Source organism: Hymenobacter profundi, assembly GCF_019334315.1.
Lineage (GTDB): Bacteria > Bacteroidota > Bacteroidia > Cytophagales > Hymenobacteraceae > Hymenobacter > Hymenobacter profundi.
This window is the reverse complement of record NZ_JAHWGL010000013.1, coordinates 1-57671: the sequence shown is the minus strand read 5'-3', so window position 1 is coordinate 57671 and position 57671 is coordinate 1. Positions and strand designations below refer to the sequence as shown.

The 57671-nt window shown below is 57.1% G+C and carries 44 protein-coding genes; 17 read left to right on the top strand and 27 right to left on the bottom strand.

Annotation, left to right across the window (positions count from 1 at the left end; all coding sequences use genetic code 11):
- Window positions 1-160: 160 nt before the first annotated feature.
- On the top strand, window positions 161-388 hold the full coding sequence (locus KYK14_RS05590; RefSeq protein ID WP_185281646.1) for a hypothetical protein: 228 nt from the start codon (window positions 161-163) through the stop codon (window positions 386-388).
- A gap of 79 nt (window positions 389-467) precedes the next feature.
- Here KYK14_RS05590 and KYK14_RS05585 read toward each other — a convergent pair whose 3' ends face one another.
- The 6 genes from KYK14_RS05585 to KYK14_RS05560 all read right to left on the bottom strand — a co-directional run bounded on the left by KYK14_RS05585 (window position 468) and on the right by KYK14_RS05560 (window position 6898).
- Window positions 468-1037: a hypothetical protein gene (locus KYK14_RS05585; protein ID WP_185281647.1), complete on the bottom strand. Its 570-nt coding sequence runs from the start codon at window positions 1035-1037 to the stop codon at window positions 468-470.
- A 21-nt stretch (window positions 1038-1058) separates the two neighbouring features.
- Window positions 1059-2471, bottom strand: coding sequence for a M56 family metallopeptidase (locus KYK14_RS05580; protein WP_219157691.1), 1413 nt, complete (start codon window positions 2469-2471; stop codon window positions 1059-1061).
- Between the two features lie 2 nt (window positions 2472-2473).
- On the bottom strand, window positions 2474-2839 hold the full coding sequence (locus KYK14_RS05575; protein WP_219157689.1) for a BlaI/MecI/CopY family transcriptional regulator: 366 nt from the start codon (window positions 2837-2839) through the stop codon (window positions 2474-2476).
- Between the two features lie 158 nt (window positions 2840-2997).
- Window positions 2998-3885, bottom strand: coding sequence for a DUF6089 family protein (locus KYK14_RS05570; RefSeq protein ID WP_219157687.1), 888 nt, complete (start codon window positions 3883-3885; stop codon window positions 2998-3000).
- Window positions 3886-4264: 379 nt separating this feature from the next.
- Window positions 4265-6358, bottom strand: coding sequence for a M13 family metallopeptidase (locus KYK14_RS05565; RefSeq protein ID WP_219157685.1), 2094 nt, complete (start codon window positions 6356-6358; stop codon window positions 4265-4267).
- A gap of 138 nt (window positions 6359-6496) precedes the next feature.
- Window positions 6497-6898, bottom strand: coding sequence for a nuclear transport factor 2 family protein (locus tag KYK14_RS05560; protein WP_219157683.1), 402 nt, complete (start codon window positions 6896-6898; stop codon window positions 6497-6499).
- A gap of 171 nt (window positions 6899-7069) precedes the next feature.
- On the opposite strand from KYK14_RS05560, the gene KYK14_RS05555 reads away from it, so the two are divergent.
- Window positions 7070-7924, top strand: coding sequence for a pirin family protein (locus KYK14_RS05555; RefSeq protein ID WP_219157681.1), 855 nt, complete (start codon window positions 7070-7072; stop codon window positions 7922-7924).
- A gap of 116 nt (window positions 7925-8040) precedes the next feature.
- Window positions 8041-8817, top strand: coding sequence for a DUF2490 domain-containing protein (locus KYK14_RS05550; RefSeq protein WP_343217059.1), 777 nt, complete (start codon window positions 8041-8043; stop codon window positions 8815-8817).
- A gap of 9 nt (window positions 8818-8826) precedes the next feature.
- On the opposite strand, the gene KYK14_RS05545 is transcribed toward KYK14_RS05550, so the two are convergent.
- The 3 genes from KYK14_RS05545 to radA form a co-directional block, all read right to left on the bottom strand.
- Window positions 8827-9849, bottom strand: a complete 1023-nt coding sequence (locus KYK14_RS05545) for an SPASM domain-containing protein (RefSeq protein ID WP_219157679.1) — start codon at window positions 9847-9849, stop codon at window positions 8827-8829.
- A gap of 159 nt (window positions 9850-10008) precedes the next feature.
- The gene (locus tag KYK14_RS05540) at window positions 10009-11427 is read right to left on the bottom strand and encodes a TlpA family protein disulfide reductase (protein WP_185281654.1); all 1419 of its coding nucleotides are present in this window, start codon (window positions 11425-11427) and stop codon (window positions 10009-10011) included.
- A 330-nt stretch (window positions 11428-11757) separates the two neighbouring features.
- Window positions 11758-13146, bottom strand: a complete 1389-nt coding sequence (radA, locus tag KYK14_RS05535; protein WP_185281655.1) for a DNA repair protein RadA — start codon at window positions 13144-13146, stop codon at window positions 11758-11760.
- 551 nt (window positions 13147-13697) lie between these two features.
- On the opposite strand from radA, the gene KYK14_RS05530 reads away from it, so the two are divergent.
- The 6 genes from KYK14_RS05530 (at window position 13698) to KYK14_RS05505 (ending at window position 21566) form a co-directional block, all read left to right on the top strand.
- Complete coding sequence (locus KYK14_RS05530; RefSeq protein WP_219157677.1) at window positions 13698-14999, top strand: hypothetical protein; 1302 nt, start codon at window positions 13698-13700, stop codon at window positions 14997-14999.
- Between the two features lie 33 nt (window positions 15000-15032).
- Window positions 15033-16460, top strand: a complete 1428-nt coding sequence (locus tag KYK14_RS05525; protein ID WP_219157675.1) for a T9SS type A sorting domain-containing protein — start codon at window positions 15033-15035, stop codon at window positions 16458-16460.
- A gap of 192 nt (window positions 16461-16652) precedes the next feature.
- Window positions 16653-18038: a sensor histidine kinase gene (locus KYK14_RS05520; protein ID WP_219157673.1), complete on the top strand. Its 1386-nt coding sequence runs from the start codon at window positions 16653-16655 to the stop codon at window positions 18036-18038.
- 161 nt (window positions 18039-18199) lie between these two features.
- Window positions 18200-19864: an NAD(P)/FAD-dependent oxidoreductase gene (locus KYK14_RS05515; protein WP_219157671.1), complete on the top strand. Its 1665-nt coding sequence runs from the start codon at window positions 18200-18202 to the stop codon at window positions 19862-19864.
- Window positions 19865-20116: 252 nt separating this feature from the next.
- Window positions 20117-20950 carry a metallophosphoesterase family protein gene (locus KYK14_RS05510; protein WP_219157669.1) on the top strand — a complete coding sequence of 278 codons (834 nt, stop codon included), beginning with the start codon at window positions 20117-20119 and terminating at the stop codon, window positions 20948-20950.
- A gap of 1 nt (window position 20951) precedes the next feature.
- A complete protein-coding gene (locus KYK14_RS05505) occupies window positions 20952-21566 on the top strand; it encodes a hypothetical protein (protein WP_219157667.1) in 615 nt (204 codons plus the stop codon).
- A gap of 24 nt (window positions 21567-21590) precedes the next feature.
- Here the strand turns inward: KYK14_RS05505 and KYK14_RS05500 are convergent, their stop codons facing one another.
- The 5 genes from KYK14_RS05500 to KYK14_RS05480 form a co-directional block, all read right to left on the bottom strand.
- Window positions 21591-22973, bottom strand: a complete 1383-nt coding sequence (locus tag KYK14_RS05500) for a lysophospholipid acyltransferase family protein (protein WP_219157665.1) — start codon at window positions 22971-22973, stop codon at window positions 21591-21593.
- A 194-nt stretch (window positions 22974-23167) separates the two neighbouring features.
- Window positions 23168-24262 (bottom strand): chorismate mutase, encoded by a 1095-nt coding sequence (locus KYK14_RS05495; RefSeq protein ID WP_185281663.1) that lies wholly within the window; start codon window positions 24260-24262, stop codon window positions 23168-23170.
- Between the two features lie 143 nt (window positions 24263-24405).
- Window positions 24406-25299 (bottom strand): prephenate dehydrogenase, encoded by an 894-nt coding sequence (locus KYK14_RS05490; protein ID WP_246601694.1) that lies wholly within the window; start codon window positions 25297-25299, stop codon window positions 24406-24408.
- 114 nt (window positions 25300-25413) lie between these two features.
- The gene (locus tag KYK14_RS05485; protein WP_219157663.1) at window positions 25414-26592 is read right to left on the bottom strand and encodes a pyridoxal phosphate-dependent aminotransferase; all 1179 of its coding nucleotides are present in this window, start codon (window positions 26590-26592) and stop codon (window positions 25414-25416) included.
- Between the two features lie 9 nt (window positions 26593-26601).
- The gene (locus KYK14_RS05480) at window positions 26602-27480 is read right to left on the bottom strand and encodes a prephenate dehydratase (RefSeq protein WP_219157661.1); all 879 of its coding nucleotides are present in this window, start codon (window positions 27478-27480) and stop codon (window positions 26602-26604) included.
- Between the two features lie 474 nt (window positions 27481-27954).
- Between KYK14_RS05480 and KYK14_RS05475 the strand changes: the two genes are divergently transcribed.
- From KYK14_RS05475 to KYK14_RS05465, 3 genes are all read left to right on the top strand, one after another.
- The gene (locus tag KYK14_RS05475; RefSeq protein ID WP_219157659.1) at window positions 27955-28818 is read left to right on the top strand and encodes a tetratricopeptide repeat protein; all 864 of its coding nucleotides are present in this window, start codon (window positions 27955-27957) and stop codon (window positions 28816-28818) included.
- 234 nt (window positions 28819-29052) lie between these two features.
- Window positions 29053-29814 (top strand): porin family protein, encoded by a 762-nt coding sequence (locus tag KYK14_RS05470; RefSeq protein ID WP_219157656.1) that lies wholly within the window; start codon window positions 29053-29055, stop codon window positions 29812-29814.
- A gap of 191 nt (window positions 29815-30005) precedes the next feature.
- Window positions 30006-30557: a DUF4468 domain-containing protein gene (locus KYK14_RS05465; protein WP_185281669.1), complete on the top strand. Its 552-nt coding sequence runs from the start codon at window positions 30006-30008 to the stop codon at window positions 30555-30557.
- A gap of 188 nt (window positions 30558-30745) precedes the next feature.
- Here the strand turns inward: KYK14_RS05465 and KYK14_RS05460 are convergent, their stop codons facing one another.
- From KYK14_RS05460 to pyrF, 11 genes are all read right to left on the bottom strand, one after another.
- On the bottom strand, window positions 30746-32116 hold the full coding sequence (locus KYK14_RS05460) for an ammonium transporter (RefSeq protein ID WP_185281670.1): 1371 nt from the start codon (window positions 32114-32116) through the stop codon (window positions 30746-30748).
- Window positions 32117-32186: 70 nt separating this feature from the next.
- Window positions 32187-33227 (bottom strand): outer membrane beta-barrel protein, encoded by a 1041-nt coding sequence (locus tag KYK14_RS05455; RefSeq protein ID WP_219157654.1) that lies wholly within the window; start codon window positions 33225-33227, stop codon window positions 32187-32189.
- A gap of 581 nt (window positions 33228-33808) precedes the next feature.
- Window positions 33809-34915 (bottom strand): AIR synthase-related protein, encoded by a 1107-nt coding sequence (locus KYK14_RS05450; RefSeq protein ID WP_219157652.1) that lies wholly within the window; start codon window positions 34913-34915, stop codon window positions 33809-33811.
- Between the two features lie 138 nt (window positions 34916-35053).
- Window positions 35054-36559: an amidophosphoribosyltransferase gene (gene purF, locus KYK14_RS05445; RefSeq protein ID WP_219157650.1), complete on the bottom strand. Its 1506-nt coding sequence runs from the start codon at window positions 36557-36559 to the stop codon at window positions 35054-35056.
- A 10-nt stretch (window positions 36560-36569) separates the two neighbouring features.
- Entirely contained in the window at window positions 36570-37196 is a 627-nt protein-coding gene (gene purN / locus KYK14_RS05440) for a phosphoribosylglycinamide formyltransferase (protein WP_219157648.1), read from the bottom strand.
- Window positions 37196-38470 carry a phosphoribosylamine--glycine ligase gene (gene purD, locus KYK14_RS05435; RefSeq protein WP_219157646.1) on the bottom strand — a complete coding sequence of 425 codons (1275 nt, stop codon included), beginning with the start codon at window positions 38468-38470 and terminating at the stop codon, window positions 37196-37198. The genes purN and purD overlap by 1 nt, the downstream gene beginning before the upstream one ends.
- A 125-nt stretch (window positions 38471-38595) precedes the next feature.
- Window positions 38596-39516, bottom strand: coding sequence for a phosphoribosylaminoimidazolesuccinocarboxamide synthase (locus KYK14_RS05430; protein ID WP_219157644.1), 921 nt, complete (start codon window positions 39514-39516; stop codon window positions 38596-38598).
- 46 nt (window positions 39517-39562) lie between these two features.
- On the bottom strand, window positions 39563-40612 hold the full coding sequence (locus KYK14_RS05425; RefSeq protein ID WP_219157642.1) for a phosphoribosylformylglycinamidine synthase subunit PurQ: 1050 nt from the start codon (window positions 40610-40612) through the stop codon (window positions 39563-39565).
- Between the two features lie 4 nt (window positions 40613-40616).
- Window positions 40617-43676 carry a phosphoribosylformylglycinamidine synthase subunit PurL gene (locus KYK14_RS05420; RefSeq protein ID WP_219157640.1) on the bottom strand — a complete coding sequence of 1020 codons (3060 nt, stop codon included), beginning with the start codon at window positions 43674-43676 and terminating at the stop codon, window positions 40617-40619.
- A 118-nt stretch (window positions 43677-43794) separates the two neighbouring features.
- Complete coding sequence (gene pyrE, locus KYK14_RS05415) at window positions 43795-44406, bottom strand: orotate phosphoribosyltransferase (RefSeq protein WP_219157638.1); 612 nt, start codon at window positions 44404-44406, stop codon at window positions 43795-43797.
- Between the two features lie 109 nt (window positions 44407-44515).
- On the bottom strand, window positions 44516-45298 hold the full coding sequence (gene pyrF / locus KYK14_RS05410; RefSeq protein ID WP_219157636.1) for an orotidine-5'-phosphate decarboxylase: 783 nt from the start codon (window positions 45296-45298) through the stop codon (window positions 44516-44518).
- 359 nt (window positions 45299-45657) lie between these two features.
- Between pyrF and KYK14_RS05405 the strand changes: the two genes are divergently transcribed.
- Complete coding sequence (locus KYK14_RS05405; protein WP_219157634.1) at window positions 45658-46212, top strand: DUF4468 domain-containing protein; 555 nt, start codon at window positions 45658-45660, stop codon at window positions 46210-46212.
- 214 nt (window positions 46213-46426) lie between these two features.
- Here the strand turns inward: KYK14_RS05405 and KYK14_RS05400 are convergent, their stop codons facing one another.
- Window positions 46427-48544, bottom strand: a complete 2118-nt coding sequence (locus tag KYK14_RS05400) for a T9SS type A sorting domain-containing protein (RefSeq protein WP_219157632.1) — start codon at window positions 48542-48544, stop codon at window positions 46427-46429.
- Between the two features lie 732 nt (window positions 48545-49276).
- Here KYK14_RS05400 and KYK14_RS05395 point away from each other — a divergent pair.
- Window positions 49277-50644 (top strand): sigma-54-dependent transcriptional regulator, encoded by a 1368-nt coding sequence (locus KYK14_RS05395; protein ID WP_185281682.1) that lies wholly within the window; start codon window positions 49277-49279, stop codon window positions 50642-50644.
- Between the two features lie 43 nt (window positions 50645-50687).
- Window positions 50688-54242: a PAS domain-containing hybrid sensor histidine kinase/response regulator gene (locus KYK14_RS05390; protein ID WP_219157630.1), complete on the top strand. Its 3555-nt coding sequence runs from the start codon at window positions 50688-50690 to the stop codon at window positions 54240-54242.
- 398 nt (window positions 54243-54640) lie between these two features.
- On the opposite strand, the gene KYK14_RS05385 is transcribed toward KYK14_RS05390, so the two are convergent.
- A complete protein-coding gene (locus tag KYK14_RS05385) occupies window positions 54641-54922 on the bottom strand; it encodes a T9SS type A sorting domain-containing protein (RefSeq protein ID WP_219157628.1) in 282 nt (93 codons plus the stop codon).
- A 283-nt stretch (window positions 54923-55205) separates the two neighbouring features.
- On the opposite strand from KYK14_RS05385, the gene KYK14_RS05380 reads away from it, so the two are divergent.
- Entirely contained in the window at window positions 55206-56324 is a 1119-nt protein-coding gene (locus KYK14_RS05380) for an NAD(P)/FAD-dependent oxidoreductase (protein WP_219157626.1), read from the top strand.
- 55 nt (window positions 56325-56379) lie between these two features.
- Window positions 56380-57492, top strand: coding sequence for a type III polyketide synthase (locus KYK14_RS05375; RefSeq protein WP_219157624.1), 1113 nt, complete (start codon window positions 56380-56382; stop codon window positions 57490-57492).
- Window positions 57493-57671: the final 179 nt, after the last annotated feature.

The window sequence follows — 57671 nt, the reverse complement described above, 5'->3', positions numbered from 1 at the left end:
TCAACGGCGAAGGTCTGACACCGACGCGGAATTACCAAATAGGCAGTAGTTGCCGCTGGCTCCTGCCGAGCCTATAACCCTCCGCACGCAGCAGCGTACAGCCAGGGAAGGCCGTTAGCCTAGCATACCTACCTTATACCCACCCTTTTCTCTCTTCTGTATGAAAATGCTTTTCCTACTCCTGGCTGGCGCTACCCTCTCGCTGGCTTCCTGCTCACAGGACCAAACAGCCATGGAGCGCGCCGAGGACATGCCCGCCGGCACGACTATCAAGGGTGCAGACGGCAGCAAAATCAAGAAGCAGGACGACGGCGACATCAAGATCAAAGACGCTGAAGGCAATAAAGTAAAGAAAGACGCCGACGACGGCGAAGTGAAAGTGAAGTAGCGCGTACTATTTCGCCTACCAACAAAAAAGCGCGGGGCAATTACCCTGCGCTTTTTTGCTTTCTACTGGTATAAGATATCTACTTCGTGGTGATAACCACCGCGCCGTTTTTGCCTTTTTCACCATAGCGCTTGGTGGCTTTTGCCGCGTCTAGCACGTAGATCGACGATAGTTGGCCGTGCGCTATTTTCGATTGCTCCAACGTGGCTTCTTTGTCGTTCACCAGTAGCAGCCGGCCGCCCAGTTCGCCGGCCGACAGGCCGGTGCCGCTCATTACAGCATCGTTTATTTTTTTCACCTCTGGGCTAGGAGGCGTGTAGGTGATATTGTGCTTTTTGTTGAACGCCTTCACCGCCTCCGAGTCTTTATTCTTCTTGGTGGTGACGATAATAGCACCATTGGCTGCTGCGGGATCGAGCGTAGCCAACACGGCTTTGTCTTTCACGACGTTCATGACCTCAATTTCCTCTGGCTTAGTATCGTTCAGTGCTTCGTTCGAAGTCAGCACGCCATCTACATAGTAGGCGAGCGGACCTTGTTTCGCCGCGCTTAGTTTAGGAGCCTGCGCTTGCGCCGATTGGCTGCCTAGGCCGCCAGCGACTAACAACAGCGTTACAATTCCTGCGGTAATGGTTTTGGTAGTTTTCATGATAATGGACTGCCTGTGCAGCTAGTTAGTTGATTGTGAATGTTTTTTGGTAATGACTATGACTACGTCGTTACGCCCTTTTTCGCCATACTGTTCAATTGCTTGCTTGCCTTTTAGCACGTTTACGCTTTCAATGGCTTCAGCATTTATCTCGCTGATTTCTTCTTTATCTACCGGTTCGCCGTTCAGGATATACAGCGCGTCGGGCAATTGCTTAAATCTTTCATCCCGCTGACGTATTTCTTCTCTTTCGCGGGCCTCTTTGGCAGGTCTCTCTGCTTCTTCTTTTTCAAACTCAGCACGCGTTTGAAAACCATATTTCTGCCGAAATGCTTTCGTTGCCGGCGAGTTTTCACCTGTTTTTGTAATCACTAAAAAAATGCGCTTAACACCTGGTCCAAATTCTCCTCTAAAGCGCCCCCCTGCTCCATGTATTTGCACTATGCCTATTTCAGGAATAGCTTCAACAGCAGCTTTACTACTCGGTTTACCATCTAAAAAGAACAGCGTACTGTCGCTCATGGCGTCAAACCTTGCTGATGAAGTTTTTCGTACTTCCATCTCATCACCCGCAGGCTCACCTTGCGGGGCACAGGCGAATGCCAGCAATGCTAATCCTGGTATCAGCAGCGCATACAACCCCAGATAGGCAGTAGCGGAACGCTTCTTGTTCATCATGGCAATGCGGTTTTTAAGAGTGAGAAAGGTGAAATGATTCGCTAGGGCCGCACTGGGCGCCAGCGTACTGAGCTTTAGCAGGCTATACTGGTAGGCTTTGGCATCGAGCAGGCCGGCGCGTAGCACGGCGCGGTCGGTAATGAACTCTAGGTTTTCCTGCACCGCCTGGCGCAGTAGCCACACCCCCGGATTGAACCAGCAAAAGACCTGCGCGAGTTGAGCCACCAATACATCTAGGGTGTGCCACTGTTGCACGTGCACCTGCTCATGGCGCAGAATGGCCGGCAGCTCGGAGGGGGCATGCTGATCGGGGTTGAGATAGACGGTACGCCCAAACGAAAACGGATTCATGGCGGCCCCTACCCTCCGGTACTGCTGCCCGTGCCACTGCGCCGGCCGTGAGGCTCGCCGGATGCGGTACAAGCCCGTTAGTTGCGCAAGCAAGCGCAGCAACAACACGCCTACCCCTACCCAATACGCCCATTCGAGGCTGGTCCAATAGGTGAAAGCAGGCGCGGCGGCAGTGGGCAGGTAGGTCCAGGTTTCGCCTAGCACCTGCGTAGTGGCAGCCACCGGCCGGGCCAGCCACGCGCTGACATCTACTACCGGGTAAGCAGCCGAAAAGCCTACCGAGAACAGTAGATACCAGCGGTTGAGCGTGTAGAACGTGAGGCGGCGCAGCACCAGCCAATAACCGGCGTAGAACAGCAGCAATGCCCCATTCACTTGCAGCAGATAGAGGAGTAGCGCAGGCATAGCTAATCGCGTTTACCGTCCTCAATCATGCGGATAATCTCCTGCAACTCGTCGGCGCTGATTTTCTGCTCTTTCGCAAAAAACGATACTACCTCTTTATAAGAGTTGCGGAAATAGTCGCTCACAAAATTGCTCATGAAGCGGCGTCGGTACTCCTCGTTGCGCACCAGCGGGGCGTAGCGGTAAGAGTTGCCCAGCTTTTCGGCGCGCACGTAGCCCTTGCGCTCCAGGTTGCGGATGGTAGAGGCCAGGGTGGTGTAAGGCGGCTGGGGCTCGGGCAGGCGCTCTAGCACCTCTTTCACAAAGCCACCATCCAGCTGCCACAGCACCTGCATGGCTTCTTCTTCGGGTTGGGTAAGTCGTTCCATATCAATTAATACGATTATTTCGTAATACTACGATTATTTCGTAATAAAGGATATGATGAGCCTCAAAAAAAGTAATGTCGCTACCTAATAAGGTAGCGACATCATATAAGACAAATACTAATAATTTTTTTGTAAGTATATATACATCAAGTATATACCTATCTAAATTTATTGGTTTTCATCTGTTTTTTCAGAATATAACTTACAGAAATACCTGTTGTGATGTACCAATCCTTTTGTGCACTGCTGCCACGCAAGGCCCCCGGCACATCCATTTGCGCAGGCGTATCTTGGTCAGTCCGTGTAATGCTATGCCCAAAATAGCGAGCCGCAGGCGTCGATAGCTTAGCCATGCTCACGTAGGTGGTGCTCACGTCATCCAGGTAGTCGGTGAAAGTTTTGCGCCAACCCAGTTCCACGCCTACATCCATGTTCTTGGCCACTTTCATACGCACGCCAGCGCCGAAAGGAATAGCTATCTGCGCGCGGTGGTAGTAGCGACCCTCTGTGCGCAACGGCTGCAACTCCACTTGGGCGTCCGGTTTGAGGCCAGCCGGTACGGTACCACCATCCACGGTACCTTTCGGATTGAAATGAAAGCCGGCTATACCCCCAAACACGTAGGGCACGATGGGCATACGGTTCACCGCCTGGCTGTGATTAGGCACCAGATCGAAGATACCTACTACCGATAGCTCCTGTATATTACTTGTGAAGTTTAGGTTGCGGTAGTAGCGGTACGCAGCTTCCTTGCCAGCAGCCTGTTGATCGGAGCCGGTGATGCGCCCAAACGACAAAGCGCCACGCACCGATACGTAAGGCGTTAGGCGTTGCGTAACGTGGAAGCCAAACCCTGGTCTCACGGCTGCCATACGTACGCTGGCAAAGCTAACGCGGGGCGTCAGGTCGCCAAAGTAGTTGAAGGCGCTCAGGCTAGCTCCAACCGAAAGGTACTGATTGGCTTTAATGAAGGACTGTGCCTGTGCAGCGGGTGCTGCACCCAGACCAGCTGCCGCCAGCAAAAAAAATAGGTAGTCTTTTTTCATAGCAGGAAAGAATGTTGGAAGGCGAAAAAGCAGAATGGAAGTATTCTATGACCAACTCGTTACGCCGCGAGTCATCGTCGTATCGATTCTTGGTTAGCTTCTATCCTACCCTTCAAAGAGTAGGCTGAACTCATCGTGGGTTGGGGTATCACAAATGAGGCCGCAATTACCTAGCCCGTTGATTCAGTTGCTTGTTAAGAAACCATTAGCTTCTCCATTGTCGACTGTCTCTTATTAAATCCTTTCTACCTAAAAGTAAAATAGTACCATTTCGGTCTTTACACTTTATACAAAAGCCCCTTGCGGAGGCAGTAGGTACACAGGGTACTTTCTGCCTCCACAAGGGGCTTGCACACAGCACTGGCTTTTGCCGCCGTTCTTACCAAATCTTCGCCCGGTCCTCCGTATTACGCACCATCTTCTGGCCGGGCTGGCAGCCGAAGGCTTCGTAGAACTGTGGCATGTTCATGAGGGGCCCAATGGTGCGGTACTGACCGGGGGAGTGGGGGTCAGTGAGGATTTGCTGGCGCAGGGCTTCGGGCCGGATGTTGGTGCGCCGCAGCTGCGCCCAGCTCAGGAAAAAGCGCTGCTCGGGCGTGAAGCCATCGTAGCGCGGGCGGGGCTTGCTGCCGTACTTCTGCTGAAGTTGCTTTTGCAAAGCATCGTAGACAATAGTAAGGCCCGAGAAATCGGCTAGGTTCTCGCCCATAGTCAGCTTGCCGTTCACGTACACCGAATCGAGGGGCGAGAAGGCCGAGTACTGCGTGCCCACCACGGCGGCGCGCTTGGTAAACTCCTCTCCATCGGCTTTGGTCCACCAGTCGCGCAGGTTGCCCTCCGAGTCGTACTGCCGGCCCTGGTCGTCGAAGGCGTGGGTCATTTCGTGGCCCATTACGCCGCCAATGGCACCGTAGTTCACCGCGTCGTCGGCCTTTGGGTCGAAGAACGGCGGTTGGAGGTAGCCCGCCGGAAACACGATTTCGTTCATGGCCGGGCTGTAGTACGCATTGATGGTAGGCGGCGTCATGCCCCACTCGGTGCGGTCGATGGGCTGGCCGTACTTTTCCACGTTGCGGGCGTAGTTCCACTGCCGGGCAGCCAGCACGTTTTGCAAGTAGGATTCGCGCGAGATATTCAGCGTAGAATAATCCTTCCACTTATCGGGGTAGCCGATTTTCACACGCAGGGCGTTCAGCTTTTTCAGGGCTTCGGTTTTGGTGGCGCTGCTCATCCAGGTGTTGGAGCGGATGTGCTCGGCCATCGATTCCTTGATGTTGGCAAGCATATCCAAGGCCTTCTGCTTGGCCTCCGGCGAAAAGGCTTTATCTACATACAGCTGCCCAAAGGCTTCGCCTAAGGTACCATCGGTAGCGGCCAGCATGCGTTTCCAGCGGGTAGGCTGCTGCTTGGTGCCGCTCTGTACCTGCTGAAACCGGAACGCGGCATCGGAGTAGGCCTGGGGTAGTGCCGACGTAATGGACGATACCAACTGCCATGTGAGGTAGGTTTTCTGCTCTAGCAGCGGCGTGCTTTGCAGCACCGTGTTCAGCTCCTGAAAGAAGGCCGGCTGCCCCACAATCACCTCTTGCACGGCGCCCAGGCCGTTTTGTTTCAGCATGTCGCCGAGGCCCACGGCGGGGTAAGCGCGGTCGAACTCCGCCAGCGGCATCTTATTGTAGTTGGCGTAGGGGTCGCGCAGCTCCACGCGGCTTTTGCTGGCGCGGGCCAGGCGCGTTTCCAGGGCCAGCACGTTGGCCGCTCTCTGCTGGGCCGTAGCGGGTGCATTGCCCAGCAGTTCAAACACCGTCGTCATATACTCTACGTAGGCGTTGCGCACGGTGGTAGAGCGGACGTCGTCTTTGAGGTAGTAGTCGCGGTCGGGCATGCTCAAGCCGCCCTGGTTCAGGTTCACGGCATAGACCGAGCTGTTTTTGCGGTCGGGGCTGACACCGGCGCGGAAGTAGGCGCCCGTGCCCAGTGTTTGCTGGTGGGCCAGCTCCCGGCGCAATGCGTCGCGGCTGATGATGGCGTCGATGCGGCGCAGCTCGGGCTGCAAGTACTTTAACCCGGCGCGGTCCAGCCCCACCGAATCCATACCAGAGGCGTAGTAGTCGCCTACCTTTTGCAGGTTGGAGCCCTTAGAAGCGCGGGTGTTGGCGGCATCTTCCAGAATCTGCTTCAGCAGCGCCTGCGTCCGGTCGCCGAGCAGGTTGCGCGGCCCCCAGCTAGAGGCATAGGCCGGAATGGGGTTGTTGCGTAACCAGTTGCCACCGGAGTAGTGAAAGAAATCGTCGCAGGGCGATACGGTGGTGTCCAGATCGGCCACATCGAGGCCCACGCCAGGAAGTATGGGGCCTGCGGCTTTGGACGCGGCGGTGGTAGCGGTAGCGTTGGTTGCCGTGCGGTAGCTACCAGCGCAGCCTGCCAGCACGGCCGCCGCTGTCAGGTAAGACAGTAAAGGTTTATTCATCATCAGAACAAGATACGAAACTGTTCCAATGACTCTTTTGAGCGGCGCAGGCTGCGCTACGTCTCGAGAATCGGCAATCAGCCCACGCTTGCCCTACCTGACTGCAATGGTGACGAAGTAAAAGTTTGACGAAGTAAAAGTTTAGAACATCTCGTAGCAATAGTAGTCGCGGAGACGGAAGATCAAGCCGTCTTTCAATTCAAACACCCGGCAAAAGTGACCGGTCAGGATTTGCCCAGGCACCACACGCTGGTTGCGGATGCTCATCTCACCGCGCCAGCGAATCTCCGCTACCACCGTGTTGTCGTTGCTAGTCACGAAGTTCCAACCGGCCAGCTCCTGCCGGGATAGTAGCTCCCGACCGTGGCGGATACCGTCTATAATGCCTTCAAAGTCGCGGCGCAGGCCCTGCTTGTTATGCAGATTCGGAAACTCAATCTCTTCTACTTCTGGATGCAATACCGGCGTGTAGGCAGCATGGTCGATTACGCAGGACTCCGCTAGCTGTAAGAATTGTTTGACTGTGTCGAGGGAAGCAGGCATGGATGGGATGTTATAAACAAAACGGGTACAATATAAGCAAGGAAAAAAGGAAGTCCTTACTCTTTCCAGACAAGATTTGCCCTTGAAATTGAGGCTGATGCGCTATGCACGACCGAGGCCCCTTCACAAACATATTGCCACGGCTATGGGTAGTACAGCAAATACTTCCGTATGCGCACGATTAAAGCCCAGCACCGCGCCATTAGCGCCCCCATTGCCGATCTTACTACCTACAGAGCGCTGCCCACGCCGGCCGTGGAGCACATCGACCCTTTTTTGTTTCTGAATCACCACGGTCCGCAGGTGTACCGACCCGGCAACCGGGGCCTGCCTTTCGGGCCGCACCCGCACCGGGGCTTCGAAACGGTAACCTTTATCTTGGCCGGCGACATTATGCACCAAGACAGCAGCGGCCACCAAAGCGTGATTGAGGCCGGGGGCGTGCAGTGGATGACGGCCGGCAGCGGTTTGATTCATAGTGAAATATCTTCGGACCACTTCAAACAAACGGGTGGCGACCTGGAAATATTACAGCTCTGGGTGAACTTGCCGGCCTGGCACAAAATGGTGCCGCCACACTACCAGGGCTTGCAGAAAGCCGATATTCCGGAAGTGACGCTGGCCGACGGCCGAGCCCGCCTGCATGCCGTATCGGGCACTTGGGCCGGGCAGGCCGGGGCGGTACAGCCGCTGGCCGATATTCAACTGGCTACTATCAACTTAGAAGCCGGTGCCATGCTGGACTTCACCATTCCGGCTGCCCGCAGCATCTTTTTCTACACCATTCGCGGCAAGCTGCGCGTGAACGGGCAGGAAACAGAGGCCCGCACCCTCACCGAGTTCCACCACGATGGAGACGACCTGCACATCGAGGCGCTGACCGATGCCGTGCTGCTGCTGGGCCACGCCCTACCCTTCGAGGAGCCCATTGTGGCCTATGGGCCGTTTGTGATGAACACGGAGCAGGAAATTCAGCAGGCCTACCAGGATTACCGCGCCGGGCGCTTTGGTACTTGGCAGCACTAGCATGCAGAACATTACTGATAGCCACCCTACCCCGGCAGGGCTGTAAACCCTGTCGGAGCTGATCCTGATGAGTCGTTTGGTTGATTTCCTTTTTTCGTTTTTTCGCTTTTTCCTCTGTGCGCCCTCCTTCCTGTCTGCTCCTGCTTCTGCTGTGTTTTATCGCTACTCACAGCCGGGCTCAAACCCAGCGAAACCGTATTGCAGACCATAACACCCTTGGCTGGCTGGTGTATAACGGCGACAACCAGATCAGCAAGAAATGGCAGCTGCACAGCGAGTTGCAGCTACGGCGCGTGCACCTCGGTGCGGATCCACAGCAACTGCTGGCCCGTTTGGGTGGCATCTACCAGCTTTCCGATCGGGTGAAGGTGTCGGGTGGCTACACGCTGCTCATCACCTACCCCTACGGCGACTACCCTACCGCCGCCAGCGGCCGGAGCGAGCCGGAGCACCGGCTATATGAAGACGTGTCGCTGAAGGATGCGTTAGGGCGGTTAGAGCTCACGCACCGCCTGCGGCTGGAGCAGCGCTGGCAGGCTCAATTTGTGGAGAAATCGATAGAAAGCTGGTGGTTTCAAAACCGAATTCGCTACCAACTCAGCTTGCAGCTTCCCCTCATCGGCCCTACCCTCGACAACCACGAGCCCTACCTCACGGCCTTCGACGAAATCTTTATCAGCTTCGGGCGCAACGTGCAGAACAACGTGTTCAACCAAAACCGCCTAGCGGGCGGGGTAGGCTACCGTTTCAGCGACCATTTCCGGCTGGATGTGCAGTACCTTTATCAAATTACGCAGCACGAGGAAGACGCCCCCGGCACCAACACGCCCGTGTTTGAGTACAACCACGGCATCCGCACGGTGCTGGCCTACGATCTAGATTTCACCAAGTAAGCCCCTGCCCTACCCCCACACCTTGGTGCCCTCGGTGCAGTTGCGGCACATCTCAATCTGGTCGCGGCCTTTGAGTAGGGCCGCACGGAACCGGCGGTACTTCTCGCCCTGCCAGAGCTGGCGAAAGGTCTGCGTTTTTAGGTCGCCGAGGCGGTATTCGGCATCCTTGTCGAAGCAGCAAGGTACTACCAGGCCGTCCCAGGTAATCACACAGGAGTGCCACATTTTCCAGCAGTGATTCAGCAGGCGGTTTTTCAGGCTGAAAGTGCCGTTGCCGTTGTTCTGGTAGCGCGAGTAATAATCGATGGTAGGGATAAGGGGCGAGCCGTTGTGGTAGTCGTAGATCTGGGCAGTTTTAAACCACACGTCGTCTACGCCCAGTTCGCGGGCCATGTGCCGGGCATCTTCGATCTGGTGCTCGTTGGGGCGCACCACCAAAAACTGAAACACGATGCGCGGCGTGCTCGATCTCAGCTCCTTGCGCCACCGCACCACGTTGCGAGTGCCTTCCAATACCTTGTCGAGCTTGCCACCTACCCGGTACTGCTGATACACCTCCTGGGTGGTGCCGTCGAGGGAGATGATAAGGCGGTCGAGGCCCGACTCTACGGTGCGGCGGGCGTTTTTGTCGTTGAGGTAGTGGGCGTTGGTGCTGGTAGCCGTGTAAATACCTTTGGCCGCGGCGTACTGCACTAAGTCCAGAAACTCGGGGTGCAGGTAGGGCTCACCCTGAAAGTAGAAGATCAGGTACCACAGCCGCGAGGCCACCTCATCAATGGTGCGTCGGAACAGCTCGGCTGGCAACATGCCGGTAGGCCGCGTGAAGGAGCGCAGGCCGCTGGGGCACTCGGGGCAGCGCAGGTTGCAGCTGGTGGTCGGCTCGAATGATAGGGCCATGGGTAGGCCCCAGTGCCGGGCTTTGCCGGTGAGCTTGCTGAGCACATAGCCCCCTACCACTTGCCCGGTGTTTAGCACACGGCGGGGCGTGGTTTTGGAAAGCAGCGTAAGCGCGTCGCGCACCAGTGAAGTCATACAGGAAAGCAAAAGTCGGGAAAGCAACTGAAAGCAGCCTGCCCCGCCCTATCACCAGTGGGTAGGGGCAGAAATGAACAGTGCCTTCTCAACCCGAGAAGGCACTGTTAGTTTTAATAACGCTGTGCGAACTGCGTAAGGCAGCTCGGTTTCAAAGGGCTACTTACCTGCCGAACTTGCCGGCATAATGCCGGAATACGTACCAGCCTTCCCGAACGACTCCTTAATCTCGTCGACGGCGGCGCGGCTGCTCAGGCGCTTCGGCTTGGTATTAAGGAAGGTCCCATCCTCAGCCAGCAGAATATACGTGGGCACGTCCTGCACGCCGTAGGCGCGGGCTATAGCCGCCTTCATGCCGCCATTGGCGCGCACGTGCACACCCGGCAGCTTGCGGCTGATAACCAGCTGCTTCCAAGCACCTTCGTTTTCATCCAGCGCCACATTCAGGAACACAATATCCTTGCCCTCAAACTTTTTGGCTAGCTCCACGGCGTAGGGTAGGTCGCGCAGGCTGAGGCCGCTGGTGGTGCGCCAGAAGTTGACGTATACCAACTTGCCCGCAAAATCCCGCAGCGAAACGGAGTCGCCTTGGGCAGTGCGCAGGTGAAACTCGGGGGCCGGCGAGCCGATAGCGAAGGTTTTGTGCAGGTTGAAATCCTGTACCAGAATGGGGTAATACTGATTATCCTTGTCGATTTTCCGGAAGTCTTCCAGCATGGCCGCCGACTGCTTCACATGCCCAAACCGGAATGACTCCTGCAATACCCGCCCTAGGATAATGGGCTTTACGGGGCCGCTCAGCTTCTGCTTGGCCAAGTCATAGCATACCAGGTAGAAATCGGGGTCGGTGCGCTGGTGCTTGTCGGCGGTAGCCAGGTAGTGCACGTAGTTGAGCAGGAATTCCTGGTATAGCTCGTTTTGCGTGGCCGAGGGGTTTTCGATCAACGCTTTATCATTCAGGAAATCATAGTACGTGGGCGACATTTTCAGGCGGCCCTCTGTATTTACTACCTGCTCGCGCAAATCCGGGAACGTGAGCCGGTCGTTGGCGTAGCTATAGGTGATGGTGGCCTTGGCATAGTCGCGAAAAGCTTTCGACATATCTACCCCCTCGGTGCCCCGCTCCATAAACTTCTCTTCCTGCTTGCGGCGATAGTCCAGAAATGACAGGAAAGGCGCTTCGTAAAGCATAATATTATCGGGCAGCACCTGGAAACCGTCGTTTTCCACAAACGACGCATCCACTTCCGATAAGTAGCTGTTCGCCTCGGCGCCCTTGCCTTTGTACTTAACGGAAGAGGCCAGATCGTTGCCTTTAAAACGCACATCGAGCGCGTAGCCAGGCTCCAAGAAGAGGTCGGTCACGTCATCGTTATATACCAGGTCGGCGCGGGTAGGGCCGTTCACTTTCAGCGCAAGTCGGAACTCCCCTTTGTCGCTAACGGGCGCGTAGGTGATCTGCTCTTTAGGGTCGAGCGGGTTTTCGCGTAGCGATACGGCCACCGAGTCGGCCGTGCGCCCACTGATTTTACCTGTGATAACTACGGTACCCTGTCCCTGACTGGAGAAGGAGGCCAAGCACCCTACAAGTAGGGCTAGAAAGGAAGAAACGCGGAAGGAGAGCATCGGGCGGAGAAGTCTGGCGGAAGACTAAAAAACCAACATCATGATTTTGTCCTACCGTATCATGAAATAGACCATATAGGCAATGGCATTCGCGGTAAAAGACAATTATTTAATCGAAGATACTAGACTTCCATATAGGATATTCAATCCGAACGAAGTCTTTTTTCGTAACCCCGGCACCATCGATACGTTTCGCTAGCGCCGCAGTTGTTGCTTGTCAACAATAGTAATGCCACGGCTGCTACACCGTGGCATTACTTTATAGCTAGCACGCAATTTTATTTACCCAAACAGACCACTCAGCACCTCATCGAGGCGGCCAGCAGGCTGCACCCGAATGCCGTAACGGGCCAGATCCAGGCCGCGAGCGTTGAACTGGGAAATGTACATTTCAGCAAAGCCCAGCTTTTCGGCTTCACCCAAGCGCTGATCGAGCCGGCTCACGGCCCGGATTTCACCGCTTAGTCCTACCTCGGCGGCCAAGCATACCTCCCCTCGAATCGGAATGTCGTTGAGGGAACTGACCACGGCGGCGCACACGGCCAGGTCTAGGGCGGGGTCGTCGAGGCGCAGACCGCCGGCAATGTTTAGAAACACATCGTGCTGACCCAGGCGCAGGCCCGAGCGCTTTTCCAGCACGGCCAGCAGCATTTGCAGGCGCTTGCTGTCGAAGCCCGTGGCCGAGCGCTGGGGCGTGCCGTAGGTGGCGGGCGTCACGAGGGCTTGCACCTCTACCAGCAGCGGGCGGTTGCCTTCCAGGGTAGCCCCAATGGCCATGCCGCTCAACTCCTCGCCGTGGCGCTGGGAAAGCAGAATTTCCGAGGGGTTGCTCACCTGCCGCAGCCCGGCGCCCTGCATCTCGTAAATACCTAACTCAGAGGTAGAGCCAAAGCGGTTTTTGGTGGTGCGTAGGATGCGGTAACTCAGGTGCCGGTCGCCCTCAAACTGCAACACAGTATCCACCATGTGCTCTAGGATTTTGGGGCCGGCAATACTGCCGTCTTTAGTGATATGGCCGATGAGCATCACCGGCACGCCGGTTTCCTTGGCGTACTTCAGCAACTCGGCGGTACACTCGCGCACCTGGCTCACCGAGCCCGCCCCCGACTCCACTAGCCCCGAGTGCAGCGTCTGGATGGAGTCGATGATGAGGATGTTGGGCTGAAGCTGGTCAATCTGCTTGAAGATGTTCTGGGTGTTGGTTTCGGTGAGGATGTAGCAGCCGGGGTGCTGGTCGCCCAGGCGTTCGGCGCGCATCTTGATCTGCTGCTCGCTTTCCTCGCCCGACACGTAGAGCACCTTCAGCCGCCTGAGCGACATGGCAATCTGCAACATCAGCGTGCTTTTGCCGATGCCCGGCTCCCCACCGATGAGCACCAGCGAGCCGGGCACAATGCCGCCGCCCAGCACCCGGTTCAGCTCGCCGTCCTGAGTGGCAATGCGGGCTTCCTCCTCGTAGTGAATCTCGCTTACGGGCCGGGGCTTGGCCACTTTGCTGAGGGTAGGCGCCGCGGTAGGCGGCTTCCAGGAGCCCGCCACTTTGGTGTCTTCTTTCTGCACCACTTCCTCCACGTAGGTATTCCACTCGCCGCAGCTGGGGCAGCGGCCAATCCACTTCACGGATTGCGCCCCGCAATTCTGGCAGAAATAAAGGGTTTTGATCTTGGCCATTGACTACTGAATGTGAACTACTATAACTGGTAGGAGCCGCTAAAAAGTTTGGCAAGAAACGGCTTTTTAGCAGACACCTTTTGGTACCGTTCCTATCCGTATAGCCTATTAGGATTATACCCTACTTCGCTGTAAGTCAGGATTGTTGCTTACAGTCAGCTTATAATGGTTTATGCACACCATATGAATATTTATATGTTTCTATTACCCATCTTTCCCATATTGATACACAAGCCCATTAGCTTCATGACCGTGATAAGCTATTTTATTTATATTTTTTCATAAAAAATATGACTCATATAAATATAAATTAAAATATAAATAGTTACATTATTAGCAACATCATAAAACATATAAACTTCTGATTTTTAGTTTATTAATCAAATAACAATAACTTATCCAGTTAGCAGCTAGAGGTATGTTATATAGCACAATACCCTATTTTCATAAAACTTCTTTTTTGGTCAGTAGTATCGTTTTATCCTATTTTTGTACAGAAATAAATAAACCTTCCCAAATGGGGAATTTATAAATTCCTTCTACCTTATCTTATGAATCACGCTTACTGCTTTTGGCTGGGATTATCTCTCAGCGCGTTTGCTTTTAACGCTCACGCTCAGGCGGTAGGCGTTGGCACTACTACCCCCGACGCCAACGCGGCGCTGGACATTTCTGCGGGTGCTAATAGCAATAAAGGTTTATTGATCCCGCGCATGACGCAGGCCCAGCGTACGGCTGTCACTACCACTTCGGAAGGAATGCTAGTGTATCAGACCAATGGTACTCAACCGGGTTTCTGGTATTTTTCTAGCGGTGCTTGGGTAGCACTACCTTCAGGCCAGGCTACCAGTTCAGCCTGGCAGCGCAGCGGTAATACGGGTACTGATCCGGGTACCAACCCGGGAGTGGAAGGAACTACTAGTCCCGGCACCGACTTCATAGGTTCTACTGATAACAAAGATTTGGTATTCCGAACTGGTAATACTGAACGCTTGCGCATCACTACCGACGGTAGCCTGTACAGCCGCTCTACCTACGGCCTGATCCTAAATGCCAGTGATGCGCCCCTGATTACCCGTGGTTGGGACAAATTCACAAGCGGCGCTTATGCTGGCTTAGGCCGTTGGGGAATATTTATGCGTGCTAGCTCGCTATCCTCGGGCATTCCGGATGAAGGAGGTAAAACGTTTAGCTGGGTGACGTGGTCAGCAAATTCCACTATCAGTAAAAACCTGATGACCCTAACTCAGACCGGTAATTTGGGTTTGGGAACTGATGCCCCCGCCATTCGTCTTAGCATTGTAGGAACGGGAGCTGCAAACCCCAATGCAACCGGCACTACTCAGAGCGGCGGCCATATTGCCCGCTTTCGCGATAATGGCAGTGTGAGCCTGGATTTGGGTAGCAGCGGCACCAACGGCAACTGGCTACAGAGCACCAACCCTACCGATCTGAGCACCAACTATGCTCTTAAGCTGAACCCCAACGGCGGTAATGTAGGAATTGGCCTAAATGGTACCACCGCTCCTACCAGCACGCTGAGCGTGGGCGGCGCTGTAGCCATTCCGTATGTAACTACCGGTACTGCTACCAGCTTAATCTTGGATAATACGCATCAGACGGTGCGGCGCTTGGCAAACTGCACTATCATCACCGTGCCACAGGCCAGCACCTGTCCCGGACGCCTGTATACTATTATTAATGCCCGCGGCACGGGCTCCGAGGTGACGCTCAGCGTAGTGTCCGGAAATATTTACGACGACGTGGAGGGCAGCAATTTGTCTTCGCTGTCTCCGGGCAGCCGTATTTCCATCCAGAGTGATGGCATGAACTGGATTGTAATCGGACGCTAATCACAGGATGCTTTGCTACTCCCCATGGCTCCTATGAAACAGCTCTATCCTACGCTACTACTGGCCTTGCTGGCCGGTCCGTTGGCTGCCCAAACGCTCACCAACAACGGCGGCATCTTGACAGTGCAGCAGGGCGCGACGTTATATATTCCGGGTGCGCTCGATAACAAAGCGAGTAGCACACTCACCAATGCGGGCACACTTTGGGTAGCGGGTAACCTCACCAACGCGGGCACGGTAGCTTCGTCGGGGCTGGTACTGCTGAGCGGAACCACGGCCCAAACGCTGACGCCAGGCGGCGCTAGCGTAGCCCAACTGGAAGTGAACAACACCAGCGCCCAAGGCGTGAGCGTGCCCACCGATTTGGGCATCACTCAACAGCTGAAGCTAACTGCTGGCATGGTACGAACCGCGGCCAACGCCATCATCAGCCTAACCAACGAGGCCAGTGTAAGTGGTGAGGCTACTGGCCGCTACGTGCAAGGCAACCTGCGCGTGACGCGTACTAACGTGACTAGCGCCACTAACTTCACCAACAGCGCTACCATTGGTGGTAACGGGCAGAACCTGGGCCAGGTGACGGTGACGCGCACAGCTGGCCTGGCTACGGCCGGTACCAGCTATGGCACCTTCGGTAACAACAAAAGCATTGACCGAATCTGGACCGTGACGACGAGTATGGCGCCTACCGGTGCCGTGCCCATCACGCTGGCCTGGCTGCCCGACAATGACAACGGCCTCACCGATTTTTCTCGCGTTCTGATTTGGCGGCAGCCTACGGCCACCGCTCCTTGGAACGGGGCGGGAGCCGCCGCGGACGCCTCCACTACCCGCAGCATCAGCACCACTACCACCAGCTTTGACCGTCTGACGATCAGCAATCAAAGCAATCCTCTGCCCGTGGAACTGACTCGGTTCTCGGCCGAGCGCCGCGCCGACGATGCCTGGCTGAGTTGGGCGACGGCATCAGAAAAAAACAGCGCCCACTTCGACGTGGAAGTGAGTGTGGATGGACAAAAATTTCAGAAGGTGGCTGAGGTAGCCGGCCAGGGTACTACCGGCCAGCGCACCAACTATACCTACACGGATAGTCGTGTGGCCCGCTACGACGCACCGCTGCTATACTACCGTCTGCGCCAAGTAGATACAGATGGCACAACCTCCTACTCGACGGTGCAAATCTTGACGGTGAGCACAGCGGCGCAAACTTTGGCCGTACAGCCGTTTCCTAACCCATTCGGCCAGTCGTTGGTAGCGCGCATTGTGGCACCGCAGGCGGGCATTACTACCCTAACGCTAACCGATGCTACGGGCCGCACGCTGTGCACCCAGCAACTGGCCCTACCCAGTGGCACTTCCGACATATCATTACCAGAAGTAGCTAGCTTTCCGACTGGCATTTATTTTCTGGCTATTCAGCAAGCTGCTGCCCGTCGCATGGTGCGGGTAGTGAAGCAGTAGGCAGTAGGCTAACTAGAAAATCGACTAGCTTACAGTACGCCCAACGGCCCGGCTACCACATTGGTAGCCGGGCCGTTGGGCGTACTGTAAGCTAGACATATTGCCCAAAAGATTGTTCTTGCTCTGAATACTCGCTGTAGACGTTCTTACAGACACGCTAGCAGTCAACCGCATATTCAGAATAAGTAAGCCATGGTAACCTCCACCGCCAACCTCACGGTTATTACGGCCTTCGCCGATTTGCCTGCCGACGTGCTCGACTGGCTGCACGCCCACGGCGAAATCCGGGACTACCCAAGTGGCGCCGAAACGATGACGCCCGGCGCGCCCATTGATTACCTGCTGGCCGTACTGCGCGGTGGCATTCAGTATTTTTCGGTGCAAAATGGGCAGCGCGAGCCTAAGTTTCGGGCTACGGCGGGGCAGATAACCGGGCTGCTCCCCTACTCGCGTTTACAAGCTGGCAAAGGCTACGGCGTGACCCTGGGCGACACCACCATCTACCGCCTGCACCGCGACCAATTTGCCGCGCTAGAAAGCGTAAGCCCCGAGCTGGTACAGCGCCTGGTGGGCATGATGAGCGACCGGGTACGAGAGGAGGCCCGCTCGCAGGAGCGCGACGATAAGCTGCGCGCCCTGGGTAAGCTGTCGGCCGGGCTGGCGCACGAGCTGAACAACCCCGCCGCCGCCATTGCCCGCGCCGCCGCCAACCTGAGTGAGCAGACGGCCGCCGCACCTACCCTGCTGCGCGCCCTGGGCGAGCATTGCCTCGACCCGGCCGCTCTTATTCAGCTGACAGCCTTGGCCACGGCCACCCCCATCGGCAACGCCACGCCCATGTCGGCGCTGGCCTGCGCCGACCGGGAGGATGAGTTGGTAGACTGGCTGGAAGACCAAGGCGTACCCGATGGCTATACGCTAGCAGCCAGCCTATTGGAAGCGGAGCTGGCCGTGCCCGAGTTGACCATTATGGCTGACCAGCTACCCCAAGCGGCTCGCCCGGCGGCCTTTGCCTGGCTGGCCAGCCACCTCACCACCCAGCGCCTGATGCGCGACATCCAGGAGGCCGGCAGCCGCATTACGCAACTGGTGACGGACGTGAAAACCTACTCCCACATGGACCGCGGCACCGATTACGCCCCGCTCGATGTGACGGCTGGCCTGCGCAGCACGCTTAATATTCTGAGCTACCCCCTGCGGCACAAGCACATTACGGTAGTGCGCGAGTTTGCGCCCGACTTGCCCCGCGTGCGGGGGCAAGCCAGCAGCCTCAACCAAGTCTGGACCAACCTGCTCGACAACGCCATCGACGCCCTACCCGACCAAGGTGGCGAAATCACGTTGCGCACCCGGCTGGAAAACGGGTTCGTGCAGGTATGCATCATCGACAACGGTCCCGGTATTCCGGCCGACGTGCTGCCGCGTATCTTCGAGCCATTCTTCTCTACCAAGCAGGCCGGCGCTGGTTCGGGCCTAGGCCTCGATATTGCCCAGCGCATCATTGCCAACCACGGCGGCAAGCTGGAGGTCAGTTCCGTGCCCGGCCGCACGGAGTTTTGCGCCTGGTTGCCGGCGTAGGGGCGCGTTGTACGCGCCCCTCGTTGTTTATTCAGGTTCATTCGGTAGTTTCCTCCGAGAAATTCTGGCTTACCCTCTGCCGGGCGCGTGTTACGCACTTCCTACTCTAAACTGCCCTACCCCGCTGGGCGCGTGCAACGTGCCCCTACCCCACAACCCTAATGGCTACCGATAAAAAACCGATTATTCTTGCCGTTGATGACGACCCGCAGGTGTTGAGCGCCGTGGACCGCGACCTGCGCCGCGAGTTTCGGCGCGACTACCGCATTCTACGCGCCTCGTCCGGCGATGAAGCGCTGGAAATTATCCGCGAGCTGCACCAACGCCAGGAGCCGCTGGCCCTCATTCTGGCCGACCAGCGTATGCCTGGCCTGGAAGGGGTGGAGCTACTGGAACAGGCGCGGGCACTCTTTCCCGATACCAAGCGCGTGCTGCTCACGGCGTATGCCGATACCACGGCCGCCATCCGGGCCATCAACAACGCCCACCTCGACTACTACCTGCTCAAGCCCTGGGACCCACCGGAGGAATTGCTTTACCCCAGCCTGCGCGACTTACTGGCCGCTTGGCAGGCTACCTACCGCCCCCGTTTCGAGGGGCTGCGGTTGATTGGGTTTCAATGGTCGCCGCTTTCGCATGAGCTGAAAGACTTTCTGGCCGGCTACATGGTGCCCTACCAGTGGCTCGACTACGAGAACAACCCCGATGCGGAAGGCCTGCTGGCCGGCACCGAGTACGCCGCTGCCGATTTGCCAGTGGTTATTTTTGAAGATGGCACCGCCCTGGCCCGGCCCGAGCGGGCAGCTATTGCCACCAAAATAGGCTTGGCATCCAAGGCCGCGCAGGAGCTATACGATGTGGTAGTGGTAGGCGCCGGTCCGGCCGGCCTAGCCGCCGCCGTATACGGTGCTTCGGAGGGCCTTAAAACGCTGGTAATTGAGCGACAGAGTCCTGGTGGTCAAGCCGGTACCAGCTCCCGCATCGAAAACTACCTGGGCTTTCCGACAGGCCTGAGCGGTGCCGAGCTGACCCACCGCGCCTGGATGCAGGCCACCCGCCTGGGTGCCGAGCTGCTGGCCCCGCAGGAAGTACAGGAAATGTGCGTGCAGGATGGCTACTATAAAGTACTGACCCTGACCGACGGCAGCGAAATCCGCACCCGCGCCGTGGTGCTGACCACCGGCGTGAGCTACCGCCAGCTGCAAGTGCCCGGTATGGACCGCCTCAACGGCGCGGGCATCTACTACGGCGCCGCCCGTACCGAGGCGCGCTCCTGCGAGGCCCGCGACGTGTACATTGTGGGCGGCGGCAACTCGGCAGGGCAAGCTGCTATGTACCTGGCCACCTACGCCCGCCACGTCTACATCCTGATTCGGGGTGAGTCGTTGGCGGCCAGCATGTCGGCCTACTTGATTGAGCAGATCGGCGACACGGCCAACATCACCATTATGCCCTACACGCAGGTACAGGAGGTGCGCGGAGAGGGACATTTGGAAGAAGTCGTTATCAACAACAATGGCCAAGTAGAAGCGCGCGAGGCGCAGGCGCTGTTTATCTTCATCGGCACCAAGCCTAGCACCGAGTGGATACAGGATAGCGTGATTTGCGACCCCAAAGGATTCCTGCTTACCGGCCGCGACCTGGTGGCCGACCCGCGCTACCCCCAGGCCTGGAAGCACAACCGGGAGCCCTACCTGCTCGAAACCTGCGTGCCCGGCGTATTCGCGGCCGGCGACGCCCGCACCGGCGCCATGGCCCGCGTGGCCTCGGCGGTGGGCGAGGGCTCAATGGCCATTAAGTTCGTGCACCAGTATCTGGATGAGTAGGGTAGAAAACGCGGGAATTTGCCCGTCATACTAAACGGAATTCGGAACGTCATTCCGAGCTTGATAGGCTGACGAAAGTGCAAGGAAACGCGAAAATAGCATGGGTGTCAGATTGCCCGGTGGCGGTGCGCTACACACGGTTTTGTGGAAACGGCTGGCGGCGGCTCACTCTTTCTGCTTATTCTTCCGAAACACAACACTATGCTGCCCGGTATAGATGGCACCGTCGCCATAACGCCGACGGCTTCTTGCATGGCTGATTTTACAATTTCCCGGCTGGCCGTCGGGCTACTGCTGGGCGCCCTGGCAGCGGCCACCACAAGTTGCGACCTGCTCGAATTTAGCCCGAATGACACCCGCGCCCCCGCTTCGGAGCGCGACCTGACGCGCAAAAACCTGGCGGTCCTGGCCCAGCAGCCCGTGCCCACCAGCGGCGACACGCTCCGTTTTGTGTTCACCTCCGACTCGCAACGTTATTACGACGATGTTCCGCCCCTGGTAGCCAGCATCAACCAACAGCGCGGCTTGGCGATGGTGCTGGTAGGCGGCGATATTTCTGATTTCGGTCTGGCTCGGGAAATGCGCTGGGTGAATGATGAATTCAAGAAGCTGAACGTGCCCTACCTCACGGTGGTGGGTAACCATGATTTGACGCAGAACGGGCGCGAGGCCTACCAGAAAATATTTGGTCCGCTGAACTACTCGTTCACCTACGCCGGCACGCGCTTTATCCTAGTAAACACCAACGGCCGCGAGTACGAGTTCAATGGCCATGTGCCCGATGTGCCCTGGCTGCAACAGCAGCTAGCCGATACGGTAGGCGTGCGCCGCCAAGTGGTGATGGCTCATGTACCGCCCGACGACGGCGACTTCGACACGGCCGTAACACCCGCTTACACCAGTGCGCTGGAGCAGGCGCCGCGCCTGGTGCTGCACCTCACCGGCCACAACGATAAATTCTACGTACGCCAGCCCGTTCCAGGGCGCGTCACCTACGTCAGCGGCTACAGCGTGGCGCAGCGCAACTATTTGGTGCTCACGCTTTGGGGGCGGCATCAGTACAAGCTTGAAACCATATCGTATTAGTATGCGGCACACAGCTACTCTTTTCGCGGGGCTGCTACTGAGCGGCTGGTCAGCCACGGCGCAATCCACAGAGGGCCCTACCCCGCGCCCCTGGTATGTGCCCGACCACGCCGTGCTCCAAACTGGTGGCGGCATTGGGATGATAACGGCTGGCGCGGGCTACTCACCCGGCTCGCATCCGCACCGCTTCGATGCCGATGTGCTGGTGGGCTACGTGCCGGCGCGCTACACTGGACACCGGGCTTTCTCCATTTTCACAGCCAAAGCCACGTACTCGCCGTTTTCGGTGCGGCTGGCGGAGCGGTGGCGCCTACTGCCCTTGTCGGTGGGCGGGCTGGTGAACTATACGCCTGCTGCCCAGATCAACCGCAACAGCGCCGACAAATACGGCTACCGTGGCTACTATTGGTGGACGCCTACCCTGCGCGCCGGGGCCTTTTTGGGTAGCCGGGTAGCCCTGGCACTACCCCGCGCTACCGGCGGCAAGCGCGACGTTTCGCTTTATTATGAACTGGGCACCAATGATTTATACCTAGTGAGTTATCTACCCAACCATAAAGGCCTAAGTCTGGATCAGATACTGACTTTGGGCGTGGGCGTGAAGGTGGATTTGTAATAGGCAACAGACCACTCCGGGGCTCTATTTCGCTTGCCTACCCGCCAAATACTCCTGGCTGGCTTCGCTGAGCAGGCGCAAAATATCGGCCCGCTGTTGGAGTAGGCTTTCCCCCTCGGCTGGCTGCTGCCTGAATAGTTTTGACGCCCGCAGTCGGTGCCGGCGGGCTTCTAGGTTGTTCCAATAGCTCAGGGCGTAGAAGCCCGTGATGGGTAGGCTGAGGAAGTACAACGCCGTCCAACGCCAGTCTTTGGTGTAGTGGTGCACCAGCGCCGTTTGAGCCGCGTAGCTGGCGCTAAACGTGATAATGCCCACCGACAGCAGCAGCGGCGCCACAAACTCCACATCCTTTGTGGCACGCTTGGCCACCACAGAGGGTAGGATATAAGGCACGTAGTTATTCAGCACGCCATACAAATATACCGGTAGGCCTAGCACCAGCTTGGCCGTCGTCTTCACGGCCCGCGTGAGGTGCGACGACCGGGGCTCTTGCGGCTCTAAGGCTTCGTCGGTGAGGCGCAGGCGGTGCAGGTCACCAAGGTAGGCGGTCAGCTTTTCGCGCACTTCATTCAGCCTATTCGGGTCGTGGTGCTCGAAATACGTTACGGCTTGTAGCAGCGTGCGGCTCAGCTGGAAGTTGTCGTAAAGCGTGTTGGGGTCGTCGTCAGGATTGAGGTGGTCGCCAAAGGTGCGCTCGATGTTTAGTACCAGTTCATCTTCCGACGCATCGCGGGTGATGACCAAGTGCTTTTCCATACGCTGCCGGATTTCCTCGGTCAGCGCGTCGGCGGCGGCTTCGGGGTCCTGGCGGTAGGCGGCGGCGTAGTCGGCCACCCGAATCAGGCGGGCCGGGTTCACCAGCACGTCGGAGCGAAAGTGAGTAGGGTCGAAGTAGTTGATGCCGATGGGTAGGATGTGCAGGCCCAACTGAAAGTCGCGCCGGGCCTCGGCACCCAGCGCAATGCGGGCGGCACCGGTTTTAAGCGGACGCAGGCGCCGCTCGCTCACGCTGGTGCCTTCCGGGAAAATCATCAGCGTGCCGCCCCGGTCAAAGTGGTCGTAGCTGCGGCTGAAAGCGGCCTCGTTGCGGGCCGTTATTTCCTCCGGCGTCAGCTTTTCGGCGCCGCTCTCCGTATCCTGCCGCCGATATACCGGAATACAGTTGCCCGATTCCATTACGGCCCGCAGAATCGGATTTTTGAAAAACGTGCTTTTCGCCAGGAAGAACACCGGCTCCCGACGGTTGGCAGCCACCACCAGCGGGTCCATCAGGGTGTTGGGGTGGTTGCTGGCGATTAGCAGCGGTCCTTTGGTTTGCAACCGGTTGTGCCGCCGGATTTCAAGCTTGCGGAAAAATACGCGCAGCGCCACCTGCACCACGGGCTTCATGACGGTGTAAAAGAGCATGGGCCTAAATACGGGGGATTTTCGCGTACGGGCAAGTTTCTTTTATACTGATGTCATTCTGCTTTCTCCTGTCATCCTGAACGCAGTGAAGGACCTTATCACGTGAGAACGAGTCGTTGTTACGCTCGTCGTTCTCACGTGATAAGGTCCTTCACTGCGTTCAGGATGACAGCCAAACTTAAATAGCCCCTACCCTACTCCGCCTTCTTGCTCATCACCTTGTTCTGGCGGTTGATGGACTCCAGGTGAATGGCATCGAGGTATTTCAGGATGAAATCTTCGGTGAGGCCCAGCTTGGCACCTTTCTGCACGCCGCGGTCCAGGATATCGTTCCAGCGGGCCGTTTGCAGGATGGTGATGTTGTTGTCGCGCTTGTACTCGCCAATGCGCTCGGCAATCTGCATGCGTTGGCCCAGCAGCTGCAACACCTCGTCGTCGATGTGGTTGATTTGCTCGCGCAGCTTGGCCAGAGCGCTCAGGAACTCCTGCTTATCGGTGGTTTCGCGGCGCCAGTGCAGACCTGCCAACAGCTCGCCCAGGCGTTCGGGCGTCACTTGTTGCTTGGCATCACTCCAGGCATTGTCCGGGTCGATGTGCGACTCGATAATCAGGCCGTCGTAGTCCAGATCGAGGGACTTTTGGGCCACTTCGGCCAGCATGTGGCGGTTGCCGCAGATGTGGCTCGGGTCGCAGATCATGTGCATGTGCGGCATCCGGCGCTTCATCTCAATGGCCAAGTGCCACATGGGCGCGTTGCGGTACTGCGTGTTACCGTACGACGCGAAGCCCCGGTGAATCAGGCCAATCTGCTTCACGCCGGCTTTTGCGATGCGCTCCACGGCCCCCGTCCACAGTTCCAGGTCGGGGTTGATGGGGTTTTTGATGAACACGGGCACGTCTACGCCGCGCAGGGCGTCGGCCACTTCCTGCACCGAGAAGGGGTTTACGGTGGTGCGAGCGCCAATCCACAGGGCATCCACATCGAAGGTGAGAGCATCTTCTACGTGACGAGCCGTGGCTACCTCAATGGTAGTAGGTAGGCCGGTCAACTCGCGGGCTTTTTTCAGCCAAGGCAGACCTTTGGTACCAATTCCTTCGAACAAACCGGGCTTGGTGCGGGGCTTCCAGATGCCGGCGCGCAGCATGTCTACCTGGCCGGTGGCGGCCAGTTGCGTGCAAGTAGCAATCAGTTGCTCCTCCGTTTCAGCCGAGCACGGCCCGGAGATAATCAGTGGTTTCTTGGCGGCTACGGCCGCGCCCAGCGTCTGGGTTTCGAGAGAGGTGTTCATAGGTATGGTAGGAGAAATTGTGTTATCCTGAGCGGAGCGAAGGACCTTATTACGGCTGAACGATCATGCGTCAGATAGTTCCTATCAACCGTATTGTTCTGTCGTGATAAGGTCCTTCGCAGGCTCAGGATGACAGGAAAGTGTTATTTCAGAATGCGTTTGATGTGGTTGGCTTGGTGAATGAGGTCGGTGAAGGCCGGGTAGTCTTCCCGCGCCAGCACGTCGCGCATGTGTTGAAGCTGGCGCAAATGTTCGTCGAGCACGTCGAGCACGTTTTCACGATTTTGGCGGAAGATGGGCACCCACATGGCCGAGGAGCTTTTGGCCAGACGCACCGTGGAGGAAAAACCCGTACTGGCCAGCTCAAAGATACGCTGCTCGTCGCGTTCTTTCTCTAACACGGTGAGAGCCAACGCAAACGACGTAATGTGCGAGATGTGCGACACGTAGGCCACGTGCATGTCGTGCTCGGCGCCGCCCAGGTACACGCGCCGCATACCCAGGGCGTCGGCTACCTGCTCTACCCGCGCCACGGCGTCGGCGGCGCTGTCTTCGGCGTCGCAGAGCACCAGGGTTTTGTCGCGAAACAGCTCCGGCACCGCCGCCTCCGGCCCCGAAAACTCGGTGCCCGCCATGGGGTGTACCGCCACGAAACGGCTACGTTTGGGGTGCGTGCGCACCACATCAAGCAGCGCTTTCTTGGTAGAGCCCACGTCGATAACCACTTGATCTTCTGCCAGATCGAGCACCGCAGGCAGCACGGAAAGCAGCGCGTCCATAGGCACGGCCAGGATAATCAGGTCGGCGCGGCGCACGGCCGCGGGCAGGTCGGTGCTGCCCTCATCGATGAGGTGACGGGCGGCGGCTTCGCGCAGGTGGGTAGGGTTGTGGTCTACCCCAATGACGTGCGTGGCTACGCCGTGCTGCTTCATGCTCAGCACCAGCGACCCACCAATTAGCCCTACCCCTACTACCGTGACTATCATAATTGATTTTTGGTTGTTTTCACCCCTCCCCTCCGGGAGAGGGGAAGCCAAGAGGCAATGGGTAGTGTGTAATTAACAATGAGCAATTGCTTGCCATCCACCGCTCATTGTTTACTGACGCTGTGGCTCCCCCTCTCCCGGAGGGGAGGGGGTTGGGGGGTGGGGTCAGCGCAGAGCTGCCTCTACCCGCCGAATCGCCTCATCCAACACCTCTACCTTCTGGCACAGGCTAATGCGGATGTAGCCGTTGCCGTTGCTGCCGAAGATGCCGCCGGGAGTGATGAACACGTTGGCGTCGTAGAGCACCCGGTCGCTCACGGCAAAGCCATCGGGGTAGGCGGCGGGCACGGCAGCCCACACAAACAGGCCTACCTGGTCGTGGCTGTAGGTGCAGCCCAGCAGGTCGAGCAAGGCAAACACCCGTTCGCGCCGGGCGCGGTAGTGGGCGTTCAGTTCGGCAAACCATTCTTCGCCCAAGCCCAGCGCTACCACGGCGGCCTGCTGCACCGGCCGAAACATGCCCGAGTCCATGTTGCTTTTGAAGCGCAGCACGTCCTGTAGCAAATCGGCGCGGCCGGCCAGCATGCCTACCCGCCAGCCCGCCATGTTGTGCGATTTGCTCAGGGAGTTCAATTCCAGCACGCACCCACGGGCGCCGGGCACAGATAGCAAGCTGGTTGGGTTGTCATTAAGAATGAAGCTGTACGGGTTGTCGTGCACCAGCAAAATGTTGTAGGCCAGCGCAAAATCAACCAGTGCTTGCAGCTCGGCGGCGCTGGCGCGGGTGCCGGTAGGCATGTGCGGGTAGTTCACCCACATCAGCTTCACGCGACTAAGGTCAGTGGCGGCCAGGGCCGCCAGGTTGGGCAGCCAGCCGGTGTCGGCGGTCAGGTCGTACTCGCGCAGGGTAGCGCCGGTTAGCTCGGCGGCGGCGCGGTAGGTAGGGTAGCCGGGGTTGGGCAGCAGCACTTCGTCGCCGGCTTCCAGAAACGCCATGCTGATGTGCATGATGCCTTCCTTCGAGCCCAGTAGGGGTAGAATTTCGCTGTTCGGGTCCAGCGTTACGCCATAGGCGCGGGCATACCACGCACTCATGGCCTCGCGTAGTGCTGGCAGGCCTTTGTACGACTGGTAACCGTGGGCATTGGGTAGGGCCGCATCGGCAGTTAGGGCATCTACCACACTGGGTGGCGGCGGCATGTCGGGGCTGCCGATGCCCAGGTTGATGATCTGCTTGCCGGCTTTGTTGAGGGCATCAATCTCCTGCAACTTGCGGGAGAAGTAGTACTCCTGCGTATGAGCCAGGCGCGAGGCGGTGGTAATCTGTATCTGCTGATCGTTCATGACAAAGGATTATTGAAGCACGTTTCCCGGGCTCACCACGTGGGCTGGCACGGCCTCCAGCACGTCGCGGCGGTAGGCGCCCAGCACCTCCAGGTGCTCCGTTACGGGGCGCAGCTCGTGCAGCAGGGCCAGCAGTTGCGCCGGCGTGTCAAACTCCACATCTACATGGAAGCCGTATTGCCAGGTGCGCCCCGTACGGGGGTAGGACTGCAACTTGGATAGGTTGATGCCCAGCCTGGCAATGGGCAGCAGCACCTGCACTAGGCTACCTTGGGCGTGGCTGGTATGGAAATACAAGGACGCTTTGTTGACGTCGGGCGCCACCTCTTCGAGCACCGGAGCACCGTGCTCTAATACCAGAAAGCGGGTGTAATTAGCTGGCTCGGCGTGGATATCAGCGGCCACGATTTCCAGATCAAACAGCTCGGCGGCCAGGCTTCCCGCCACGGCAGCAATGCCCGGCCGCTGGTGCTCCCGAATGCGCTGGGCGCTTAGGGCCGTATCCTCGGTTTCTACCAGGCGCCAGTGGCCGTGGCTACCCAGGTAGTCGGCGCACTGGAGCAGGGCCATGGGGTGCGAGTGTACCTCGTGCAGGTCGTCGAGGCGCTGGCCGGGTAGGGCCATCAGGTGCTGCCGGATGTGTAGGTATACTTCACCAATCACGTGCACTGGGTGGCGTTGCAACAAGGAGTAGTTGGGTAAAATACTGCCTGCCAAGGAGTTTTCAATTGCCATCAGCCCGAAGTGGGTGGTGCCGCCGGCCACGTGGCGCACTACCTGCCCAAAGGTAGCGCAGGGGGCAATGGCGTGGTCGGGGCCAAAATGCCGCCGGGCTGCTACTTGGTGGAAGCTTCCTTCAAATCCCTGAATGGCAATAGTTGGGTGCATACGACGAGGAGAAATGGTGTAAAAAAAGGGCCTCCTTGGCAGGGCCCTTCGTTATGCTTTCGCTGGTTAGCAAGTGCAAACGCGGGCCCGCTTCTTCGGGTAGAAGAAGTAAAAAAAGTAATAGGCGAAAGCGGGCACGTTAACGGGCATGGGTTACAAACAAAAAAAGCCTTCCGGAGTGGGAGGCTTTTGCGTGATTCAGGAGTAGTGTTCCTACAAAGCGGCCTCGCTGCTACGATTGCTCGTAGTAGGTAAAGTAAAAGCTAAAAAAAGCCGAGGCCGAAGTAAGAAGCATGTGGGCGTTGCGTTGACTGATTTGGGTGAAGGCAACGGCCAAAGCTGCGCAATCATTTTTTAAAAACCAAACATCCGTTGGCCGGGCCGTTACGTTGGTGTGCTTGCACCTACTGCCAAAACCGTCGTATTTTGCCGACAAACCGCTTGTTTGCACTTTCTTACTCCGCAGGAAACATCATGATTTTTTTGGGCTCTTCACGCATCACCGCTGCCTTTTTACTAGCTGGCGGCTTCTTCCTGGCGGCTACGGCGCAGGGCCAAACCAACATTGCCATCCTCCAAAAAGCCGATGCGCTGGTAGGCGAACGGAAGTACGCCTCGGCCTTCCAGGTGCTACAGAAGTACGACCCGCGCAACGAGCGCCCGGCTGTGGTACTGCAAAAAGAGGATATTGCCTTGCGCTACAACGTGGGTCACTCGCAGTACCGGCGGTTTGCCTTCAAGGATGTGCAGCTGACGGACAACCTGGAGAACTTCCGCAGTCCGGATAGCACCTATACCATGACCACGTTTCCGCTGGGCCGGGCGCTGCGGGTTTTAAAGACCCGCTACCCCAACGACTACAAGCTGGACCGCGGCCTGGGCGACTACTATTTTGCCGTACAGCAGTGCAACTGCGCCGAAACCAACAAGGAGGAAGACGACCTGTTTCCGCTGATTATTAAGTACTACGACGTAGCCCACGAGCACGGCTATGGCGACTACAGTTCCTACTACGCGCAAGGCTACTCCTACCAGCGCCTGGGCATGTTTCAGGAAAGCGTGGCGCCGTTTCTGCGCTCCATTGAACTGCGCAAAAACTACCCCGAAGCCCATCTCAACCTGGCCTTTGTGTATCTGGAGCTGAAGCAGTTCGAGAAAGCCAAAGAGCAGGCTCAACTGGCCGTGGAGTTCTTCCCCGATGAGCAGCACAAGTCCGACGCCAACTTCCTGCTTCAAACCATTGAGCAGCGCCTTCAGGGCAAAGAGACTGCTACTCCTGCTAAGCCCGCCGCTACTCCCCAGAAGACGAAGAAGGCCGTAAGAAAGCGGGTTATCTGACTTTTCTGTTATCCTGAGCATGTGGCACATTAAGCCAGTGCCGAAGGGCCCTTTTACGAGAGAGCGACTATCATATCAACGACTCGTTCTCCTGTAAGAGGGCCCTTTGCTGTGTTCAGGCAACAAAGCCAGCATTGCACTTTGGCACGGTTTTTTTGAATAGTACCGCAACAGCCCGTCGCTAGTGTGCACCATGCGGCCCGGCTTTTGGTTCTACTCCCGTTCCCTACAATCATGCAAACGAAGCGTCTTTTCGGCCGCCTGGCCGCGGCTTGCCTTTTCCTAACGGTTTCTTTTTCTGCTGCTCAGGCGCAAGTGCGCCGCCCTACTACCTACTCTACCCAGGGTAGGCGCCCGGTGTATACGGCTCCTCAAACTGCTGCCAGCAACGGCGTCCAACTCGGCATTCGGGCCGGGGTGAACGTGGCCGACTGGCACGGCGACGCCGTGCAAAGCGTGATGTCGCTGGCAGACTACACCAACGGCGCCGTGACCCGCGAAACCCGCACGGGTTTTCACGCTGGCCTGTATGCCACCCTACCCTTGGGTGAGCGGTTCGCCATCGAGCCTGGCGTGTTATACTCTGAGAAGGGCACCCAACTGCGCGGCACGGCCTCGGTACCCGGCTTTGAGGTGTTGAGCGCCAACGTGACGGCTACCGCCCGCACTGCTTATGTGGATGTGCCGGTGCTGGCCAAAGCCTACCTCACACGGGGCCTCTACCTCTACGCTGGTCCGCAAGCGTCGTTCCTGGTCAGCAGTAAGGTGCGCGTAGCTGCCGGAGCGCTGGGTTTCACGGCCTTCCGACAGGATTTCGATACCAAAAACCAGTTTCGGTCGGTTGATTTTGCCGCGGTGGGTGGCCTTGGCTACCAGTTCGACAGCGGTTTTGGCCTGAGCGCCGGCTACGATTACGGCCTCTCATCGCTGGACAAAAACAACAGTTTCCAGGCGCAGAACCGAGTCATCAAAGCGTCTTTGAACTACTCCTTTTAGTAGCGTGTAGCGGCTTCCAGCTGACACATGTGTAGCGTATTATCTGTGAGCCAGTTGGTTTTCTTTCCCGAAGAAGGCCAACTGGCTTTCGCGTAGCAGCACCTTACCTTCTGGTAATTTCCACACCTTTCGGGGTAAGTATTTCGTATAAAGGTATTTACTTCACGCTTTATTCCACCCCGCCCCCGCCCATGAAACGCATATCTTTTGCCTTGCTAATGCTACTAGGTAGTACAGCAATGGCCCAGCAACAAGACGCTTACACGAGCACACCCGCACTACACGTAGACCCAGCTACGCAGCAAGTGCTATACAAAGGCACGGTACCGGTAGCCAATACGCCCCAAGAGCATTTGTACTCGCGGGCGCAGGATTGGCTACTACAAGCCAACCGCTCCTATAATCTGACAACACGCACCAACAGCGCAGAAGCGGGTTTCATCAGAACCCACGTAATGCTCCGCGACGGCCAGGAAATGTATTCGTTCCAGCTTTCCCTGCAAACCCAAAACGATGGGTACCGCTACAAGTTAGAGGACGTAGTGTATAGTCAGCCGCACTTTGCCCGCGCCGGCAAGCACAGCGCCGGACCAATCCATATTCCGGCCGAAACCCTGCTGCGAGGACAGCCTACGGCCAGTCAGCGCAAGCAACTGGCCAAAATCGACTCGAAGCTACAAGCCTTTTTACAGGAGTTGAATACGACTATGCAGCGTAAGCCCGAAGGCTTAGCCGTACGTTAGTGTTTGCTGTTTTTACGCACTAGATAGTGCTGTATTAGCCCCTTACACACCAAAAGGGCATCCAAAATAAGTAGCTCCCGCAGGTAGCAGCGCCACCAATGGTGCTGTTGCCACGCGGGAGCTACTTGTTTTCAGGTGTATCCAAGCGGCCTACCCGGTTGGGTATGGTGAGCCGCAACTAGAGGTTATTACGACACCAGCTCCTTGCGGTACAGCTTCTCGTATTCTTCGTCCACGTGATAGGTCGATTCCTCGTGTTGGCTCAGGTCGAGGCCCAGTTCTTCTTCCTCCTGCTTCACCCGCAGCCCTACCAGCGCATCCGTCACTTTCAACAGCACCCACGACAGAATGGCCACGTAGGCAATAACGATAACTAGGCCCAGCACGTGGTAGCCGAATACGGTAGCGGTGCCATTCACTAAGCCTACATTGGCAGCAAACACGCCCGTGAGCAGCATCCCGACAATACCGCCCAGGCCATGGCACGGGAATACATCCAGGGTATCGTCGATGGTAGTGCGGCTGTTTTTCCAGTGCACGGCCGCAAAGCTGACCACCGAGGCCACGATACCGATGAGAATGCTCTGCCCGTAATCGACGTAGCCAGCGGCGGGCGTGATGCCTACCAGACCCACCACCGCACCAATGCAGGCGCCCATAGCTGTGGGCTTACCGCCGCGCGCTACCTCTACCAGCAGCCACGCCACCAGCGCTGCCGCCGAGGCTAAGTTGGTGTTCACAAACGATAGCGAAGCCAACTCGTTGGAGCCCAATGCCGAACCGGCATTGAAGCCAAACCACCCAAACCACAGCAAGCCAGTACCCAAGAGCACATACGGCACATTAGGCGTCACGAACGACGTTTGCCGGTGCGCCCGGCGCGGCCCCAGCACCATAGCGGCTACCAGCGCAGCCACGCCCGCCGAGATGTGCACTACCGTACCGCCCGCGAAGTCAAGCACGCCCCACTTGCGCAGGAAGCCCTCGGGGTGCCAGGTCCAGTGGGCCAGCGGGCAGTAGATGAACAGGCAGAACAGTACCATGAACACTAGGTAGCTCTTGAAGCGCACGCGCTCGGCAAACGAGCCAGTAATGAGGGCCGGCGTGATGATAGCAAACTTCAGCTGAAAGGCGAAGAACAGAATGAAGGGGATGGTAGGCGACAAGGTAGGGTTGGGCGCCGTGCCCACATCGCGAAGCAACAGAAACGTCATGGGGTTGCCGATGAGGCCATTCCAGGAGTCGCCGTAGGCCAGTGAGAAGCCCACAAAATACCACACAATAGAGATAACGCCCAGCGCCACAAAGCTTTGCAGCATGGTAGAAATCAGGTTCTTAGGGCGCACCATGCCGCCGTAGAAAAACGACAAACCCGGCGTCATGAGCAGTACAAAGGCCGAGGCGGTCAGCATCCAGGCAATGTCGCCGGTATTGAGGGCGCTGTTAGCTTCGGCCGACGGATGCGGCACGCGCACGAAGGCCGCTATCAGGCCCAGCACGACCAGCAAAATCAGCCCCAACGGGCTTCGACCAGATTTGGAAGGTAGAGAAGTTTCCATGCGAAAGATGTTAGGTAAGTGGAGGGTGTTTTATCAGGTCAATGAGGTAGCTGCTTTCCAGGTAGCTGCGCTAGAAGGCATATACTGCTGCTATCAGCCCGCTCACGGTGGCGTTTTTGCTGTTTCCGGCTTTGTTCACGAAGAGGTTGTCATCGGCACTACTCCTATCCAGGCGGATTTCCGGGATGATGGTCAGATTATCGATTCTAATGTTGGAAGACAGCGTCGTTTCGATGACATTCTTGCTGAGTCCTAGCAGGTAGTTCTTGTCGCCGGTGTACTCTGCGCGGAGCGTAAACCCGAGCCAGGGCTGGGGGTCGAGGTTGGCGTAGAGGGCCGAGCCCCACCACGTGTGGTATTCATCACTGCCCTCGCCCACGATTCTGCGTTGCTGCATAGTGCCGTTGTAGGAAAACGACAACTTGCTATTAATCAAATAGCTAAGCACCAGATCTTCTTGGTGCAACCGTAAGCTATTCAGTGCACGGCCGCCCTGGTAGTTGAGGTAGACCTTCAACTTATCGTCTCTGCTGCTGGTGGCCAGCTGCGCAATGGCCATTTTCGGCATGCTGCTGGCGCTCTTGAAATCAGTAGGATTGGCGATGCCCACCATGAGGGTTGTTTTGTCGCCTACGCTTACCTCCGCTTTCAGTCCCGTATGGAAAAATGGCCCGTACGAGAACATGTAGCTCATGCTGTAATTACGGTTCAGGTACGGATCTACCGACTCGTACCCAATATGCGTGGCCCAACTGCCCGCCGTAAATTTGATTTTCTCTGTGGGCGCATACGTCACATACAACTGCTTGATAGCAAACCGGGTACGGTCATCGTTGTAGGAAAATTCCTCGGCTCGCCGTCCAAAACCGACATCGGCCACCAGCCCTACCTTGCCTATCGTGTGCGCCGCCTTCAGCGAAATCATACCCAGCTCAAATGAGTTATGACTGTTGGTGAAGCTTGTGAGGTTATTGTATGGGCCTTCCTGCGGATTACTGAAGTTGTAGCGATAATAGCCATCGGCTGAACCAGAGAACACAAACGGCTTTTTCTGCACGGAATCGCCAGGTTCGCTTGCCAGGGCTGCCGCCAGGAGGGCAGTAGTCAACATCAACATAGAGGAGGGATATAGGTGAAAGCAGTGAGCGTACGCGTATTGAAAAAAGCGTGGGCTATGCCATGCTTTTCGGGCAAGCGGAGGCCGGCTACTGCTTTTGCACAGCAGCACTCAGCAGGGTACTATGCTTCTTGAAAATGCGCCTGCCTAATCGGGCAGAAGCACTTAATAGTATTGTAAGTAGGATAGGTAATGCAAGGCTGCTGAGTGTTGCATTGCAACTAGCAAACTCAACAGGGGTAGGGTGTAATTATGAAGCCAATATATACATGCACTTTTAAATTATTGCAAATACACCCCTATTTTTTAAGTAGTTATTTTAAAAATTTAGCTTTTACACAATAATACCCCTTACAAAATAGGGTCATTTCTTGAAAATAGCATTTTTGATTTATGTGGTTTTAAGTAACTGCTATGCTCCATATTCCTACTACATACTGTATGCAAAAGGTCCCTGCCGGTAGCCCCCACCTCATTTGAATAGGTGGAAGGGCTCCCAACAGGGACCTGGTGCAGAAAGTGTATAAAAGGTAGACACGCCACAAAGTATGGCAGCGCCTACCTTATTAGGGCTATTAAGCGTACGTCAACTCACCGGCACCCACTTGCAGGCGGATGCCCGCTTCGGCCGTAATGCGGCCCGCTACTTGGGCCTGGTAGCCGTCGGCGCGGAGGCTTTCGGCTACGGCTTCGGCCTGGGCTTCGTCGGTCACAAGGAGCATGCCGTTGCCCATGTTCCAGTAGAGGTAGGCGTCGGCGGGGGTGATGCCGGCCAACTCCGTGAGCTTCTGCATGGCGGGCAGCGGCTCGAACAGGTTGGTCAACTCGGCGCCTACACCATTTTTCAGTACCCGCTTGAAGTTATCGGCAATGCCGCCGCCGGTAATGTGTGCTGCGGCGTAAAGCGGCAGGCCCTTGTCCAGCACTTTCGCCACGCCGGGCGAGTAGATGAGCGACGGCGCCAGCAGCACCTCACCCCAGGTGTGCCCGGCCGTGCCGTGCGGGGTAGCATCAGGGCCGTCGTAAGGGGCGGAGTGCCAGTTGTCGCCAAATAGGTTTTGCAACGTGCGACGGGCTAGCGAAAAGCCATTGGACCGGAAGCTAGGCGACTGAATGGCCACCACCGCCTGCCCGGCTTGCACACCCGCACCACTGAGCGGGCGCTCCAGGCTGGGGTGCAGGCTGCCGATAGCCGTAGAGCACCAGTTAAAATTCATGCGCGCCCCGGCCCAACCGCCGATACGGTTGCCCAGCTCGGCAATTTCGCCGCCCGTGATGGCCACGCCGGCAAAGTTGCAGGCGTCGTGCAGGCCGCGCATCATCTCGTCAATCACGTCATAGTCGAGCGTGTTCACGTCGATGATGTTGCTGAGGTTGGTAGGCACGAAACCGCCCACAATCAGGTCGTCGGCTGTCATGGCCACCAGGTCGTAGCCCAGCGTATCAAACTTGCCTACCCGCTCGGCTACCTCAATCTTGGTACCGATGCCATCGGAGGAAATACCCAGCCGCGCGTTACCGAAACGAATTTCGTTGGCGAAGCCGCCGTCCAGGTCCTGGGCCGCCTCACCGGGCTTGCCAGCACGGTTGGCAAAGGTTTTCTTAGACCACGCATAGGCGTTACGGGAGCATTCGTTGCCGAGGTCGATGTCGTAGCCGGCAGGTTTTTGGGAAGATGACATAGGGTAGGCTATTTATTTCTTGTCATCCTGAGCGGAGCGAAGGACCTTATGCCCGCAGAACGATTTTCATAACAACGACTCGTTCTTGCGTGATAAGGTCCTTCGCTCCGCTCAGGATGACACAGGTTTCTTGGTGAATTAATGCTCCGTGGGCTCAGGAGCTTTGGCACTGACAGAGGTAGCGGCCAGCGCCTTATCCTTCTTGCTGCGGTGGCTCTGACGTTCCTCTTGGATGTGGCGCAGGTAGCGCGTCACGTCGCCGGTGGGGTAGTTGCCGGTGAAGCAGGCAAAGCAGCTGCCGCCATGGCCTTTTTCCACAGAGAACAGCTCTTTCAAATCTTCCACCGACTGGTAAATCACGCGGTCGGCCTCAATGTAGTCGCAGATTTCCTGTTCGGTATGGTTGGCTGCAATCAGCTCCGTGCTCATGGCCATGTCGATGCCGTAGATGCAGGGCGACACAATGGGCGGCGCCGACGAAATGAAGTACACCTCCTTGGCACCCGCCTCACGCAGAATGCGCACAATGCGCCGCGAAGTAGTGCCGCGCACAATGCTGTCGTCGACCACGGCCACCTTCTTGCCTTCCACAAAGGCGCGAATTGGGTTCAGCTTTTTCTTCACCACGTCTTCCCTACCCGCCTGGCTGCTCACAATAAAGGAACGGCCCATGTGGTTGTTCTTCACCAACCCACGGCGGTAGGGCACGCCAATGGCCTCGGCCAGCCCCGACGCCGCAAAGTAGCCCGAGGAGGGTACATCAATCACCATATCGGGCTGCAAACCAGCCTCTTTCACCCGGCGTGCTAGTAGCTTACCCAGACGCACCCGCTCCCGCGCCACCAAGCGGCCGTGAATCACGGAGTCTTCGCGGGCGAAATAGATGTGCTCGAATACGCAGAAGTTCTTGGGCTGCTGGTAGGGGTTCTTGTAGTGAACCTTGAAATTCTGGTCGATGAACACCGCTTGGCCCGGCCCCACGTTCTTGATGAACTCAAAGCCCAAGTAATCAAAACACGTTGATTCTGAAGAGAATGCATACACCGGCCCGTTGGGTGTTTCGCGGCGGCCAAATACTAAAGGCCGGATGCCGCGGGGGTCGTTGAAGGCTAGCAGTCCGTACCCGGCAATGACGGTGATGGTAGCGTAGGCACCTTCCACCAGCTCTTGCGTCGTCTCCACAGCATCAAAGATGTCGACCACGGAGAGGTGGTCGAGGTCCTTGGTGCGCAGCTCCGAGGCAAAGGTGTACATAATCAGCTCCAGGTCGTTGCTGGTTTTGGGCAGCACGTGGTACTTCTCATGTAGGCGCTTGGCTACATCGCGGAAGTTGATGACGTTGCCGTTGTGCACCATCGACAGCCCAAAGGGGTAGCTAGTGGTGAACGGCTGCGCCAACTCCGAGTCGTTGGAACCCTGCGTGGTGTAGCGCGCGTGCCCAATGCCGATGTTACCTTTTAGCTTTTTCAGGAACTTCGGCCGAAACACGTCGGCAATCAATCCGTTGCCCTTGTGCAGGTGAAAGTTGCCGTCGAAGGTGGCAATGCCGGCGGCGTCCTGCCCGCGGTGCTGCAACGCGGTGAGGCCGAACACGATATCGTGCGCAACGTCATCAGGACCGTAAAAACCTACTATTCCGCACATAGTCGAAGTGTCAATGTTGAGTTGCCGACTGCTCGGCAATGGAGTGGGTAGGCAACTCCTGGCGAATGAGTTGCGCTAAGGTATTGGCGTACAATTGGTGTTCCACGGCCAGGCCACGGCGCTCTACTTCAGCCAGCGTATCGGCGCCGCGCAGGTCCACGGGGCCCTGCGCTAAAATCGGACCCGTATCGAGACCCTCATCAACCAAATGCACCGTTATTTTAGTTTCGGGCAAGCGGTTTTCGAACGCCCACTCGTAGGCGTGTAGTCCTTGGTGCTGGTGCGTATCGGCGGGATGAATGTTGACAATGCATCCCGCAAACGCCCGCACAAATACCGGCGACAGAATGCGCATGTAGCCGGCCAGCACCACGTAATCGGGTTGGTAGCTTTGCAGCAAGTTCACCACGGCCGCGTCGTACTCGGCGCGTTTCCTACCCTCCGGGGCTAGGCTGGCGGTAGGGCAGCCCAGTGCGGCAGCCGTAGTCAGGCCCGGCGCATCGGGCTTATTGCTGAACACCACGGCCACTTCGGCCACGCCTTGCAATACGCCACGCTGCACCGCCTCGACCAGGGCCACCATATTGGAGCCCCTTCCCGAAAGCAAAATCGCCAGACGTGGCAAGTTCGTTGTCATTAGTATACGCGGGTAAGGATGGGGCTGGGCCGCTGCCCGATGTCGGAGCGATAGTACGCATCCTGGAAGCTGATTTTCTTGATTTCGGCGTAGGCTTGCTGCACGGCATCGTTCAGCTCATCGCCATGCGTTACTACCACTAGCACCCGACCGCCGCCGGTCACTAGTTGTCCGGCTTCGGCACCGGCCTTCACGCCACCAAGGAACACCAGCGTTTCGGGCGCCAGCTGGTCGAGGCCGGTGATGGGGAAGCCGGTTGGGAACTTGGGCGCCGGGTAGCCGCCTGAAGCTAGCACCACCCCGGCATAATGGCCAGGGCGCTGCCACACGTCATGGCGCGCCAGGTCGCCGTCGAGGGCCGCCGTGATGAGGTCGAGCAGGCTGCTCTGCATAGCAGGCAGCAGCACCTCAGCCTCAGGGTCGCCCAGGCGGGTGTTGTATTCCAGTAGCTTCGGCCCGTTGGGCGTGAGCATGATACCGAAGTAGATGAAGCCTTTGAAGTCAAACTGCGACGCATTCAACCCGCGCATGGTAGGCTCAATGATGTCGCGGCGCACTTCGGCCATCACGTTGTCGTCGGCGAAAGGCACGGGGCAGTAGGCGCCCATACCACCGGTGTTGGGACCCTGGTCTCCAGCACGCAACTGCTTGTGGTCCTGGGAAGTAGCCAATAGCCGAATACGGTTACCATCGGTGGCGCCCATCACACTGATTTCTGGACCCACCAGTTTTTCTTCGAGCAAGAAGCTAAACCAATCGGTGTGCAGATCGACCAGCTCATCAAGGGCCGCCTTCACTTCGTCCTGCGACGAGCATACGTACACACCCTTGCCAGCGGCCAGGCCGTCGTACTTCACTACTACCCTACCCTCCAACTCGGCCGCTTTGGCCAGGGCCTCGGTTACTTGGTCGGAGCGGAACGTCCAGGCCTGGCCAGTAGCCACGCCGTGGCGCTGCATAAAGTTCTTCGACCATACCTTCGACGACTCCAGCGCCGCTGCCTGTCGGGTAGGGCCGAACACGCGGATATCGGTCTGGGCAAAGAAATCCGTTACGCCCGCCGCCAAAGTCGCTTCGGAGCCGGGCACGATCAGCTGCACGTCGTGCTCCTGGCAAAACTGCTGTACGGCCGGAAAATCCAGCGCGTCGATAGACGGCACCGAGCCGGGAATGCCGGGGTTGCCGGGCAGCACGTGCACGGTGGCGCCGTCCTGGGCGAGTTTCCAAGCGAGGGCGTGCTCACGGGCACCAGAACCGAGGATGACTACATTCATGAAATAACTGGGTTTCGCGCGGTGTTGAGTTTTCGCACGGAGTTGAAAAAGGGAGTTTCACCAAGTGGATTCTTTTCTAAACTATCCCTTTAACTCCGTGCGAAATTTTTCTATTAGCAATTGAATTACAGCGCTTTCATCACGCCGGCGCGCACCAGGTTGCTTACCAAGCGTGCCGATACATCGTCCTCGCTGGCGGTGGGTAGGGGCTGGCCGGTGATGCGCTCGTAGATATCGAGGTAGCGGCGGGTGGCTTCCTGCGATACTTCGGGCGTGAGGGCACGGGGGTACTGACCGTCTACCTTATTGGCAATCAGCCACTGGCGCACGTACTCCTTATCCATCTGCTCGGCCGACTCCGGGTTCTTGGCGTAATCTTCGGCCGACCAAAAGCGCGACGAGTCCGGTGTGTGGATTTCGTCAATCAGGATCAGCTCGCCGTTCACCAGGCCAAATTCATACTTGGTATCTACCAGGATGATACCCTTTTCCTTCAACAAATCGGAGCCTACCTTGAACAACGCCAGGGCTTTCTCCTTCATCTGGTTGTACAGCTCCTGGCTCACCCAGCCTTCGCTCACGAGGTTCTCAGGCGTAATCTCACGGTCCGATTCTTCTTTCGTCGTTGGCGTCACGATGGGCTCGGGGAACTGCTGATGCTTGCTCAGGCCATCGGGAACCGTTACTCCCGAGAAGGTGCGCTGGCCCTGCTGGTAGCCGCGCCACATCGAGCCGGTGAGGTAGGCCCGCACCACCATCTCCACCCGAATCGGCTCGGCTTCCTTCACCAGCATGGCGTTGGGGTCTACCAGCTCCATCACGTGGTTGGGAATGATGTCGCGGGTGTTGTCGAACCAAAAATTGGCCAGACCGTTTAGCACGGCGCCTTTGTGGGCCACGGGCGTTTCCAACACCGAGTCGAACGCCGAAAGGCGGTCGGTCACGACGATGAGCCGGTCGCCCGACGGAGCGCGAAACGAATCGCGTACTTTGCCACGGTGCAGGAGTTCGAGTTGGGGAGTTTCGAAGTGGTTGAGGGTGTTCATACCGGGTAGGAAGCCGACGCGAATCGCTGGCGGGTTGCAGTGATGATTAGGACGCGGAAGTGGCTTCCGCGTGGGGTAGGCCCACGTGCTGTTGCACGTGCTCTACAATGTTGCGGAAGATGCGTAACCCATCGCCCTCTTCTGAAAGGGTAGGGTCCTGCCGCTTGCGGCGCGTCCATTCCGGGTGGTTGTAGAGCGACAGGAAGGCCTCGGGGTGCGGCATCAAGCCAAATACCTGGCCGGTGGTGTCGGTCAGGCCAGCGCAGTTGAGGTCGGCCCCGTTGGGGTTGTAGGGGTAGGCCGACACCTCGCAGCCTGTGCTGTCGCAGTAGGTCAGCACGTTAAGGCCGCGCTGCACAAGTTGCTCCCGCGTGGTAGCATCAGGAATGATGAGACGGCCTTCGCCGTGGCGCACGGGTACTTCCAACGTATCGATGCCTTTGAGGAAAGGCGTGTTGGCCGCTGGATTCACCTTGAGACGCACCCAACGGTCCTCGTAGCGGCCGGAGGCGTTGTGCGTCAAGGTCACTTCGGGCGTCACGTTTCCGGCGAGGTCGGGCAGCAAGCCCAACTTTACAAGCACCTGAAACCCGTTGCAGATGCCCAGCACAAACTTGCCATCGGCAATAAACTGCCGGATATCATCTAGCAGCGTGCGACCCTCGGCGTTTTTACGGTAGCGCAGCTTGTTGGCCAGCACCACGCCCGAGCCCAAATCGTCGCCGAAGCTGAAGCCGCCAGGGAAGTTCAGAATATCGAAATCGTGAATACTGATCTCACCGTGTAGCACCTGGTTGAGGTGCACAATGGTAGGCTCGGCGCCCGCCAGGCGGTAGGCCGCCGCGAATTCTTCTTCGCAGTTGATACCAAAACCCGTTAGGATGAGAGCCTTTACGTTTGAGCTGTTAGCCATTAGCTGTTGGCTGTTAGCTTGTTCCTGTGTGCTTTTCAAAGGTTCTGTGGTTTCGTGGCCGGCGTCTACACTTTTGTAACCGGGCACCAGAAAGTTGCCGTCCGCTGTTTGGGGTGGCGGGGTATCGTCGCGCTGCTGGTGGGGCGGCGCGTTCAGGTCGGGCATGAGTGGTTTGTCTTCCATATGCTTATCCCAGTCCACTGGTTGAGCCTTCGTTGGCATTGCGCACGGCATCCAGGTCCAGCCCGATTATCTTGTTCACCGGCCCGTTCGACCACGTTTCGCGCAAGTCGTTCACATCGGCGTCAATCACTACTTGGCCCGCGTGGCGCACCGTGAAGCGGCTATTGCTAGTTACGGTACCGAGACGGGTAGTGCGGCCTTTCAGCAATGCTTCAAAAGCTACCACATCCTCGGGTGCTACTGTAGCCACAAAGCGTGAGTGCGACTCCGAGAATAGTTGAGCCATCAGGCTCAACTCGCCGGTCAGCTCTACCTCAACCCCAAAACCGTAGCCGAAGGTGGCCTCGGCCAGTGCTACGGCTAGCCCGCCGTCGCTCAGGTCGTGGCAGGATTGGATGAGGTTCTGGTCGTTGGCCTCCCCTATCGTTACATAGAGTTCCTTGGCCTTGTTGAAGCGCACTTGGGGCACGTTGGCGCCCAGCTCACCATGCAGCGCGTAGAACTCCGAGCCACCCAGTTCGTCGTAGGTTTCGCCCAGTAAGTACACCACGTCGTCTTCCTGCTTGAAGTCTGAGGTGACGGCCCGGCGCACGTCTTCCATTTTGGCGGTCATGGAATACAGCACCGTAGGCGGCACCGAAATCTTCACGCCGTCGGCCTTGAAGTCGTTCTTCATCGAGTCCTTGCCGCTCGTGAGCGGGATGCAGTAGGCGGCCGTGGCGTCGCGCAGGGCCTCGCACATCTGCACCAGCTTGGCCAGCTTGTGCTTGCCGTCAGGGTTGCCTACCTCATCGTACACCGAATCGGGCACGCAGAAGTTGTCGTTTACGGACCAGAACGTACCGTCGCCAGGCGTGAGGTTGGGCAGCTTGCCGCCCACGGCAATAATTTGCCGCACCGCCTCGTCAAACGAGCCCGCCGACATCTGGTAGGCGTCCAAATCGCCGTAGCGAGGTAGGATGCCGTTGCTCACAGCCACACCTTCCCAGCTTTCAAAATTGAAGCGCACTACGGCGGCATCCTGCGGGGCCTGGCCGGTAGCACCCATCAGGGGCTTCACAATGGTGCGGCCTTTTACCTCGTGGTCGTACTGCCGAATCACGGATTCGCGCGAGCAGATGTTGAGCGAGCCCAGCAGGCGGCGGAGCGTGTCGGTGTAATCCGTTTCAATGGGTAGGGCGGGCTCCTGTGCGTTGGGCTGCGCCAACTCGGCTTCCAGCACTTTGCGCGGCACGCCTTCGTGCAGGAAGTGCATATCCAGCTTCGCCACGGCCTCACCGGCAAAGCGCACATCGAGGTAGCCGTCGGCGGTGAAGTAGCCGATGTCGGTCAGCTCCACTTCCATTTCCCTACCCAGCGCCAACAGCTCATCGAGCTTAGCCGGCTCCACGGCCAGCGAGAAACGCTCTTGCGATTCGGAAACAAAGATTTCCCAGGGCCGCAAGCCCGAATATTTCAGCGGCACCTTCTCCAGCTCTACCACCGCGCCGCCCGAAATAGTGGCCAGTTCGCCGATGCTGGACGAAAGGCCGCCCGCACCGTTGTCGGTGCTGCACTTGATGAGGCCGCGCCGCGTGGCAATGATGAGGAAGTCCATCGCCAACTTTTGGGTGATGGGCGAGCCGATTTGCACGGCCGTGGCGGGCGAGGTTTCGTCCAGCTCGATGCTGGAAAAGGTAGCACCGTGGATGCCGTCCTTGCCTACCCTACCCCCAGCCATGATGATGCGGTCTTGCGGGTCAATCTTCTTTTCCCAAGAATCCTCACCAGCCAGTTGCATGGGCATCACGGCACCGGTGCCGCAGTACACCAGCGGCTTACCGGCGTAACGGTCATCAAACACAATGCTGCCATTCACCGTAGGCACACCCGACTTGTTACCGCCGTCTTCGATGCCCTTACGCACGCCTTCAAAAATACGGCGTGGGTGCAGTTGGTTGGAAAGCAACGTGCCGTTGAACTCAGGATTTCCGAAGCACAACACGTTGGTATTGAACAGCAAACGCGCACCACCAATGCCGGTCGCCAGCGGGTCGCGGTTGTTGCCCAGGATGCCGGTAATAGCTCCGCCGTAGGGGTCGATGGCCGAGGGCGAGTTGTGCGTTTCCACCTTCCATACAAACAACGACTCGGGGTTGATGCGCACGGCACCGGCGTTGTCCGAGAACACCTTAATCAGCCAGTCGTTGCCGTTGGCGCGCAGCTGGCGGTCTACCTCGGCGGTGGCGTTGCGGATGTAGGTCTTGAACAGCGAGTCAATTTGCTTGGTCTCGCCCGTCGTTGCATCCCTATAGTTGATAACGGCCGAAAACTCCTTGTGCTTGCAGTGCTCCGACCACGTTTGGGCAATGATTTCCAGCTCGCAGTCGGTGGGGTCGGCGGGGAGGCCGGCGTCTTCGCGCTCGGCCGCAATCGTGGCGTAGTGGTCGCGCACGGCGCGCATTTCCTCCAGGTTCAGGGCGTAGAGGTTGTCTTTCGACAGCTTCACTAGCTCCTCGTCGGTGAGGCCCACCAGCGGCACTAGCTCCGTAATGGCTTCGGCCCCGCCACCGGGGCGCGGCGTGTAGTCGCGCAGCTCGGAGAGGGGGCCGGTTTCGAAGCGGTTGATCATCTTGTTGCCCAGCAGTTCTTCGGCCAGGCGGCGCAGATCCTGCGCGGGCAGCTCGTGCTCCAGGAAGTAGAGCCGTTTACTGAAGATATGCTGGGTGTGCGTGTCGAGCGGCTGGTTGAGGAAGTCACCCAGCGCATTTTGCGCCGAGATGCCTTCGTCATCGGTTACGCCGGGCAGCTTGGCTACCAGAATATAACTCTTATAGATGGAGTCAGTGGGGCGAAACTCGTCCAGGGCCACATCGTGCAGCACCGGGTCTTGCAAGCAGCGCGTGGCAAAGCTGTGCAGCTGCTCGTCGGTGAGGGGGTAGCGCACAGTGTAGAGAGCAGTGCTTTGCACGCGCCCAGTGCGCAGGCCCAGATGGCGCTGGGCTGCTTCGGCTACGCGCTGACCTTCTCCGTCGTGACGGGTAGGCTTGAGCCGCAGCTGAATGGTTCGTTGGATAGATTCCAAAAGGAAGGAAATAAGGTTTGCTATTTTCCGCTGCCGCCGGCTCTCCTCCCCTTTATAGAGTAGGATGCACCCAACTGCCACCGGAAATGCCTTGCCCTACGTCCAGCGTAGGGTAGGTTTAAGAAAACGCTTTGTCCGGCCGGCTGCCGGGCTTCACTACCGGAATACCTGCCCGACACAGCGGGCAATCATCGGGTGCGTAGGTGGCTGCCGTGACCGGCAGCAATGCAAAGTTCGGAAAAGAAAGCTCAGCTTTCCCACTAGTGCGGTCAATTAAACTGGCCACGGCCAAAATTTCTGCTCCCATTTCGGTCAGCAGGCGGGCTACTTCGTTGGTGCTCTTGCCCGTAGTCACTACGTCTTCGGCAATAATAATCCGCTCGCCGGGCTCTATGGTGAAGCCGCGGCGCAGGGTCATTTGCCCATCGGCATCGCGCTCTGTGAAAATACCGGGCACGCCTAACTGCCGAGCCAGCTCGTAGCCAATCACGACGCCGCCCATAGCGGGGCCTACCACAGTATCGGGCTGCAAGCCGGCTTCCCGGATTTGGCGAGCTAGCTCGGCCGCGGCGGGTGCTGCCAGATCGGGCCGGCGCAGGAAGCGCGCGCACTGCACGTACGTATCAGAATGCAAGCCAGAAGACAGGCGGAAGTGCCCACGCAACAGTGCGTTTTCCTGCACCAGTTGCTGTTCCAGGGTTTCGGCGGGTAGAGAGGTGTGAGTGGTCAAGGGAGTATACTATTATACATAAGACGCCACAGGGTTAAAACTCTGGGCTATGAAACGGCATTAATAGTGCTGCTATGCAGGCAGTTCAGGCGATGCATAGCCCAAGGGTTCAACCCTGGGCTACCGTATCAATTTTTGCTACCTGCCGATGCTCATTGATCTGCATCATCAGCTCTTGGGCAGCAGCGCCAGCATCGGCCGCTTGCCAGATGGCCCGCGAGGAGTTGATGAGCACGCCCAAACCGTCGGGGCGTAGGCCGGCACGGAGGGTAGCGGCCAGGTCGCCGCCCTGGGCACCCACGCCAGGCACCAGAAACCATTGGGTAGGGCACAGCTCGCGCACACGTGCCATGGCTTCGGATTGGGTAGCGCCTACCACCAGCCCTACTCCACCATTCTCCTCATCCAACTTGCCGCTGATGCGGGCGGCTTGGTCGCTGAGGACGCCACCGCTCGTGAGGGCCATGTCTTGCAGGGAGTGAGTAGGCTTATTGCTGGTTTTGGCCAGCACAAAGACCATTTTGCCCTCGCGCAGAAACGGTACGATGGCGTCGTCGCCCATGTAGGGGTTCACCGTTACGGCATCGGCGCCTACCACGTCGTAGGCGAAGCGGGCGTAGTGGTCGGCGGTGTTGGAGATGTCCCCAAACTTACCGTCCAGAATTACTGGAATATCCTGCGGAATCCGTTGGATAGTGTCGCGCAATAAGGCCACACCGTTTTCTCGGCTCAGAAAGAACGCCAGATTAGGCTTGAAGGCGGCAGCATACGCGGCGGTCTGCTCGATAACTTCGGCCAGGCGGCCGGCTACCTGCGCATCCTCCCCGATAGGATCAAGACCCACGCACAGCAGCGAATCGACGCGCTGGATGCGGGAAAGCAGCTTGTTCATGGTCTTTTGAGTTGTTAGCAGCTACGTGATGTCGGATGCAAAGCTAACAGCTAATCGTTTGCTAGAAGCAAAAACGCCCAGCTTGCACCGGGCGCATTTTGTAGCAGCGCCTTGCATACGGTTGTTGCGCTGGATCTAATACGGATTCTATTTGCCTCGTGTGGGCACGAAAAAACCGCTTTGACTACTTACACAGAGGAAAGCAGGAACTACCGAAAAATCAAAAGAAGTATCGAAGCAAAAACCTGCGCACCCGGCACTCTTCTTGATATATTCATAACATAGCCTATTACGTGCGTGGCCCAACAGTGGCGTATGTTTGTGCTTCTGTTACTATTTACCTGTTTCACTTCCTTTCTATGAAAAACACGTTTCTTGGTTTCCTGCTAGGCAGTTTGCTGTTGCTATCCTTACCATCGCTGGCGCAGTCTGCTAGCCCGGTTGCCTACGGTGAGCAGGTACAGGTGTCGGGGGCTGGTCGCCGAGCACTGTATCAGCACGCGCTGGCCTGGAGCGAGAAAGGGTTTGCATATACCCCTAAGATGGATGTGAAGGCTGATGCCGCCGCGGGCACTCTCCGGTTGCGGGGTACGGGTAAGGTGAAAACGCTCGACAACAACAAGCCCATTGAAACAATGGTCCGCTTTGAGTTCGTGTTTCGCGCTACTGATAATGGCTACGACTACAACGTGGGTGCTTTCGAGGTAGTCCCAAACGAAAAACAGCCCGCTACCACTATACCTCTGGACGACTACGTGGCCCAATTAGCTGCCGACCGCACCAACAGCCGCACCAACAACGACCGGCGCGTGCGGGCGCAGGCTTCTTCGCTGGCTAGCGAAGTCGCGCTGTCTTTCCGTTCCTACATGAATAGCCACGAAGGCGAAAGCGACGATACAGTAGGGTTGAACTAGCCTGAGGCTGCTCTTTAGGCCACCGATAACTCCCTTCATAACAACGCCACTCCTTTTGCAAGAAGTGGCGTTGTGCTTGTATATATAAGACCTGTTCCTGAATAATAAGAATCGAAAAAATGTCTGTCATGCTTCGACAAGCGGACGCCAGATGAAGCATGACGTTCTTTTTTACACGGATCTTAACGTAAGGACAAGTCTATATGGTATCAGATTAACGTCCTGCAATAATCAGACGCTGGCTGGTGAGGCGCTTGCCGGCGGCGTTCAGTAGCACCACGTGGTAGAGGCCCTGGCCCAGGTTCTGAGTTGGGAGCAGGGTAGCACGGTCTGTTACGGCCATAGCATTCACCTGTCGGCCTTGCGCGTCATACACTACCAGTTGCTGCCCCACGGTACCTTCTTTTACAGATCCTACCAGCACACGCATCATCTCGGCTGCTCCGGCGGGGTTGGGGGCCAGCTGAAGCGATACAGCCAGTGTTTGCTCTTCAAATGTGGCCGCTACTACCGGCGAAAACGACTCGTTACCATTGGTGTCTACCTGTCGCAAGCGGTAGTATACCGTGCCGGTGCTCTGCTCGGCAGCCGTTGCATCTAGGTAGCGGTACTGTTGGGCGGTGGTTGTGGTGCCTGCGCCAGCTACCTGACCAATAGCTTGAAAAACGGCATCGGCGCCTTGCTGCACGGCTCGTTCCACGACAAACAGGCTATTATTTTGCTCCGAAGCCGTTTTCCAGCGCAGTTCGCCTCCCTGATTTGTGGCGCGCACCGTGAAGGCTGTCATCTCGACGGGTAGCGGGTTGGTAGGATTCACGAGGTTTTCAGGGAAGAAGCCCCGCAGCTCCTCGGCAAAAGCGTAATAGATGCGCGTATCCTGCACAGTGCCTACCGTGTTGGTAGTAGTTAGCTCTACCCAATCAAAATCCTGCGTGGCTACGAAAGACAGGGCTTGCCGACCCGTGCTGCCGCCTAGGATTGTTGCCTGCGCAAGGTTGGCTCCCGACACGCTCTCCACTGCTATCAGCGAAGGCACCGCGCTGGTATTATTACCTTTACCAGCAGTGGTTTGGCCTTCGCGATAGGTCGTGATGGTGAAATTGGATAAGACACCCGCGCTCAACAGGCCCCCTACTAGTCCTCCGTTGTCGGTGTAGTCGAAGACAAATCCGGTGCGGTTGCCTGCTTTACCTGCTTTCCCGCTTGCCACTTTGTTGGCACCGTTAAGCTTCACGGCCAATGCCAGGCCCTGATTCACATTTAAATTCACCAATGAGCCCTTGATCTGAGCATAAGTGGTAGTTAGGTTGCGCTTGGCAGCAAAGCTTGGGTCCTGAAACCCTGCGCAGCTACTGCCGATAACAGAAGCACAGGCACTAACTGTCAGCAAACCACTGGCATTCGGTGTGAGGGTAGCCACTTGGAATTTATCGGTAGGATCTTCAAAGTCAGAAAAGACTGGGTCTGGGTCACTGAAGGCTGCTTCTTCAATGCCAAAGCCATAGTACACGTTCAGGTTGTCCAGCACGTTTACTGCCCCATTCAGGCTGATCTGTACCTGGTTGAATGGCTTCGTCGTCTGGAAGCTCAGGAAATAGCGGTTGTCGGGCAGCACATTCACCCGCAGCAAGTTAGCTCCGGAAGCGCTTTCCTGTAGTGCATCATTTAGGTAGGTGCTCAGGCGCACGTTCTGCAACAGGTTTAGGTCAAGCAGGCCACCGTTGCCGATCACAAATCCGGCACGATACCCGGTAGGGCCTCCTGTGCTGCGCAGCTTCACGCGCAGGGTAGCCGGGCAGTTCAGCACGCTTATATTCAGCAGGTTCCGGAACGTGGCAAAGTCAGCCAGATCGTCATTGGCGGCGTTCTGCGAGTTGTCGATGTTCGAATTCACATTCACACATACCAGCCCGTTGGCTCCACGGGATTGGGTGCTGTACTCCTGGCCCTCCACCGGGCTAACATTGTTCGACAGCGCGCCTTTGTATTGTATCGTTGAATTTTGGTCGTCGAAGCCAAAGGCGTAGTAGAAGCGTATGCCGTAGCTCAGATTCAGCACCCCTGCTGTTACCAGCTCTATTTTGTTGAAGTCGCCGCTGGCAATAAAGCCGGCGCGGGTAGGGCGGTTGTTAAACAAGGGTAAGTTGTTGCGCAGCGAGCTGGTCAGGCTCGACTCAACCCCTACCAGCTCTGCAACCGGAATACGCTGCACGGGCGTTTCGTTCAGGTACGTTTGCACGTACACAGCGTTCAGCAGCGACACATTCAGCAGTGAGTTGTCACCACTTATCACGATGCCCGCCCGATTGCCTTTTTTAACGGTCGCAGCCATATCCACGCGCACCGAGGTAGGCGTCGACTGCCCTGTAATTTGTGCTTCCGCTAGCGACAACACACTAATATTTAAAGCGGCGGCTATTGTTGTTTGAGTTAAGTTGTTGGTAAGTAGAGTGTAGCTATCGAAGGACGTTGTGCCTTCATCAGCTGCAGCTTCGCCATTCACAACGTTTCCAAAAGATAGGGTAGTTGTTCGAGTGTTAAGACTAGCCCCTAGCACCTTAACCTGCGCCGTAACAGTAGCGCTGCCTTTCATTACCTTTGCCGTGCCCGCTTTAGTGTAGATAACTCGCGTAATGGGACTTTGGGCAAGTGCTGTGGCACAACTCAACCATGCTAGTAGAAATACTACTGCTTGGCAACGCAAAAAGGTCGGTAAGTAGAAGAAGCGTTTCATAAGTAAGATTAGAAAAGTCCATAAACACGTTCATAAATCACAGTACAATTTCACTGCCTTTAAACTATATTTTTGTGTAAATATTTGATTTAAAGCATTATACGATTTTATGGTTTTTATCTAAATATCCCATAAAGAGAATAAAAATCCTATTATGAGAAAATTTGATTGAGTAGCTTTCCCTACTTATACTCGCACTGTCCACCCCATTTCTCTTTCTGAGCTACTGAAAACCCAGCTGAATGGGCTATACTCCACACAGAAGCCGTACATTACGTATAGTTTCTATGTGACGCATGGTTTACCACAGCTACTCCGCTACATTCCCCAATGATTGCATCCTCTACTCTTCGCATATTCGTTGTTGAAGACAACGCTTGGTATGGCGAACTGCTTGAATATAAGCTCTCTCAGAATCCAGAATATATTGTACGACGCTTTACCACAGCGCAGTCCTGCCTGGATAATCTTAACGAGAAGCCTGACCTTATTACGCTAGACTATACTCTACCCGATGGCACCGGCGACGTAGTACTACGCCAGATAAAAGAGCGCCTGCCAGAAGTAGCCGTTATTATCATTTCGGGACAGGAGGATGTGCGAACAGCCGTTGGCCTGCTGCGCCAGGGTGCTTATGATTATCTTGTAAAAGATGAAGAAACAGCCGACCGGCTTTGGAACACCATTGGCAACGTAAATCAGCAACTGGCCCTACGCCGGGAAAACGAACGGCTGCGGGAACAAATTGGACAGAAGTACGACCCACAACGTGCTATTTTGGGAAAGAGCCCCCAAATGCAGCAATTATTTTCCTTGGTTGAGAAGGCAGCTCGCACCAACATCACGGTTTCTCTGAGTGGGGAAACCGGCACGGGGAAAGAGCTGGTTGCGAAGGCCATTCACTTCCGGTCTGAGCGCCGCAACAATGCCTTTGTGGCCGTAAACGTGGCTGCTATTCCGCGTGAGCTTATTGAGAGTGAGCTGTTTGGCCATGAAAAAGGGTCTTTCACCGGGGCCGTTAGCCGGCGCATTGGACGATTCGAGGAAGCCCATCGGGGCACGCTTTTTCTGGATGAAATTGCTGAGCTAGACCTGAACCTACAAGCCAAGCTTCTGCGCGTGCTACAGGAGCGGGAGGTGATGCGGGTAGGCGGCAGCGCTCCAATCCCTTTTGATGCCCGCCTGATGGTGGCCACGCACCGCGACCTAACAGAAGAGGTGAAGCAGGGCCGTTTTCGGGAAGACCTGTACTACCGCTTGCTGGGCCTACCCATTCTGCTCCCCCCGCTGCGCGACCGGGGCCAGGATGTGCTGCTATTGGCTCAGTCGTTCTTACAAACCTTCTGCTCCCAAAACAACATGGCCGATTGTCGCCTGTCGCCGGATGCCCAGCAGAAACTGCTGCGCTACCCCTTCCCCGGCAACGTGCGCGAACTGAAAGCAGTGGTAGAGCTAGCCGCCGTATTGGCCGACGGCGACACCATTCAGCCGCAAGATTTGTCGTTGCGGCACGCCAGCACCACCCAGGAAACCAACACGCCAGATGGTGATGAGTCGCTACGAACGCAGACGGCAGCCATTGTGCAGCGCTACCTCGACAACCACAACGGAAACATATTGCAGGTGGCGGCGAAACTACAAATTGGCAAGTCCACTATCTATCGTATGATACAGAACAACGAAATCCGGGTCAGCTAACGACTGGTTTTCTTGTTTTACTTATTTCTATACAACTTGTTTTATGAGTTCTATCGCGTATCGCCACCTGCAACGACGTTTGCGGCAGATGACGCGGGCTCAGATGGCTACCACCGCCGAGCTGCGGGACCTGCGTGCGCAACTGGCCCAGCAAGGGCTTGCGGCCGCCAGCCAGATGAGCACCCTCCTGCAAACGATGAGTACGGCTATACTGGCCGAAAACCAGGGTAGGCAGGTGGCGCTGGTGAATCAGCGTTTCTGCGATATGGTAGGGCTTACGCAGCCACCCGAAACTTATTTGGGCTATACCCACGCCCAAATGCGTCGGGTATTGGCCCTTTGCTTCCGGGAGCCCGCCTTGGTATCAGAAACCATTGAGCAGGCCATTGCCGAGCAGAACCGCATAAGCGGGCAGCTGCTACGGCTACGCAACGGCCGAATCTTGCAGCAGGAATACCTGCCGGTGTTGCAGGATGGCAAAACGATGCTGCACCTGTGGAGCCTGGAGGACGTGACGGAGCGCGAGCAGGCGCAGGAAAAAATCCGGCAATACTCGCTGCTTTCAGAGCATAGCCCCAATCCCTTCATCCGGTTCGACCGCGTGGGTAGGGCGCAGTATGCCAACCCAGCCGCTGAGCCGCTGTTGCAAGTGTTGGAGAAGCCAATGGAAGCGGAAACCCGCGACTTTGTCCGCAGCGAAATAGAGCAGGCCCTGCAACAGCATCAGATTCGAACCACGGAGCGGCGCCTGGGTGGCCATTTCTACCACTGGCAGATAGTGCCTTTTCCGGAGGAGCAGTCGGCTATTATTTATCTAACGGACATCACCGACCGGCGACGAGCCGAGGCAGAATTACTGCACAGCCAGCTGTTTGTATCGCGCATCAATGATACAGTGCCTAGCATGGTGTTTCTCTTCGACCTCACGCAGAACAACCTCACGTACTCTAACCGGCAAACAGAGCTGCTGCTGGGCTACACAGAGACAGAGCTGAAGGCGATGGGGCCAGCCATCGTTCATCACCTGATGGCTCCCGAAACCATAGAAGAAATCATTAGCCGCTGGCCCAAAGGGGGGCAGCTTCCAACGCAGCAGCCACTGGTATTTGAGTACCCCATACGTCGCCGCGACGGCGAGTGGCGCTGGCTGCGACTACAGTTGGCTGCGTTTACCCGGCAGCCTAATGGTGAGCCCATTCAGCTTATTGGCAGCGCGCAGGACGTTACCGTTACCCGGCAAATTCAGGAGGAGTTGCGCCAGAGTCGCCTGCTCATGGACCGTATCACCAGCCTGGCACCCAACCTGATTTATACGTTTGACGTACAGCAAACCTCATTCGTCTACGTCAACCATTATTCCGTTACGGCGCTAGGCTATACACCGGATGAGCTATTGACCTTCGGCACTGCTTCTCCGCAACACCTGATTGTGCCCAGCGAGCTTGCCAAGCTCCAGCAACACAACATACAAGTACAACAGGCGGAAGATGGCGAGGTATATTCCCTTGAACTGGCTTTTTTGCATCGGGATGGTTCTACCCGGTGGTTTCGGTGTAGCCACACGCCGTTTGAGCGCGACGAGGAAGGCCGCTTACGCCTGATGCTAGGCACGGCTGAGGACATTACCCAGTGGAAAATTGCAGACGAGCAGCGGCGCCTTGCTAACTATCGGCTGGCCGAGCAGAACCGCTTGTTCCGGCAGGTGATTGACACCATCACGCCCCTCATCTACCTGAAAAACGAGGCCGGCAACTACACCCTGGCCAACCAGGCAACGGCGCAACTCTACGGCTCTAGCACCACGGAGATTGTGCGCACGCCCTACCAGCTACTCCGCGCCGATCCGGCCGACTTGCAACGGGACCATGAGTACGACCAAACCGTACTGCGCACGGAGCAAACCGTTGACTACGAGGACACCTTCACGAATCCTGATGGCTCTATCCGGTGGCTGCACGTTGTGAAGCAGCCTTTTATGCTTGCTGATGGCATGTTGCAGGTATTGGGTGTGAGCACCGATATCACCGATATAAAGCGTGCGCAGCAGGAGTTGCGCGAAGCCAAAGAAGCCGCCGAGGCGACGGCGCGCACCAAGCAAGAGTTTCTGGCCAATATGAGCCACGAAATTCGTACGCCCATGAACGGGATTCTGGGTATTGCCAACCTGCTGGCCAAAACCCCGCTCGACGAGCAGCAGAACCAGTACCTGGGCCATATCCGGCACTCGGCTGAAGCGTTGCTGGTAGTTATCAACGACATTTTGGCCATGGCCCAACTCGACGCAGGCAAACTACAGTTGGAGTCGGTTTCGTTTGACCTGCGCGATGTGCTGTACGCCAGCCAGCAAATGGTGCAGCCCCGCGCCGCCGAAAAAGGCGTGTCGCTGGAGTTGGAGTTGCCCCCCGAAACCACGCCTACCTTCGTTACGGGCGACCCTTACCGCCTGCGGCAAGTACTGCTCAATCTGCTTAGCAACGCCGTGAAATTCACGGAGCACGGGCGGGTACTGCTGGCCTGCCGCCGTCTGAGTGCCGCTCATGAGAAGCCCCGCTTTCAGTTTTCGGTGCTCGATACGGGTATCGGCATTCCGGCCGAGCAGCTAGAACATATGTTTGAGCCCTTTACGCAGGCTTCTTCGTCGACGGCCCGCGAGTACGGCGGCTCGGGCCTGGGGCTGAGTATTTCGCGCGGGCTGGTGGAGCTGCTGGGCGGCCAGCTTTCAGCTGAAAGCACAGTAGGCGAAGGTAGTTCCTTCCTGTTCACCCTACCTTTCCAGCCAGCTGAAGAGGCCACTCCTACTACCGCTGCGGAACCCGCGCCCCGCTACCATACCCTAGGCAAGCGCCGTGTGCTACTGGCCGAAGACAACGCTGTCAACCAGTTTTTGGTGGAAACGCTGCTGAGCACTTGGGGTATGCACGTCGATACGGCCTCTTCTGGTTCGGAGGCACTCACGCTATTCTGGCAAAACACCTACGACGTGGTGCTCATGGATATTCAGATGCCGGGCATGGACGGCGTGGAGGCTACCCGGCAGTTGCGGCGCCACCCCGATGCGCAGCGGGCAGCTACCCCCGTTGTGGCCCTCACGGCCCACGCCCTGCGCGACGAAGCCGAACGTTACCGCTCGGCCGGCCTCGATGCCTACCTTTCGAAGCCCTTCCGCGAGGAGGATCTGTTCCGTACGGTTTCGGCGGTGCTGCAAAAACAGCCCGTGCCGGTGATAGAAGCAGCAGAACCCCTACCCGACAGCGCCCCACTCTACGACCTGAGCGGTATTCGCCGGCTGGCCCACGGCAACGAGGGCTTCGTGAAGCGACTGGTGCATCTGTTTATCCGTACTACTCCGCCGTGCGTGCGCGAAATGGAGGAACACTTGGAGGCAAACGATTGGAAATTGTTGGGCTCTACGGCGCATCACCTCAAAAGCTCGCTCGATGGCATGCACATCCGGCCGCTTCATACCGTCATTCGCCAGCTGGAAGCCTGCCAGCAAGCGCCTCCCGACGTGCCTACTGCCACGCAGCAGGTGCAGCAGGTGCGGCAGATAACGGAACTGGTTATTGCCCAGCTAGAGCAAGAGTTCGGCGCTGAGTAGCGGGCGAAAGAGCTTTATTTTTAAAAGCACATAATTATACCACAACTCAAAAACGTTTTTTAGGGTTGAAGTACTAGAAAGCTGTTTATCTTACAGCACTACCCAATTGCTGGTAGCAGTTGGTTTTCTTTTCCTTTAATTCTCTTTTTATGTCTTGGTTAATTCTCTTGGGTCTGATTGTCGCAACTGCTGTACTTGCCCTTAGCACCGTAAATAATCTGAAAGAAATGATGCAGCCGGAAACTGTACCGGCCCGTCAGTAATTTTCGGACTCCGAAAAAACAACGGGGGCTTCCTATCTAGGAAGCCCCCGTTGTTTTTTGTCGGATTTATAATCTACTGCCGTCTGCCGCTGCGAAAAAGAATTACGCATTCGCAGCGCAACTACTGATAATTGCTTAGCGAATTACTAGTTTGCGCATTTCGCTTACGTTGTCGCCCTCCAACTTAATATAGTAGAGGCCGCTGGATATCTTGCTCAAATCCAAGGTTTTGGTGGCACGGTCGCTTAGCTCTGTGAGCAGTTCACGGTATACCACCGACCCGATAACGTTCAGTACCCGCAACTCTACCCGTCGGTTTTCAAAACCATTTATGGTAAGGTGCACAATGCCTGTGCTGGGATTGGGATAAACCAACACCGATTTTTCATCGGCAAGGGTTGCCCTGGGAAAACCCACACGTGTGTTTGCTGACTGAGCAGCTGCGCGAGTAGGTAGGGCACTACCAATAAGGCTAGCGCTGCCCATTAGTAGTATAAAGAGCAAATAATGTAATCGTTTCATCATAGACGGGAAATAGAATGGACGTATTATCAGCCAGTCTGTGGTTCTTAACGGCTGGTATTTTATTAGGTTTACAAAGATATATAGACAATTTTGGCAATTGTAGCAAAATATAATTTATCTACGAAATTAACTTTAACTACTACTTCCCTTCCAACACGTTAGCTCACAAAAAAATTTGGACGTTCTCATTATCGGCGGTGGCTTAGCAGGTCTGGCGGCGTCTCTCGACCTACGGCAGCGCGGCTATAGCGTGATGCTGGTGGAGCGCAAACGCTACCCTTTTCATAAGGTGTGCGGCGAGTACGTCTCCCAAGAAGTGGTGCCCTACCTACATCGGCTGGGAGCATCACCCGAACCTTTGGGGCCTGCCACTATTACCCGCTTACAGGTGAGCGCGCCGGGCGGAGCGCTTCTTTCGGCCCCGCTTGCGCTGGGCGGGTTTGGGGTAAGTCGCTACCGGCTCGACCACTACCTAGCGGAGTTGGCGCAGGCGCGCGGCGTGGTGGTAGAGCAAGGGGCAACCGTCACCACCGTGACCTACGACCTCGCAGCCGACCAACACCACGCTACCTTGGCTGACGGCCGCGTATTAACGGCCCGCCTGGTGCTGGGCGCCTACGGCAAGCGCGCCAACCTGGACCGCCAACTGCAACGTCCCTTCTTTCAGCAACGCTCGCCCTACCTGGGCGTGAAGTACCACCTGCGCCTCCCCGGCCACCCCCGCGACCTGATTTCCCTGCACAACTTCGCTGATGGCTACGCGGGGTTTTCGGCTATTGAGGAAGACAAGCTGTGCTTCTGCTACCTGACTACCCGCCGCAACCTGAAGGCCCACGGCACCATTCCTCAATTAGAAGCGGAGGTGCTTATGCGCAACCCGCACCTGCGCGCCATTCTCACCAGCGCCGAGCAGCTTTACCCGCAGCCCGAAATCATCAACGAAATTTCCTTCTCCCCCAAGTCCTGCGTAGAAGACCACGTGCTACTGTGCGGCGACGCCGCTGGCCTGATTACGCCGCTGTGCGGCAACGGCATGGCCATGGCACTACACGGCGCCTACCTCGCGGCCGGACACGCTCACCGCTTTTTGCAGGGCCATATACATCGGGCCGCGTTAGAAGCAGCATACACCCACAGTTGGCAACAGCAATTTGGCGCCCGCCTGCGGGTAGGGCGGCTGGTGCAGCGGCTATTTGGGCAGCCCCGCCTCAGCAACTGGGTGATAGGTGGGCTGCGCCATTGGCCCGGCGCCGTGCAGGCGCTGGTGGCGCGCACGCACGGGCAGCCCTTCTGAACATGATTATGCTACCCTCGCGCTGCCACCCAATAAATTGCGTATACTGTCAGCAATGACCAGCTACCTATGTGCTATTGGCACGGCCAATCCTCCCCACCGCATTCCTCAATCTCAGATTGCCCGTTTCATGGCCGATGCTTTATCGTTTAATGAAGCAGAAACCCGCCGCCTAGGGGCCCTGTACCGGGCCTCTGGCATTGGGCAGCGCTATTCCGTGCTACCCGACTATGCCGAGGAAAACGGCAACTTCACGTTCTTTCCCAACACCCCGCAGCTAGAGCCATTCCCTAGGGTAGGGCCGCGCATGGAGCAGTACCGCGCCCACGCGCTGCCGCTGGCCGTGGCAGCCGTGCAGTCCTGCCTCACGCAACTGCAAGATGCCTCCCTACCCCACAGCATCACGCACCTAGTAACGGTGAGCTGCACGGGCATGTATGCACCGGGGCTTGATATTGAACTGGTAGAAGCCCTAGGACTGAGCCCCCACGTACAGCGCACATGCGTCAATTTTATGGGATGCTACGCCGCATTCAATGGCTTGAAGCTGGCCGATGCTTTTTGCCGGGCCGATGCGCACGCCCGCGTGTTGGTGGTGTGCGCCGAGCTGTGCACCCTGCACTTTCAGAAGCGCCGCGACGACGATGACTTGGTATCCAATGCCTTGTTTGGTGATGGCGCAGCGGCAGCCTTAGTGCAAGCCCAGCCGACTGCCCACGGACCCAGCCTATCGCTACAAGCCTTCCACTGCGACCTGGTGCCCGACGGCCGCGCCGATATGGCGTGGCACATCAACGATTTCGGCTTCGAGATGACACTTTCGTCCTACGTGCCAGGCCTGATCAAGCAGGGCATTCAGCATTTGGCTGATGGACTGCTGGCTCGCTTGCCGGTCCGCATGAGCGACATCAAGCTATTTGCGATTCATCCGGGTGGGCGGCGCATTCTGGAGGCCATCGAGCAGGCCTTGGGGCTCACGCATCACGACAACCGCTTTGCCTACCAAGTACTGCGCGACTACGGCAATATGTCGTCGGCCACGGTGCTGTTTGTTTTGGCTGAATTGATGCGGGACCTCACACCTGCCCAGGACGGCGCGCCTGTGCTTAGCTTCGCTTTTGGTCCCGGTCTTACGCTGGAAGCGCTGTTAATGGAGGTGAAGTGGTAAGATGGTGAGTTTGTGGATAAAATACGTCTGTCATCCTGAACGCAGTGAAGGACCTTTTCACGTAAGAACAATAGGCATAACAACGACTCGTCCTCACGTGAGAAGGTCCTTCACTGCGTTCAGGATGACAGACGTATTTTATCCACAAACTCACCATCTTACCACTCACCATCTCCCAC

Excerpts from the sequence above, each read along its gene's own strand:
- KYK14_RS05590 (WP_185281646.1), top strand. The coding sequence starts at position 161 with ATGAAAATGCTTTTCCTACTCCTGGCTGGCGCTACCCTCTCGCTGGCT.
- KYK14_RS05585 (WP_185281647.1), bottom strand. The coding sequence starts at position 1,037 with ATGAAAACTACCAAAACCATTACCGCAGGAATTGTAACGCTGTTGTTA.
- KYK14_RS05580 (WP_219157691.1), bottom strand. The coding sequence starts at position 2,471 with ATGCCTGCGCTACTCCTCTATCTGCTGCAAGTGAATGGGGCATTGCTG.
- KYK14_RS05575 (WP_219157689.1), bottom strand. The coding sequence starts at position 2,839 with ATGGAACGACTTACCCAACCCGAAGAAGAAGCCATGCAGGTGCTGTGG.
- KYK14_RS05570 (WP_219157687.1), bottom strand. The coding sequence starts at position 3,885 with ATGAAAAAAGACTACCTATTTTTTTTGCTGGCGGCAGCTGGTCTGGGT.
- KYK14_RS05565 (WP_219157685.1), bottom strand. The coding sequence starts at position 6,358 with ATGATGAATAAACCTTTACTGTCTTACCTGACAGCGGCGGCCGTGCTG.
- KYK14_RS05560 (WP_219157683.1), bottom strand. The coding sequence starts at position 6,898 with ATGCCTGCTTCCCTCGACACAGTCAAACAATTCTTACAGCTAGCGGAG.
- KYK14_RS05555 (WP_219157681.1), top strand. The coding sequence starts at position 7,070 with ATGCGCACGATTAAAGCCCAGCACCGCGCCATTAGCGCCCCCATTGCC.
- KYK14_RS05545 (WP_219157679.1), bottom strand. The coding sequence starts at position 9,849 with ATGACTTCACTGGTGCGCGACGCGCTTACGCTGCTTTCCAAAACCACG.
- radA (WP_185281655.1), bottom strand. The coding sequence starts at position 13,146 with ATGGCCAAGATCAAAACCCTTTATTTCTGCCAGAATTGCGGGGCGCAA.
- KYK14_RS05530 (WP_219157677.1), top strand. The coding sequence starts at position 13,698 with ATGAATCACGCTTACTGCTTTTGGCTGGGATTATCTCTCAGCGCGTTT.
- KYK14_RS05525 (WP_219157675.1), top strand. The coding sequence starts at position 15,033 with ATGAAACAGCTCTATCCTACGCTACTACTGGCCTTGCTGGCCGGTCCG.
- KYK14_RS05520 (WP_219157673.1), top strand. The coding sequence starts at position 16,653 with ATGGTAACCTCCACCGCCAACCTCACGGTTATTACGGCCTTCGCCGAT.
- KYK14_RS05515 (WP_219157671.1), top strand. The coding sequence starts at position 18,200 with ATGGCTACCGATAAAAAACCGATTATTCTTGCCGTTGATGACGACCCG.
- KYK14_RS05510 (WP_219157669.1), top strand. The coding sequence starts at position 20,117 with ATGGCTGATTTTACAATTTCCCGGCTGGCCGTCGGGCTACTGCTGGGC.
- KYK14_RS05505 (WP_219157667.1), top strand. The coding sequence starts at position 20,952 with ATGCGGCACACAGCTACTCTTTTCGCGGGGCTGCTACTGAGCGGCTGG.
- KYK14_RS05500 (WP_219157665.1), bottom strand. The coding sequence starts at position 22,973 with ATGCTCTTTTACACCGTCATGAAGCCCGTGGTGCAGGTGGCGCTGCGC.
- KYK14_RS05495 (WP_185281663.1), bottom strand. The coding sequence starts at position 24,262 with ATGAACACCTCTCTCGAAACCCAGACGCTGGGCGCGGCCGTAGCCGCC.
- KYK14_RS05485 (WP_219157663.1), bottom strand. The coding sequence starts at position 26,592 with ATGAACGATCAGCAGATACAGATTACCACCGCCTCGCGCCTGGCTCAT.
- KYK14_RS05480 (WP_219157661.1), bottom strand. The coding sequence starts at position 27,480 with ATGCACCCAACTATTGCCATTCAGGGATTTGAAGGAAGCTTCCACCAA.
- KYK14_RS05475 (WP_219157659.1), top strand. The coding sequence starts at position 27,955 with ATGATTTTTTTGGGCTCTTCACGCATCACCGCTGCCTTTTTACTAGCT.
- KYK14_RS05470 (WP_219157656.1), top strand. The coding sequence starts at position 29,053 with ATGCAAACGAAGCGTCTTTTCGGCCGCCTGGCCGCGGCTTGCCTTTTC.
- KYK14_RS05465 (WP_185281669.1), top strand. The coding sequence starts at position 30,006 with ATGAAACGCATATCTTTTGCCTTGCTAATGCTACTAGGTAGTACAGCA.
- KYK14_RS05460 (WP_185281670.1), bottom strand. The coding sequence starts at position 32,116 with ATGGAAACTTCTCTACCTTCCAAATCTGGTCGAAGCCCGTTGGGGCTG.
- KYK14_RS05455 (WP_219157654.1), bottom strand. The coding sequence starts at position 33,227 with ATGTTGACTACTGCCCTCCTGGCGGCAGCCCTGGCAAGCGAACCTGGC.
- KYK14_RS05450 (WP_219157652.1), bottom strand. The coding sequence starts at position 34,915 with ATGTCATCTTCCCAAAAACCTGCCGGCTACGACATCGACCTCGGCAAC.
- purF (WP_219157650.1), bottom strand. The coding sequence starts at position 36,559 with ATGTGCGGAATAGTAGGTTTTTACGGTCCTGATGACGTTGCGCACGAT.
- purN (WP_219157648.1), bottom strand. The coding sequence starts at position 37,196 with ATGACAACGAACTTGCCACGTCTGGCGATTTTGCTTTCGGGAAGGGGC.
- purD (WP_219157646.1), bottom strand. The coding sequence starts at position 38,470 with ATGAATGTAGTCATCCTCGGTTCTGGTGCCCGTGAGCACGCCCTCGCT.
- KYK14_RS05430 (WP_219157644.1), bottom strand. The coding sequence starts at position 39,516 with ATGAACACCCTCAACCACTTCGAAACTCCCCAACTCGAACTCCTGCAC.
- KYK14_RS05425 (WP_219157642.1), bottom strand. The coding sequence starts at position 40,612 with ATGGAAGACAAACCACTCATGCCCGACCTGAACGCGCCGCCCCACCAG.
- pyrF (WP_219157636.1), bottom strand. The coding sequence starts at position 45,298 with ATGAACAAGCTGCTTTCCCGCATCCAGCGCGTCGATTCGCTGCTGTGC.
- KYK14_RS05405 (WP_219157634.1), top strand. The coding sequence starts at position 45,658 with ATGAAAAACACGTTTCTTGGTTTCCTGCTAGGCAGTTTGCTGTTGCTA.
- KYK14_RS05400 (WP_219157632.1), bottom strand. The coding sequence starts at position 48,544 with ATGGCTGCGACCGTTAAAAAAGGCAATCGGGCGGGCATCGTGATAAGT.
- KYK14_RS05395 (WP_185281682.1), top strand. The coding sequence starts at position 49,277 with ATGATTGCATCCTCTACTCTTCGCATATTCGTTGTTGAAGACAACGCT.
- KYK14_RS05390 (WP_219157630.1), top strand. The coding sequence starts at position 50,688 with ATGAGTTCTATCGCGTATCGCCACCTGCAACGACGTTTGCGGCAGATG.
- KYK14_RS05375 (WP_219157624.1), top strand. The coding sequence starts at position 56,380 with ATGACCAGCTACCTATGTGCTATTGGCACGGCCAATCCTCCCCACCGC.